Genomic DNA, 55683 nt, shown 5'->3' with positions numbered 1-55683 from the left:
ACGCGCTGATTCATAACGCGAGCCTGTGCAGTGACCTCGGCTACTACTACCAGGGCAACGATCTTGGCGCGGGCGCTCGCCGGCTGGTCGAGGCGCTCGACCGGCACGACGCGGGCCTTGCCGCCTATCGCTTCGCGCAGCGGCAACAGATTCGGCGATATCTTCCCGAGAACACGGAGGTCGTGCGGACCTACGAAGCCTTGCTTGGCGAAGTCATGGCCGGACCGATCCGCTGAGCGGCCGCGACGGCCAGCGAGATCCGCAGGCTACGCGACCGAGCGGCAACCGTCCTCGGCGGCAGCCTCGTGCGGCGGGGCGTCGGCGGTTCGCCGCGCGAATGTCTGCGTGACGGCGATCCCGTTCTTGATGGCCGTCATCTCGGCCAGGATGGCCACTGCGATTTCGGCGGGCGTGCGCGCGCCGAGGTGCATGCCGACCGGGCCGTGCAGGCGCTCGATTTCCGAGGTGCTCAGATCGAACAGCGACAGGCGCTCGCGGCGGCGCGCATTGTTGATGCGAGAGCCGATGGCGCCGATGTAGAACGCCGGCGACTTGAGCGCCTCGAGCAGCGCCATGTCGTCAAGCTTCGGGTCATGCGTGAGCGTGAGCACGGCGCTGTGCGAGTCGAGTTGCAGACGCACGATCAGGTCGTCGGGCATCTCGCGAGAGAGTTCGGTGCCCGCCACCTGCCACTCATCCGCATATTCGCTGCGCGGATCGCACACGATCACGTGATAGTCGAGCGCGCAGGCCATGCTCGCCACGTATTTCGACAGTTGCCCGGCGCCGATCACGATCAGGCGATGGCGCGGGCCGTGGGAGGTGATGAGACGCTCGCCGTCGAATTCGACGGACGGCGCATGGTGGCCCGGCGCCATGCGCACCGCGCCGGTCTTCATGTCGAGTTCGCGCACCACGAGGCGGAATCTGGCGATGCTGTCGAGCAGATCGGCGATGCGCGACGCTTCGCTCACGGGTTCGAGCACGAGTTGCAATGTGCCGCCACAAGGCAGGCCGAAGCGATGCGCCTCTTCGGCCGTCACACCGTAGCTCGTGAGCTGCGGGCGATCATGCGGCCAGTCGCCATTGCGAATGCGTTCGATGAGATCGTCCTCGACGCAGCCGCCCGACACCGAACCGACCATGTGGCCGTCCTCGCGAATCGCAAGCATCGAGCCCACCGGGCGCGGGGCCGAGCCCCAGGTGCGGACAACGGTCCCGAGCGTGACGAAAAAGCCCGCGCGGGTCCACTGTACGGCGGACTTCAGCACTTCCAGATCGACACTGTCCATAACTCGGTTCCTTCGCCGGTACGCGAGCGGGGCGCGCTGCGAAAAGGCCGCCGGGCCGCCGCTCGATGAGATTCGGCGAGTATAGCGCGCCTTCGCTTGCGCTGTATCCCACGAGATACGGCGCCTGGCCGGCGTCGGCCTGGCGCTGGCCGTCGGACGAACTGCCGCACCCGCCCTCTGTGACGGGGTAACTCGTGTCACAATAGTTCGAAGCTCGAGACAGTACGGAGACCCCGGGTGGACAGGCAGGGCCGAAGTCCCGACGCGCCACCGCACGGCTTTGAGGAGGCAGGCAATGGAGCTGAAGGACAGCCGGCAACTGCCGGCGGCACGGGATGTCGTGTGGATCGCGCTGAACGACCCGGGCGTGCTGCGCGGCTGCATTCCGGGCTGCGAATCGATCGAGCGACTCGACGACACGACCTGGACCGTGGTCGTGGGCGCCACGCTGGGGCCCGTGAGCGGCCGCTGGAGCGGACGTGTCACCGTGTCCGACGTCCTCGCGCCAAATGCGTACACGCTGACTTTCGACGGGCTCGGCTCGTCGGCCGGACACACACAGGGCAAGGCCGTGGTGACGCTGCAATCGCAAGGGCCGATGAACACATTGCTGACGTACGACCTGAGGGCGCGGATCGGCGGCGAACACACCACGCTCGATGCGCCGCAGATCGAGACGGCGGCCCGCAAGCTGGTCGACGAATTCTTCACCCGCCTGATCGCAGCGATCGCCCCTCACCACGCGCTCAACGACCCGGTGGCGGCCGACAGCGACGTGGCGGCGGCGCTGGCAAACGCCTCGGCGACACGCGATGCGCCGTCGACGCGCGGCAGATTCGGGCGCTGGTGGCCATGGGTCCTGGCGCTGCTGGTGCTGATCTTCGTCGTGATGTGGGGCAATCATGCCAGCTGAGCGTCGGCGGCAGAAGGCGGGCACGACGACGCAGGTGTCGCCCGAGGCGCGCACGCGCGATGCGCGTGCTCGCGAGCTGCTCGCGAGCGCCGAAGCCCTCGAAGCGGCCGGCAAGCCGCCCGCGCAGCCGGGGGTGGCGGGCTACGACCTGCGTGTCCGGGTTCGCGACGGCGAAACCCCCGTGTTCGGACCGGGGCGCCTCACGTTGCTGCGCGCCATCGAGGCGACGGGGTCGATCTCGGCGGCGGCGCGTCGCATGGGCATGTCCTACCGGCGCGCCTGGCTGCTGGTCGAGGCGATGAATCACGAATTCCGCGAACCGCTGGTGACGCGCCATATCGGCGGCGTGTCGGGCGGCGGGGCGGCGCTCACGCCGTTCGCACAGAACCTCGCGGCGCACTACGACACCCTCATCAATGAAATCCGCCTGTTGCTCGACGCGCACGTGCCGACCTTCGATGCGTATCTGAAAGGCGACAGGACCATGGATCCGGACGACGAGCCACACCGTGTCCGGTGACCGGGCGGGCGCGGAGTATCACGAAAACGTTATGGCTTCGTGAGGACTTCGACACTGGCCGGAGGCGACACTGGCCCCATCGACGCGAAACCTCGCGATGGAGGTCACCATGTCCCAACCGACGAAGTCATTGCCGCCCGGCGGGGTGCCGCCAATGCGCGCCCCCGCACGATCGGACCCGGTGCAGCCCGGCTGGCTGCGCATCACCCACTGGCTGAACGTGCTGGCCGTGCTCGCGATGCTCACGAGCGGCTGGCGCATCTACAACGCGTCGCCGATCTTCGGCTTTCGCTTTCCCATTGAGATCACGCTGGGTGGCTGGCTTGGCGGCGCGCTGCGCTGGCACTTCGCCGCGATGTGGCTGCTCGTGGCGAACGGTGTCGTCTACCTCCTGATCAACCTCGCGAGCGCCCGCTTCGCACGGCGCTTCTTTCCGCTCACGTTGCGCGGCGTCGCGCGCGACGCGCTGGCTGCGTTGCGCGGCCGACTCTCGCACGACGATCCTCGTCACTACAACCAGGTGCAGCGCGCTGCCTATCTGTTCGCCGTGCTCGATCTGATGCTGCTCGTGGCGTCGGGGCTGGCCGTCTGGAAGCCCGTGCAGCTGGGGTGGTTGTGCGCCGCGTTCGGGGGCTTCCAGGGGGCGCGGTTGGTGCATTTCGTCGCGATGGCGGGCCTGACGGCCTTCATCGCGGTCCATGTGGCGATGGTGGCCCTCGTGCCTCGTACGCTGCGAACCATGTTGACGGGACGGTGAGCCGCCATGACCTTCAGGAAATCCCTCCCGCGCCTGCCGTCGGACAGCCCGGTCGTACGGGACGGCGACGCCATCGTGCGGGAAGCGCGGGCGCGGGTGGCGCGTCACGTCGCGGAGCCCTCGCGGCGCGCGTTTCTCACGCGTACGCTCTCTCTGGGCGGCCTGGCGCTGCTCTCGGGGTGCTCGCTCGACGATAACGCAGGCGTGGCGTCCGCGCTCGACGGTATCTCGCGGTGGAACGACCGCGTGCAGGCCGCGTTGTTTCGCCAGGACGTGCTGGCGCCGACGTTTTCCGAGTCGCAGATCACCCGCCCGTTCCCGTTCAACGCCTTCTACGGCATGGATGAGGCGCCCGTCGTCGACGAGGCGGACTATCGGCTGGAGTTGTCGGGCCTCATTGCCGAGCGCGCGCCATGGCGGCTCGACGCGATACGCGAGTTCGCACGAGTCCGCACGACAGAGCAGATCACGCGCCACGTATGCGTGGAAGGATGGAGCGCGATCGGCCGGTGGGGCGGGGTGACGTTCGGCGACTTCCTGCGGCGCATCGGGGCGGACACGACGGCGCGCTACGTTGGCTTCAAATGCGCCGACGATTACTACACGAGCATCGACATGCCCACGGCGCTGCATCCCCAGACGCTGCTCGCGCTGACGTACGACGGCCGCACGCTGCCGAGGGAATACGGCTTTCCGATGAAGCTGCGCATTCCCACCAAGCTCGGCTACAAGAATCCCAAGCATATCCGCGCGATCTTCGTGACGAACACGTATCCGGGCGGATATTGGGAGGACCAGGGCTACAACTGGTTCGGCGGCAGTTGAGGCGCACGCCCTACTGCGCGACTGTGGTTCATACATTCAATCTCTGGAGGAGTACGACGATGAAGATGCCATATCTGGCGGCAGCGACGATGACCCTGGCCATGGCGCTCGGTACGGGCGCGGCGTTCGCCCAGGACGCCATGCAAAAGGGCGATGCCATGAGCAAGGGGGGCGCAATGAGCAAACCCGATGCCATGGGCAAGGGCGACGCCATGCGTAAGGACATGGACAAGAGCGGGAAGATGTCCAAGGGCGATGCCATGGGCAAGTCGGATGCCATGGGCAAAGGTGGCGCAATGAATAAGCCCGATGCCATGGGCAAGGGCGGCGCGATGGGCAAGAGCCAGTAAGGCACGCTTGGCCGGTGTCTCCCGCAAGGCGTCGCAACGGGATTCGTTGCGACGCCTTGCGCGTTCCGACGTCGCGAAGCAGGGATTTCGGGGCTGCGGCGATCGACGCCCCGCTGCCGCGCTTTCGGGATTCGCCCCGCGCCGGAGGCATGCCCTCTTCAGCGTGTGAGGGCGACCGACTTGACGAGCAGGTAGACATCGCGACCGGCCGTGAGCCGGAGTTGATCGGCCGAGAAGCGCGTGATGCGCGCGCGCAATGTTACGCCCGCATCGTTGCCCGGTATTGTCGCGTCGCCAAGCAGCGTGGCGCTGACTTCCACGGCATCGCCCAGGTCGCGCAAGGCGCAGACGCGCGCGCGCAGCACATTGAGCACGCTGGTGTCGACCGGTGCCGCCGTCGCAACCGCGACATCGCGTTCCCGCACGAGGATGCGGCAAGTGTCGCCCACCTCGCCGCCCGCCCGCGGCACGCGCAGCCGTATCGCTTCGCGGGGGGACGCCTTGCCCATGCCGGGCGTCGCGCAGACCGCCAGTTCCGTCAGGCCGTAACGGGTGTCGTGCGCGACGATGCGCGTCTCGAGCACCGTGCCGGGGGAGTCGGCGATGCCGTCGAGTGCGTCGCGGTGCACGTTGAGCACGTCGGCCGGCGCCCCTTGGGAGATCGTGCGCCCGTCCTTGAACAACACGACCTGATCGGCCAGGCGCATGACCTCGTCGAGCGAATGCGTGACGTACAGCACCGGCAGCTTAAGTTCGTGTCGGATGCGATTGAGATAGTCGAGGACTTCGAGTCGCCGGGCATGATCGAGCGATGCCAGCGGCTCGTCCATGAGCAGCAGGCGCGGGCACGAGAGCAGCGCGCGGCCAATGCCCACACGCTGCTTCTCGCCGCCGGACAGCGAACCGGGGCGGCGCGCGAGCAGATGCCCGAGGTTCAATACGTCGACGACATGCGCCAGGGCAATCGCTCCGGTGCCGGCGGCGGTGACTTCGCGACGACGCAGCCAGCGGCCGAAGAGCAGGTTCTGTCGCACGCTCAGATGCGGGAACAGGCGCGCATCCTGGAACACATAGCCGATGCGTCGCCGCCACGCAGGCAGCGCAATGCCCGACGCGCTGTCGAAGAGCACGTCGTCGCCGACCACGATCCGGCCGCTGTCCGGACGGAGCAACCCGGACACGGCGTTCACCACGGTACTCTTGCCGCTGCCGGAGGGGCCGAACAGCGCCGTGACCCCCACGCCGGCCGCGAATTCGGCGTCGAGGGTGAAGTCGCCGAACCGATGTCGAAGGCGAACGTCAACCGTCATGACCGAGCGCCTTGCGATGACCGAAGCGGATGAGCACTTCGGACAGAATGAGCGTGGCCACGGCCAGCACCACGGAAATCGCGCAGAGACGCCAGACCATGGCGTCGCCGTCGGGCACCTGGGTGGCGGTGTAGATCGCGAGTGGCAGCGTCTGGGTCTGGCCGGGGATGTTCGACACGAACGTGATCGTGGCGCCGAACTCCCCCAGGGCACGCGCGAACGCGAGCACGAAGCCATGCAGCACACCAGTGGCGGTGAGTGGCAGAGTGACGCACAGGAATGTGAGGCAAGGGCCGGCGCCCAGCGTCTGTGCCGCCTGCTCGAGACGAATGTCGGCGGACTCCAGCGCTTGCCGGATGGCGCGCACGAGCAAGGGGAATCCCATCACACCGGCGGCCAGCGCCGCGCCCGTCCAGCGAAACGCGAAGGTGAAGTTGAACCATTCGCGCAGTACCTTGCCGATGGCGCCTTGCGCACCGAACAGTACAAGCAGCGCGAAGCCGACCACCACGGGCGGCAGCACGAGGGGCAGATGCAGCACGGCATCGAGCAGCGCCTTGCCGGGAAACTGCCGGCGGGCGAGCAGCCAGGCGGCGGCGTAGGCGAAGGGCAGGCTGCAAAGCGTGCCCCACAAACCTACGCGCAGACTGAGCGCCACGATGCCCCATTCTTCCGGGGTCAGACTCATGTCGGAGGGCGGTCGGGTGTCGGTCGGGGTGGGACCAGGGTAAGTTGGCGGATCTTATCAGGGTTGTCAGGGCCGGCTGAAGCCGTAGCGCTGGAATGTAGCCTGCGCGGCGGGCGATTGCAGGAACTTGAAGAACGGGTCGGCTTCGGCGCGATTGGCCTGCTTCGTCACGGCGACGGGATAGATGATCGGCGCGTGGCTGTCGGCCGGGAACGTGCCCGCGATGCGCACGCGCTTCTCGGCATTCGCGTCCGTCTTGTATACGATGCCGTAAGGCGCTTCGCCGCGCGCGACCAGCAACAGCGCGTTGCGCACGTTGTCCGCGGCGGCAACCTTGCCCTGCACCTTCGACCAGACACCGAGCTTCTCGAGTGCCGCCTTGCCGTAAAGGCCGGCCGGTACGTGCGCGGGGTCGCCCATGGCGAGCCTGCCGCTGCCAAGCTTCGCGTCGAGATCGGCGCCGGTCTTCAGATCGACGTCGCCCGTGGTCGTGGCCGGAGCGATGAGCACCAGTTCGTTGCCGAGCAGGTTGCGACGCGAGCTCGTGTCGATCAGATCGTGTTTCTGCGCATAATCCATCCAGTCCTGGTCGGCCGAGATGAAGACGTCGGCCGGTGCACCTTTCTCGATCTGGCGTGCGAGCGTCGAACTCGCGCCATACACGAGCACCGGCTTCTTGCCGGTTTCCCTGGTGTAGGCGGCGGACAAATCGTCGAGGGCGTCTTTCATGCTGGCGGCGGCGAACACCTGCTGCGCGGCGGCGTGGCCGGCGAACAACAGGCCAGCGCCAACGGCGGCCACGGTGAGCGCGCGACGCAGCATGGCGGCCGGCGCGTGGAACTTGAGGCTTGCGATAACGACAGCTTTCACGAAAGAGGTCTCCGACGTGGGATGGCTCAGCGGGCCAGGTGAGGGCGATATCGCCCGATGCCGGCGCCGGGAAGTGTCCGGCGGCAGGGCCGGAGCGCCGGTCGCACCTGAGCGGGCGAAGCGTTGTGTAGCATTATATATAACGCTATGACGCTGTACAGCGATATGCCACATCATGGCGCTCGAATGTCGTCCGACGCGGCAACGCCGCGTCCCGATTCGGAAATTTCAGGACGACACGCACGTTCACGCACTTGTCGATTCGGCAACAAAAAGGCGCCCCGGAGCGGGGCGCCTGCTAATTAATATATGCACTAAATTCGGTGGCCGCCTCAGGCGGTTGCGTTCCGGGCGACCGGGTAGTCGGGCCGCCGCATGGCCGGACTGGTGCGCAGCATGTCGAAAAAACCGTCGACCACTGCATCGCATTCGGCGCCGAGATCGTAGTCTGGCAGGAACAACCAGTCCGACATCATGCCGACGACCAACGCGTGCAACATGATGGCCGCGCGTCGGGTATCGAGTTGCGCGGGCAACTGGCCGCGTGCAATGGCGCGTTCCATGTCACGCATGATGCGTTGCTTGCCGTCGGCGCAGGCTTCGCGCTGGCGCTCGAGCACGGAAAGCATCTCGTTCGTGTACTCGCACTTGTGGAACAGAATGTCCAGCACCCGGCGGCGGCGCTCGTTGCGAGCCGTTTCCTTGAGCACCAGTTTGCAGATTTCGTGCATGCGCACCATGGGGTCGCCGTCTTCCGGCTCGGCGCATTCCTCGTCGATCATGCGCTCCATCGGCAGGCGGATGCGGTCCGTCATGGCGTTGAACAGGTCGATCTTGTTCTTGAAGTGCCAGTAAATGGCACCACGGGTCAGGCCGGCGGCTTCGGCGATATCGGCGAGCGACGTGCGCGACACACCCTTCTGTGCGAACACCGTCTCTGCGGTGTCGAGCAACAGATTGCGCGTCTCGATCGCTTCCTCTTTGGTTCTGCGGGCCATCGTCGTGTCACCGGAGCAGCGGAAAATTGCTGGATGTCTTGCGAAATGCAATGTAATCGGCGCCGCACTTTGGTGCGACGCAATGTGATTTACATACATTCATGAATGTATCTATAATAGCAGCCGCTTGCTCTATTGCACAGGGTACATTTAAGCTCCTTCCTCTAAGGGAAACACCTCACTGATCCGAGGGGGCGAATTGGCCGGTGGAGCGCCACCGGGCGCGACATTCGGATCACCTGTTATCCCGGAGCCTGTTCGACGATCTCATACGAGTGCCAGCGCGCGCGGTCACCGCCGTGCCGGGGACGTCCTTGCGGCCCGACTGCGGGCCGGTCTCCCAGGGCCCGCTTGCGCGGCCTTCAGGCGCTCACCGACCCGCCTTCGTGCGACGGGATTGCGGACCGGCCTTCGCCGTCGCAATCGTCGCAACGTTCTGTCATTTTGTTTGACCGCATTCCATTTATCGGGGGCGTATATGCACGTCAAGAGAAGTTCACTGGGGATGGTCACTGCCGTAGCAATCGCGGTAATGACCCTGGCCGCATGCGGCAAGAAGCCGCAGCAGCCGCAGGCCATGGTGCCGGAAGTCGGCGTCGTGACGCTGCAACCCCAGAACGTAACACTGACGACCGATCTGCCCGGACGTACCTCGCCCTATCGCGTTGCGGACGTTCGCGCGCGTGTCGACGGCATCGTGCTCAAGCGCGATTTCACCGAAGGCGGTGACGTCAAGGCAGGGCAGCGTCTGTACAAGATCGATCCGGCCACTTACCAGGCCGCCTATGAAAACGCCAAGGCCACGCTCGCGAAGGCGGTTGCGAATCAGGCGTCGACGAAGCTGCTGGCCGATCGCTACAAGCAACTCGTGGCGGTCGAAGCCGTGTCGAAGCAGGATTACGACAACGCCGTGGCGGCCGCCCTTCAAGCCGATGCCGACGTGCAGGCCGGCAAGGCCGCCGTGGAAACCGCCAAAATCAACCTGAGCTACACCGATGTGCCCGCCCCGATTTCGGGCCGCACCGGCCTGTCGCAGGTGACCGAAGGGGCTTACGTGCAGGCTGGCGCCGCCACGCTCATGACGACCGTTCAGCAGATCGACCCGATGTACGTCGACGTGACGCAATCAGCCGCCGACGGGCTGCGTCTGCGCCGTGCGCTGGCCGACGGCAAGCTGCAGAGCGCCGGCAAGAATGCGGCTGCCGTGTCGCTTACGCTCGAGGACGGCACGAAGTACCCGCTCGAGGGCAAGCTGCAGTTCTCGGACATCACCGTCGACCAGACGACCGGCTCGGTGACCGTGCGCGCCATCTTCCCGAACCCGAACCGTGAGTTGCTGCCCGGCATGTTCGTGCATGCCACGCTCAGGGAAGGGGTCAAGGAAGGCGGTCTGCTGGTGCCGCAGCAGGGTGTCACGCGTGACCAGAAGGGGCAGCCGACGGCGCTCATCGTGAACAAGGAAGGCAAGGTCGAGCTGCGCCAACTGGTGACCGATCGCGCCATTGGCGACAAGTGGCTCGTGAGTTCGGGTCTGGCGGCCGGCGATCAGGTGATCGTGGCCGGCCTGCAGAAGGTTCGTCCGGGCGCCCCCGCGAAGGCCGTTCCGGCACAGTTGCCGGGTGCACAAGCCCCCGCGGGCGCCAGCGCGCCGGCCGCGGCCGCCGCTGCCCCCGCATCGCAGGCCGACGCCGCCTCGAGCGCCAAAGCCCAATAACGCGGAGCCTCATTCATGGCAAAGTTTTTTATCGATCGCCCGATCTTTGCTTGGGTGATCGCCATTGTGATCATGCTGGCCGGCGCGCTTTCGATCCTGAAGCTGCCGGTCTCGCAATACCCGCCGATCGCACCGCCGTCCGTGCAGATCACCGCGACCTATCCGGGCGCTTCCGCGCAGACCGTGCAGGATACGGTCACGCAGGTGATCGAGCAGCAGATGAACGGTATCGATCACCTCGAATACATGTCGTCGACGTCCGACGGCTCGGGCACCGCGCAGATCACGCTCACGTTCGCCCAGGGCACGAACCCCGACATCGCGCAGGTGCAGGTGCAGAACAAGCTGCAACTCGCCACGCCGCTGCTGCCGCAGCAGGTGCAACAGCAGGGGATCCGGGTGGCCAAGGCGACCAAGAACTTCCTGCTGGTGATCGGGGCTTACTCCGATGACGGCAAGATGTCCGACATCGACCTCGCGAACTACATCGCCGCGAACGTGCAGGATCCGATCAGCCGTGTGAACGGCGTGGGTCAGGTTCAGCTCTTCGGCTCGCAGTATGCAATGCGCGTGTGGGTCGATCCGCAGAAGCTCAACGGGTACAACCTCACCGTCATCGACGTCTCGAACGCCATCCAGTCGCAGAACGTGCAGGTCTCGGCGGGCGAGCTCGGTGGTGCGCCGGCGGTGAAGGGCCAGCAGCTCAACGCCACCGTGATGGCGCAGAGCCGCCTGCAGACGCCCGAGCAGTTCCGCAAGATCCTGCTCAAGGTCAACAAGGATGGCTCGCAGGTCCGCCTGGGCGACGTGGCACGCGTGGAACTCGGCGGCGAGTCGTATCAGGTCGTCGCACGTTACAACGGCAAACCCGCGGCCGGTCTGGCCATCACGCTGGCCACCGGTGCGAACGCGCTGCAGACGGCCACCGCCGTCAAGCAGGCCGTGACGGAGCTCGAGCCGTACTTCCCGGCCGGCATGAAAGTCGACTATCCGTACGACACCACGCCGTTCGTGAAGATCTCGATCGAGGAAGTGATCAAGACCCTCATCGAGGGTATCGTGCTGGTGTTCCTCGTGATGTATCTGTTCCTGCAGAACCTGCGGGCGACGATCATTCCGACGATTGCGGTGCCGGTGGTGTTGCTCGGCACGTTCGGCATCATGGGCGCCGCCGGCTTCTCCATCAACACGCTGTCGATGTTCGGCCTCGTGCTGGCGATCGGTCTGCTGGTGGACGATGCGATCGTGGTGGTGGAAAACGTCGAGCGGGTGATGGCCGAGGAGGGGCTCAGTCCGAAGGAAGCGACGAAGAAGGCCATGGGCCAGATCGTCGGCGCGCTGGTGGGTGTGGCGCTCGTGCTCTCGGCGGTGTTCGTGCCGATGGCATTCTTCGGCGGCTCGACCGGCGCTATCTATCGTCAGTTCTCGCTGACCATCGTGGCGGCCATGGCGCTGTCGGTGCTCGTGGCCATCGTGCTCACGCCGGCCATGTGCGCGACGATCCTCAAGCCGATCAAGAAGGGCGAGGTGCACGAGAAGCGTGGCTTCTTCGGCTGGTTCAACCGCAAGTTCGACAGCAGTTCGAAGGCGTATCAGGGACAGGTGGAGCGTATCCTGAAGCGCTCCACGCCGTTCGTGATCGTCTACGTGGTGATCGTCGCCGTGGTGGGCTTCCTGTTCGTTCGCATGCCGACGGCGTTCCTGCCCGACGAGGACCAGGGTTACTTCTTCAACCTCGTGCAATTGCCGCCGGGTGCGACGCAGGAGCGTACGCTCGACGTGATGAAGCAGGTCGAGAAGCACTACCTCGAAAAGGAAAAGGACGCCGTGCGTTCGATCTTCACGGTCACCGGCTTCGGCTTCAACGGTCGTGGTCAGAACGTGGGTATCGCCTTCACGATGATGCGCCCGTGGGATGAGCGTCAGTCGTCGAACCTGAAGGTGCAGGCCGTGATCGCACGTTCGTACCAGGCATTCGCCAGCGTGAAGGACGCCATGATCTTCGCGATCAACCCGCCGTCGGTGCCCGAACTGGGTAACGCGGGCGGTATCGACTTCGAGTTGCAGGATCGCGCGGGCCTCGGTCACGACGCGCTCATGGCGGCTCGCAACCAGTTCCTGGGCATGGCGGCGAAGAACCCGAACCTCGCGAACATGCGTCCGAACGGTCTGGACGACACGCCGCAGTACAAGGTCGACGTCGACGAGGAGAAAGCCTCGGCACTGGGGCTGTCGATCGCCGACGTGTACACCACGCTCTCGGCATCGTGGGGCTCGTCGTACGTGAACGACTTCATCGACCACGGTCGTGTGAAGAAGGTTTACGTGATGGCCGAGCCGAAGGACCGCATGTTGCCGCAGGACATCAACAAGCTGTATGTGCGCAACGCCAGCGGGACGATGGTGCCGTTCTCGGCCTTCGCGACCGGCAAGTGGATCTACGGCTCGCCGCGACTGGAGCGCTACAACGGTGTGCCGGCCGTGGAAATCCAGGGCATGCCGGCGCCGGGCAAGTCGTCGGGCGACGCCATGAAGGCGGTCGAGGAAATTGCCAAGCAGCTCCCGGCCGGTATTGGCCTGGAGTGGACGGGGCTGTCCTTCGAAGAGCGCATCTCGGGCTCGCAGGCGCCGGCGCTGTATGCGATTTCGATCTTGATCGTGTTCCTCTGCCTGGCCGCGCTGTATGAAAGCTGGTCGATTCCGTTCTCGGTGATTCTGGTGGTGCCGCTGGGGGTGTTGGGGGCGCTGCTCGCCGCCACGCTGCGCGGGTTGTCGAACGACGTGTACTTCCAGGTGGGTCTGCTCACGACCGTGGGTCTGTCGGCGAAGAACGCGATTCTGATCGTGGAATTCGCCAAGGATCTGCAGGAGCAGGGCCGCACACTCATGGAAGCGACGATGGAGGCGGTACGACTGCGTCTGCGCCCGATTCTGATGACGTCGATGGCGTTCATCCTGGGGGTGCTGCCGCTGGCGATCTCCAACGGTGCGGGCTCGGCGTCGCAGCACGCGATCGGTACCGGCGTGATCGGCGGCATGCTGGCCGCGACGTTCCTCGCGATCTACTACGTGCCGATCTTCTTCGTGCTGGTGCGCAAACGCTTCGCGCATGAGGATCTGGATACGGTGGAGCATCCGGAAGCGCGTCATGAAAACCCGGACGCAACCGACGGTCCCGCCAAGGAAGGAAACTGACCTATGAAGCACAAAGCATTGCCGATGGCCTTGGCGGCAGCGTTCCTGGCAGGCTGTACCCTCGCGCCGCACTATGAGCGGCCCGAGGCACCGGTTGCCACAGCGTTCCCCACGGGGCCGGCCTACAAGACGCCTGGAGCAGCGAATCAGAACGGCACCGCCGGCAGCAATGCCGTGGCGGCCGCCGATCTGGGCTGGCGCGATTTCTTCACCGATCCGCGCCTGCAGAAGCTGATCGAGATCGCGTTGCAGAACAATCGCGACCTGCGTGTGTCGATGCTGAACATCGAGGCCGCGCGTGCGCAGTACCAGATTCAGCGCTCCGCGCTGCTGCCCTCGGTGGGGGCGGCAGGGCAGGCGTCGGTACAGCGTTCGCCGGCCGACCTGACATCGTCCGGACGCGCGGGCATCAGCCGCAGCTATCAGGTCGGCGTGGGCTTCACGTCTTATGAACTCGATCTGTTCGGTCGGGTTCAGAGCCTGAAGGATCAGGCCCTGGAGACGTACCTGGCGAGCGAGGACACGGCGCGGGCCGCGCACATCACGCTGGTCTCCGAAGTGGCGACGGCGTATCTCACGTGGCTGGCCGATCAGGAACTGCTCAAGCTGACCGAGGACACGCTCAAGAGCCAGCAGTCGTCTTACGACCTGACCAAGCGCAGTTTCGACGTGGGTACGGCTTCCGGGCTGGATCTGCGTCAGGCGCAAACGCCGGTGGATACCGCGCGCGCGAATTATGCGCAGTACACGCGTCAGGTCGCGCAGGACGAGAACGCCCTCGCGCTGCTCATCGGTCAGCCGTTGCCGGCCGATTTGCCGCCGGGGCGTCCGCTCGATGGGCAGGGGCTGCTTGCGGATCTGCCGGCCGGCCTGCCATCGGATCTGCTGCTGCGCCGGCCCGACGTCACCGCGGCCGAGCACACGCTCAAGGGTGCCAACGCCAACATCGGCGCCGCGCGTGCCGCGTTCTTCCCGTCGATCTCGCTCACGGCGAGCGCGGGTACGGCGAGCGCGTCGCTGAGCAATCTGTTCAAGGGCGGGCAGGGGGCCTGGTCCTTCGCACCGACCATCACGCTGCCGATCTTCGCGGGCGGGCAGAACATCGCCAACCTCGAACTGGCCAAGGTGCAAAAGCGTATCGAGATCGCCAACTACGAGAAGGCGATTCAGACGGCGTTCCGCGAAGTCTCCGACGGGCTGGCCGCACGCGGCACGCTCGACGACCAGATCGCGGCACAGGAGTCCCTCGTGAAGGCCAGCGACGAGAGCTACAAACTCTCGGATCTGCGCTATCGCAATGGTGTCGACAGCTATCTGAACGCGCTGGTGTCGCAACGCTCGCTGTACTCGGCGCAGCAGACGCTAATCGCCACGCGCCTCGCACGCTGGACCAACCTCGTCACGCTGTACAAGGCACTCGGGGGGGGATGGGAAGAGCACACCGTTCCCGCGAACTCGGATGCGGCGTCGGCCCCGGCGGCCTCGTCGTGAGCGGTGTTTGATCGCTTGCCCTCTCGTATAGTCTGAAAATCGAAGTGCCCGGCCGTTGACGTGCCGGGCGTTTCGCATTCGGGCGTCGCGCGAGGCGAGAAATCGGCTCAGTTCCCGAGAGGTTTAGACGCGGCCTTCTACGCTCGGCCCTACCTTGGCTGCGGCTTCGTCGCTATCCTTGTTTGCGTTGTATTCGCAACACCCCGAGCGTCGACGTGAGCGTGCGACCTCGCGATCGTCGGGCAGCACGGGGAAAAATAAGCTGACCGCATTTCCAGGGAGAGACATCATGAGCGATCTTCAAGCACGATTCGACGCGGCGGTGGCCGAGTCGAAGCAACTGCCGGAGCGCCCCGACAATCTGACGCTGCTGCGCATCTACGCACTCTACAAGCAAGGCACCGAAGGGGACGTGACGGGCACGCGTCCCGGCATGACCGATTTCGTCGGACGGGCCAAGTACGACGCCTGGGAGATGCTCAAGGGCAAATCGAAAGACGAGGTGCAGCAAGCGTATGTCGAGCTCATCGCAGCGTTGAAGGGATGAGTTCTCGCGTGTCGCGCCGGTCCGATTCGGCAGTGACGCGATGCGCAAGCCCCCCGGGCAGGACAAGTGGAAAAACGGCGACTTCGGTCGCCGTTTTTTTTGGGCACCCGCGAAGCGCCATGGCGTACTGGCAAGGCGGTGATCCATAGCGGTGGAGGTTTTGCGGTGCTGTCTGATTGGCGTGTTGCGAGCGGTGCGCGACGATGAACCCGTCATCAACGAGACGAGGTACCGAACCATGCATCGCGATCGACTTCACGCCATACGCCGCGCCGCGCGCGGTACGGATTGCAGGCAAGCTCGGCGTGCGCCGCCGAGCCACAATCTCAGCATCGACCGACAGGCCGGACCCGTGGCGATAGGGGCAGACGCGCGGCGAGGACAGGAACGGGAGGGCAGGCATGCCAGGTACCACAGGCAGGACAGGCACGAGAAGCGAGACACGCGAAGCCTGTGGAACCTGCGCTTGCAGTTGCGCGGCATGTCATGGCGGCCACCGCCGCGCGCCATGGCGCCGCGTACGTGCGAGAGAGCCGTCGGGCGTGTCTGGCGTGGCAGACGTTGTCGGGGCTCGATGCGCGGGTCGGCGATGCTCGACGCCGTGTTCACGCTGGCGGCCCTGATGGCGGGGGCGCAAGGTTTCATGCAGTGGCAGTCCGCGAGTGGAGCGACGCCAGCGGCGGTGGCCGCGTCTTCCGGCATGGTGGCAATGGCATTTCCCTCGCATGAGGCGGGGCAAATGGTGCGGGAGGGCCTTTTGCGATGACGCGGCGCTGTGTCAGTGCGCGAACGCGTCGCATGAAGGGATTCACCCTGCTCGAGTGGGTGCTGGCCATGCCGCTGGGGTTGCTGATCGTGATGGCCGCAATCGCGATCTATCTGGCCGGGCTGCGCCTGTGGCGCGCGCAAGCCGAGCGTTACGACGTCAACGAACGCGCCATTTTCGCGCTCACGCAGCTCTCGCGAGCGGTTGCCATGGCGGGGTATCGCAATTGGGACCCGATGGAGGGGCGGATCGTCACGTCCGACAAAGCGGTGCGCAAGTGGCCGCCTTTACGCGCGAGCGCGGAGTGCGCGGGGTCGGTCGAGACATGTGCGCGCCGAGGCTGGCAAGGCAGCGACCTGATCGAAGTCCAGTTTCATGGGGCGGGGTACCCGATCGGCGGCAACGGTGCTGTGCAGAACTGCTCCGGACTGAGCGTCAAGGCGCTGGGTTCGCCCGATGATCGTTACGTGAGCATCTTCTATGTGGCGAAAGGCGAGGACGGCGTCCCGTCGCTCTTCTGCCGCTATGGGGATTACGTCGGGCCGAGTTACCTGCGCCCGGCCCAGGTGCTGGTCGCGGGCGTGGAGGCCATGTACCTTCGGCTCGGATTTCGCGTCGGAGGGAACGGGCCGTTGCGATGGTCGGCGCCGCTCAAGCGCTTGAGGGGCACGCCCCCGCGGCCGCCGACGGGCGAAGGGGGCTGGGACAACGTGGCTGCGGTAGCGATCTCGCTGGTCATGCGCGGCGCGCCGAGGCGCGGCGCCAGGCCGACGGCGTCACGAGTGGTGGAGGTGTTCGACAAGGCAACCGGAGGGCGCGAGTACAAGCGGCTGTCGAATGCGGGCGACGTTCACCTCCACGTGTTCACGCTCCTGGCATATCGCCGCAATGACGGTGGCATTGGCGAGGAGGCGAAATGGTTGGCGTCTTCATGGTGATGTGGCTCGCCGCGTTGACGACGCTGGCGGCATCGGGCATGCAGCACCGCCAGCTCGCGGATCGTTTCATCGCCTACATGTATGACCGTGCGCACGCATTCACTGCCGCCAATCACGCGCTCGTGCTTGCCCGCCAACGGCTCACGCTCGGCGAGGATGCGGCAGAGATCGCCGCCCGGTCCGAATTCGACGCCGGTCCTCACGGCGTGATCGAGGCGAACCACCGCGGCGACATCTGGTTTCGCAACGACACCCCACGATGGCGAATGCTCGACTGGACTCGCAGCGACGCGGTCGTCTCGGTGAGGGATGCGCGCTATTTCATCGAACGCATTGCTTTCTCGGACTATCCCGCCGTCGAGCTGACACCGCGCGCCGTCTCGATTCGACGGTATCGCGTGAGCGCCATGGGCTGCGGGAAACTCCCGGGCACGCGGGTGTATCTGCAAGCCATCTATGAGATTCGGCAACGCGGTGAGGCGCGCCGATCCGGGATGGCCGAGCCTCGCTTCACCCCGAGGCTGCTGAGCTGGCGGGAGGTGACGGCGTGGCATGACCGGGAGACTCGCGCGGCGCGCGAGCGTTGCGATGCGTCGTGATGGATTCACCCTGATCGAATGCCTGGTGGCCATGACGGTGCTGGCCATCGCGCTGTGCGCCGCGGCGCCATCGATCGAAGCCGTTCGCCGCCGAGTTTCGGTGGACATCACCGCGCGGGCCCTGCTGGCCGCCATGCAATCGGCCCGGGCAGAAGCACTGGCGCGGCATCGCCGCGTAACGCTGGCGCCAGTCGACGGGAGCCGCCTGAGCAGCGGCTGGCTGACATTCGTCGACGAGAATCTCAACGATCGATTCGATGCCGGGGAGTTGTTGTTGGCGCGCTATGTGCCGCTGCCCGAAGGTGTGAGTGTCGAAGCCGATTGGGCACTGAGTTTCACGCCGGGCATCGCCTTTGCGGAGAACGGGTTCATGCGAAAACAAAAACGCGCCTGGATCCTCGGCACCGCGCGGGTAATGGGACACGGGCGGCGCATCTGCATTGTGATCAATGCCTACGGCCGCGCTCGGGTTCCCCGTCGCTGCGACGCCTGACGCAACGACCGGGGCAGCGAACGGGTTACATCAGCGGCGGAGTCCCCGGATCGTTGGCCGTGGCGTCGGTATTGGGGTTGGCACTGGCGCTTGCGGCGGCAGGGGGGCGAGTGCTCGTGGCCGTGCTGCCCGATGCAGACCCTGGCGAGCCTTGCGGCGCAGACGGTTTCGTCGACTCCTGCCACAGCTTGATGCCCTGCCAGGCGAGCACCCCAAGGCTACCCCACTTCAGGCTGCGGCGAACCACGCGTCCGACGGGAGTGTGCGACAGTCCGGTGAGGGCCAGCGAAGCCACGGAGCTGACGAGCGGATAGCGCTCGAGCAATCCGCCGAGCTTTAGTCCCGACGTGGCGAGCCCGCCAAGTCCGGAGAACTTGCCGAAGCCGCCAGGCAGCAGATAGCGGACCCAGCGGAAATTGCGCAGGCGTTCGCGAGTGACGTGCGCGGCCTGAATCAGTTCGGCGCGCTCGACGGCAATGCGCGTGAGCACCAGCTCCTTGCGAATGGCCAGCAGTTCATGGCGAGAGCGTCGCGACTGACGTGGGCGACGCGGACGTTGAGAGCGGTTCGGTTCCAGCGGCACAGGCGGATCTCCTTCAGTCCGGACGCAGTGCGTCGCGGTCCTTTTCGAACTCGGCCAGTGTGGCCTCGAACGGCATCGGCGCATCGCGCAGAATGTTGCGCGCGCGCGCGGCACACCACGCGGCGAGCAGCAGGTACACGATGAAGATGCCGGTCATGGCCTGAAGACGGTAGGTGTCCCAGAAAATGACGATCACCAGCGCAGTCAGCGAGACGAGAGCGAGAACACCGAACAGCATCGCGGCCAGACCCAGGAAAGCCACGCCCATCAGGCGTTCTTTCTCTTCGGTCAGTTCGATGCCGATGAGTTCGATGCGCGACTGTACGATCTCGAGCAACGCACCGGCGAGGCGCCGCAGCGAAGGCCGAGGCGGGGTCGTACGATCATTGTCGGTCATGGAGTGGGCTGGGCGGCCCGCCTGACCCGTCGCACCGGTCAGGCGGGCTCCGCCTTGGGCAAAGTAGGCGAGGAAGGGAACGTGCGTCGGCGCTGCTTACCGGCGGTTGAGCAGCAGACCGATCACCACGCCGATGCCGGCCGCGATGCCTACGGCTTGCCAGGGATGATCGTGCACGTAGTCGTCGGTCGCGCGAGCCGCCTGCTTGCTCTTCTCGACGACGACGACCTGCACGTCAGAGGCCTTCTCCTTGGCCTGCTTGAGCAGCGCCAGGGCCTTGTCGCTCAGTTCGGAGGCGCGCTCACCGGTCGTGTTGGCGGCTTGTTTGAGCAGGTCTTCGGCGTCGGCCAATACGGTTTTGATATCGGTCATGAACTTCTCCTTGTTGGTATGTGCTTGCGACATTGTCGTTGCCCGTGGTGGGGAGGAAAATGCGAGGGGGATATGAGTGGTATCGTAACCCTTTCGTCGTGTCGTTGCCAGAAAACAACAGGCGCGTTCACGCTATATTTCGAAAACTTATTTACACCAAATTTTTTATTCGTTCTGGCTAAGCTTAGCATCCTTTAGTCTTTACCCACTGAGTTGAAGGTTCTCAAGGAGAGCGTAAATGACATTGCGTTTGGGTGACATTGCCCCCGATTTCGAGCAGGACTCGTCGGTTGGCAAAATCAAATTCCACGAATTTCTCGGCGACAGCTGGGGCGTGCTGTTTTCTCACCCGGCTGACTACACGCCGGTCTGCACGACCGAACTGGGTCTGACCGCCAAACTCAAGGGCGAGTTCGAAAAGCGCAACGTGAAGGCCATCGCGTTGTCGGTCGATGACGCCGAGTCGCACAAGGGCTGGATCAAGGACATCAACGAGACGCAGAACACCACGGTCAACTTCCCGATTCTGGCCGACGGCGATCGCAAGGTCTCGCAGCTGTACGACATGATCCATCCGAACGCCAGCGAAACCGTCACGGTGCGCTCGCTGTTCGTGATCGATCCGAAGAAGAAGGTGCGTCTGATCATCACCTATCCCGCCAGCACGGGCCGCAACTTCGACGAGATCCTGCGGGTGATCGACTCGCTGCAACTGACCGACAATTACTCGGTCGCCACGCCAGGAAACTGGAAGGATGGCGAAGACGTGGTGATCGTGCCCTCGCTCAAGGACGAGGCCGTGCTCAAGGAAAAATTCCCGAAGGGTTACAAGGCTGTGCGCCCGTACCTGCGCCTCACGCCGCAGCCGAACAAGTAATTCGTTCGGCGTCGCCAATGAGAAATGCCAGCTCGTCGTCCGAGCTGGCATTTTTATTTGTCGAACGCTCCGATTGTCAGGTACGCGCCGTCGCTCTGGGGATTGACGGCCCGCAACGCGCGGCCTGAGAAACGACGCGTACCTGACAAGTCGCAGCGACTGCCCACGACCGCGGACAGACCCTGCGACCCGGATCTTCCGAATCGATCAGAAGAACGCCTGGATACCCGTCTGGGCGCGGCCCAGAATCAGCGCGTGAATGTCGTGCGTGCCTTCGTAAGTGTTGACCACTTCGAGGTTTACGAGGTGGCGCGCGATACCGAACTCGTCGGAGATGCCATTGCCGCCCAGCATGTCACGGGCCAGGCGCGCGACGTCGAGTGCCTTGCCGCAGGAATTGCGCTTCATGATCGAAGTGATTTCGACCGCGGCGGTACCTTCGTCCTTCATGCGGCCCAGACGCAGGCAGCCTTGCAGGCCCAACGTGATTTCCGTCTGCATGTCGGCCAGCTTCTTCTGAATCAGTTGGTTCGCCGCGAGCGGGCGGCCGAATTGCTGGCGATCGAGCACGTACTGACGCGCCGTGTGCCAGCAGAATTCGGCGGCGCCGAGCGCGCCCCAGGCAATGCCGTAACGCGCCGAGTTCAGGCACGTGAACGGGCCCTTCAGGCCAGAGACGCCCGGCATGAGGTTCTCTTCCGGCACGAATACCTGATCCATCACGATCTCGCCGGTGATCGACGCGCGCAGGCCGACCTTGCCGTGGATCGCCGGCGCCGAAAGCCCCTTCCAGCCCTTCTCGAGAATGAAGCCGCGAATCTTCTCTTCGCCATTCTCGTCGGCGAGCTTGCCCCAGACGACGAAGACGTCGGCGATCGGCGAATTCGTGATCCACATCTTGCTGCCGCTGAGCTCATACCCGCCCGCGACCTTCTTGGCGCGCGTGGTCATGCCGGCCGGGTCCGAACCGTGGTTCGGCTCCGTGAGGCCGAAGCAGCCGATCCACTCGCCGCTCGCGAGCTTCGGCAGGTACTTCTGCTTCTGCGCTTCGCTGCCGAATTCGTAAATGGGCACCATGACGAGCGACGACTGGACCGACATCATCGAGCGATAGCCCGAATCGACGCGCTCGACCTCGCGCGCGATCAGCCCATAGGCGACATAGTTCAGACCGGGGCCGCCGTATTGTTCGGGAATCGTCGGGCCGAGCAGGCCGATCTCGCCCATCTCGCGAAAAATCGACGCATCCGTTTGTTCGTGACGAAACGCCTCGAGCACGCGCGTCGCGAGCTTGTCGTTCGCGTAGGCGGCTGCGGCGTCGCGAATCATGCGCTCGTCGCTGGTGAGCTGCGCGTCGAGCAACAGCGGATCTTCCCAATGAAACTGTGCGTTGCCTGCCATGACCTTTCTCCTCCGATGTTCTCGAAAAAATACGCGAATCCAATCGTCGTCGCCCGCCGGGGCCCCGGCCGTCACTGCCGCGCCCTGATCCACCGTAACCGTTCGACGACTTGACTAAAGTTCCGCAATGCGGAACAATGTTCTGAAATCGAAGTTAGTTTAGCACTAAACTTTTTTGCCCGGCAACGGCCAGTGCGTGCACTGGCGTAAACCTTCTCGATTGGAGCGCGCGATGGTCGTGGTCAAAACATCCCTGTCAGCCTTCTCCGGTGCGCCGGCGCACGGCGTGCCGCCTTCGCATGACGAGCGCAAGTTCGTCACGGCGCTGGCCCGAGGTCTCGAGTTGTTGCGCGCATTCGGCCCCGACGACGCCTTGCTGGGCAATCGCGACTTTGCCGCGCGCACGGGATTGCCGAAGGCCACCGTCAGTCGCCTTGCCTACACGCTCACCGAACTCGGGTATCTGCGCTACGACGCCGAACTGGGCAAATATGCGCTCGACGCCGGCGTCCTGGCGCTGGGTTATGCCTTCCTGAGTGGTACCGACATGCTCACGCTGGCGCGTCCGCACATGCGGGCGTTGGCCCGCGAGATGGGGTGCTCTATCTCGCTGGGCTGCCGCGAGGGCATCGACATGATGTATCTCGAGACGATTCGAAGCGATTCGGCACATCTCACACTGGGGCTGACGGCGGGTTCGCGTCTGTCGATGCTGACGAGTTCGATGGGGCGTGTCTATCTGGCGGCCATGACGCCGACCGAGCGAGAGACCATGCTCTCGGACCTGCACGATGCGTACGACGCCAATCCAGCGGCGCTGCGCAACGTTGGGTGGGACGCCCTGAAGGCAGGCGTCGACAAGGGGGTCGAGTCGTACCGGCGCGAAGGGTGCTGCTACTCGTTTCGAGAATGGCACGAGGGTGTGAACGCGGTGGCGGTACCGCTTCGGGACGTGAGACAGAATCGATGGCTTGCGATAAGTTGCAGCGGGCCGTCGTCGTCGATTCCCGATGCCGTGTTCCGGGAGGAGATCGGTCCGCGGCTCAAGCAACTCGCCGCGCGTCTGAGCGGGCAGGCCTGACGGCGCCGGCAGGCAGGCGCCGCTGCCTCGCGCATGAGGCAACGGCGCCTGCCCCGATCCACGCAACGCGACATCCGCGTGGATCGGGGCGGCGTCACAACAGCGTGCGCACGTGCCACAGTTCGGGGAAAAGCACCACGTCGAGCATCTTGCGCAGATACGGGGCGCCGTTGGTGCCGCCGGTGCCCTGCTTGAAGCCGATGATCCGCTCGACGGTCGTCACGTGGCGGAATCGCCACTGACGGAAAGCGTCCTCGAGATCGACCAGTTCCTCGGCCATCTCGTACAGCTCCCAGTGCTGCGACGGGTTGCGATACACCTCCAGCCACGCGGCCTCGACCGACTTGTCGTGAGGCGTGGGCTTCGTCCAGTCGCGCTCCAGGCGCTCCGGCGCAATCGCGAAACCGCGCCGCGCGAGCAGGCGCACTACCTCGTCATAGAACGAGGGCGCGTTGAGCGCGGCTTCGACCTGCTTGAAGAGGTCCGGGCGATGCGCATGCGGCTGTAGCATCGCCGCATTCTTGTTGCCCAGCATGAACTCCAGAATCCGGTACTGGTACGACTGGAAGCCCGACGAGCTGCCGAGCGACGGGCGCATCGACGAATACTCCGACGGTGTCATCGTCGCCAGCACGCTCCATGCCTGCACCAGCTGTTCCAGAATGCGCGACACGCGCGCGAGCATCTTGAATGCCGGCGGCAGTTCGTCCTGATGCACGGCCGTGCGCGCGGCCTGCAGTTCGTACAGCGCCAGCTTCATCCACAACTCGCTGGTCTGATGCTGGATGATGAACAGCATCTCGTTGTGATCCGTCGAACGAGGATGCTGGGCGTTCAGGATCGGATCGAGCGACAGATAATCGCCGTAGCTCATGCGCTTCGAAAAGTCGAGCGTGGCGTCGTGCCATTGCGTGGCGTTGGCGGACGTGGCCTGCGCGGCCGAGGCGTCCGCACCCGAGTGCCCGAACGGACAACCGCCCTGAGCGGGCGAGGCTTCCGTGGTCTTCGAGGGCGTTTGCGGCGCGTCGTGCGGGGCGGTGGTCTTGCTCATGCTGCCTGACTCCTCTCTCAAGTCACCGCGCCGCGGCGATGAAACTCGGGCTTGTCCCACGATCCCGTGCTCAGCACGTCACGCAGAATCTCGACCGAGTCCCACACGTCGGCGAAACTCGTGTAAAGCGGCGTCATGCCGAAGCGCATGATGCGCGGCTCGCGATAGTCGCCGATCACGCCGCGCGCAATCAGCGCCTGAATCACGGCAAACCCTTCGGGATGTTCGAAGCTCACTTGCGACCCCCGCGACGCGTGATCGCGCGGCGTCACGAGCGTGAGCGGGAATTCGGCGCAACGCGATTCCACGAGTTCGATGAACAGGTCGGTGAGCGCGAGCGACTTGCGGCGCAGCGCGTCCATCGACGTCTGCGCGAAGATGTCCAGCCCGCACTGCACCAGCGAGAGCGAGACGATCGGCTGCGTGCCACACAGATAACGGCCAATGCCGTTGTCCGGCGTGTATTCCGGCGTCATGGCGAACGGCGTGCGATGCCCCCACCAGCCTGACAGCGGTTGCCAGAACGTGTCCTGATGCTTCTTGTTGACCCAGACGAACGCCGGCGCGCCAGGGCCCCCGTTAAGGTACTTGTACGTGCAGCCCACGGCGTAGTCCGCATTGGCGCCGTTCAGATCGACGGGCACCGCACCGGCGGAATGGCACAGGTCCCACACGGCCAGCGCACCGGCCGCGTGAATCTCGGCCGTGCGTGCGGCCATGTCGTACATGGCGCCCGTACGATAGTTCACATGCGTGAGCAGCACCACGGCGACGTCGTCGCCCAGGGCGCCCTGCAAGTCGTTGGGCGTGTCGACCAGGCGCAGCGAGTAGCCGTCGTCGAGCAAACGCGTGAGGCCCTGCACGATATACAGGTCGGTCGGGAAGTTGCTGCGCTCCGAGATGATCACCTTGCGCTGCGGTGCGCGACTGCGCTGCGCATCGAGCGCGGCAGCCATCACCTTGAACAGGTTGCTCGACGTGGTGTCTGTCACCACGATTTCGCCTTTACCTGCACCGACGATCGGCGCAAGGGCGTCGCCCAGCGTGCGCGGCAGCGCGAACCAGTCGGCCTCGTTCCAGCTGCGGATCAGCCCGACGCCCCATTCGGCCGCGATCACCTCCTGCGCACGCTTGAGCGAGGCGATCGGGCGAGCGCCCAGCGAGTTGCCGTCGAGGTAGATCACCCCCGGAGGCAGGTCGAATTGTGCACGCAGCGGGGCGAGCGGATCGGCCGCGTCGAGGGCCAGACAATCGTTGCGAGAAGATGCCATGGTTAGCGTTCAGTGATTCAGTGATTCAGTTGGTAAGGGCAAAAGAAATCGGGCGGAAGTCGGGCGCGCGGAACGTCGCGCGTTAAAGCGTGCGCAGTACGGCACGCACCGGGCTTGCGTCGAGTCGCATGAACTTGAGCGGCAGTGCGATGAGTTCGTAGTCGTCGGCCTCGACGGCATCGAGCACGAGACCCTCGAGAATCGCCATGCGGTGCGCGCGAATGCGATGATGCGCATCCATCGTCTTGCTCTGCTGCGGATCGAGCGACGGCGTGTCGATGCCGACCAGCTTCACGCCATGGGCGGCGAGCAGGTCGATGGTCTCGGGCGCCACGGCACAAAATTCGCTGTCCCACTGCGCGAGCGGCGCCTGGGTGTAGGTGCGCAGCAGCACGCGCGGCGGCACGTCCGTCAGGTGCGGCGCCACCATCTCCGGCGTGACCAGGGGCGAGGCGCCCACACAGTGCACCACACGGCACGGTCCGAGGTACGTCTCGAGGTCGACTTCGCCGATGTAGGCGCCGTCGTCGTCGTAATGGCGTGGCGCGTCCGCGTGAGCGCCGGTGTGCGGCGAGAGCGTGATGCGTCCCACGTTGACCGGGCAACCCGGCCCGATCTGCCAGACCGGCGTCTCGGTGAACGGCGTGTCACCGGGCCATACGGGGGTTTGCGCCGATAAAGGTGCGCTGATGTCCCATACGCGGCGCTCACGCGCGCCGATCGTGCGGGGTGTTGCCGAAGCGGTGAAATCTGTCATACGCGAGCGCTTTATCGAGGCGATCCGGGGGAAGAAGAGTCCCAGATAGTGTAGGAAATTCCGCGCCGCAGGTGCTTGCGTATTCGACGAGTGTGTGCCGATGAATTGAAATTAAACCGACAATTTCAATGATTTTTTGGTCAATTCTTCGAGTGATTTTGAAATTGATCGAATTCAATGCGACTTCGCGACTTCGCGACTTCGCGACTTCATGACTTCGCGCGGTCGCGGATTCGGTGCGCGACGGCCGCCAGCCGCGCTTACGGGCGGTGGGTCATCTGCTCGATGAGTTCGCGCAGCGCGTCCTTGAGCAGTGCCGACTGGTCTTGTCCGAAGCGGGCCAGCAGGCTGGCTTCGTGGCGGCGGGCGCTGGCCAGCAGCGGCGCCACGTGCGCGACGCCGGCGTCGGTGAGCGAGACGAGCGATTGCCGGCGATCGGTGGCGCTCGCGCCACGCACGACGTCGCCTGCGGATTCGAGCCGGTCGACGACCTTGGTGAGCGTCGGTTGCTTGGCCAGCACAATGTCGGCCAGTTGATTGATGGTGCGCGCGCGTCCGTCGGAGAGCGTGGCGAGCACGCGCCACTCGAGCACGCCGAAGCCGGCGGCAGCCACTTCGCGATGGAATTCGTCGGAGACCAGCGTGCTCGCACGCGCGAGCAGGTACGCCAGGTAATCGTCGACGAACGGCGCGCCGGCAGCGGACATGAGGCGACTCAGCCCAGCGACTGCGGCTTATGGAAGCCGCCGGCGTGGAAGATCAGCGGCATGCGCTCGGCCACCTCGGCGTGCACACCGCATCGCTCGACCTCGCCCACGAAAATGACGTGGTCGCCTTCGTCGTAGCGGCTGCGGTTATGGCATTCGAACCAGGCCAGCGCGCCGTCGAGCACCGGCGTGCCCGAGGCAGACAATGTATATGGCACGCCCGCGAACCGATCGCCCTTCATCGTGGCGAAGCGCCTGCAGATGTCAAGTTGATCGGCGGCCAGCACGTTCACGGCGTAATGCGAGTTCTCGCGAAAGACCGGCATGCTGCCCGCGCGCGTGGCAAGACTCCACAGAATGAGCGGTGGCGTGAGCGAGACCGAATTGAACGAACTGGCGGTGATGCCGATGAGCGAGCCGTCGTCGGCGCGCGTGGTGATCACGGTGACCCCGGTGGCAAACTGACCGAGGGCGTTGCGAAAGGCTGCGCTGTCGAAATCCGGCGCTGCGGCGCGTTTGGCGTTCACTGTCCCTGCACTCCCGTCCGGCAAATTTGATCGGGTTGATTTGTATGAATATTCATATACTATGGCACGAACAACAGATCGACAAGACGCGTGACGGCCGACGGTGCGCCACGGGGCGTAGCCCCTGGCGGGCAGGAGGGTCAGACGCTCAGGAGACGATATGCTGATCGAGCGAATCGAGCATAAGTGGATCGATGTATTTGCCGAGACCTTGCGGCGCTGCGACATACGACCCGGCGACGTGGTGGCGATTGTAGCCGAAACGCAATCCCGGCCTGTCAACGTGGAATTGGCGCAGCTTGCCGCCGAATCGCTGGGCGCAAGGCCCTTCCGGCTGGTCGTGCCCAGCCCGCGCCTAAGTGCGCCGGTGCCGGTGCGCTCCACGGGCGCGAGCGATGCGCTCGGTCGGTTGGCACCGGTTGTCGCCGCGCTAAAGGCTGCGAGGCTCGTGGTCGACTGCACGGTCGAAGGCCTGCTTCACGCCCCCGAATTGCCGGAGATTCTCGGCGGCGGCGCGCGCGTGCTGATGGTCTCCAACGAACATCCGGAAATCCTGGAACGCTGTGCGACCGATCCGGCCCTCGAGCCGAAGGTGCGCGCGGCGATCAAGCGCTTGCGCGGCGCCGAGCAAATGCATGTGCGCTCCGGCGCGGGCACCGACCTTCGCGTCAGTCTGCGTGACGCACGAGTCGGCGGGGTGTGGGGATGGTGCGCCAAGCCGGGACAGGTCGCCCACTGGCCCGGCGGCCTGGCCCTGGCGTTTCCCGCCGCGCACAGCGTGAACGGGCAGCTCGTACTGGCGCCCGGCGACATCAACCTCACGTTCAAGCAGTATGTGCGCGACCGGATCGTTCTGAGCATCGAGGACGACTACGTCGTGGCGATCGACGGCGAAGGCGTCGACGTCGACTTGATGCGCGACTACTTTGCCGCATGGGGCGATCGCGAAGCGTATGCGGTCTCGCACGTCGGGTTCGGCCTGAATCCACGCGCGCGCTGGGACGCGCTCGCGTGCTACGACAAACGCGATTGCAACGGCACCGAACAGCGCGCGTTTGCCGGCAACTTCCTGTATTCCACCGGTGCCAATGAGGTGGCGGGCCGTCACACGCTGGGCCACTTCGACTTGCCACTGCGGCACTGCACGATTGCGCTCGACGGCGACGTCGTGGTGCGCGACGGGCAGTTGCAGGGCGAGTTCGCAGCATGAGCCCGCACGTGCCTGCCTGCCGCGTGTCGGGCACCGGTGCGCTGACGCTCGTGCTGCTGCACGGCATTGGCGGCAATCGCGACGTCTGGCCCGCGCAATTCGAGACCTTCGTCAACGCGGGATACCGTGTCGCGGCATGGGATATGCCGGGCTACGGCGAGAGCGCGATGCCAGCCGCGCCGACGATGGCGTCGCTGGCGGACAGCCTTCGCGCGCTGCTCGACACGCTGGGGCCGTCGCGATTCGTGCTCGTGGGGCACAGCATGGGCGGGATGGTCGCACAGGAATTGATGGCGCGCGGCGATCCTTCCACGCGAGACATCGCCGGGCTGGTGCTGTGCGGCACCTCGCCGGCATTCGGCAAGCCGGACGGCGACTTCCAGCGCGAGTTCGTGCGCCAGCGCACCGCGCCGCTCGACGCGGGCAAGACCTTGCGCGAAATGGCGCAGTCGATCGTGCCCGGCATGCTTGGCGAACCGGACGAAGTCACGCGTGACGCTGCCTGCGCGCTCGCCGTCGACGCCATGGGCGCCCTCAGCCCCGAGGCGTATCGCGCCGCGCTGCAGGCGCTGGTGGGCTTCGAGCAGCGCGCGGCGCTCGCGCGGCTCGCCGTGCCGGTGCTGCTCGTCGCGGGCGAGCATGACACCAACGCGCCGCCGAAGGTGATGGCGCGCATGGCCGAGGCCATCACCGACGCCCGGGCGCGCGTGCGCTACGTCTGCCTCGATGGCGCCGGGCATCTGATGAATCTGACGCACGCGGCGGCATTCGACGCCGAAGTGCGCGCTTTCCTCGCAACACTCTAGAACCCTCCAGGAGACTACCGTGGCCTATCAGCCCCCTTCGATCGTCGGCGAGCATTACCCGCTCACGGACAAGCAGCGACGCCTGCTGGCGCTGGCCGAGCAGGTGGGGCGCGAGTCGCTCGCGCCACGCGCCGCGCGCTGGGACCGCGAAGCGTCGTTCCCGTTCGAGAACTACGACGACATGCGCGCCGCCGGCTTGCTCAAGCTGTGCATTCCCGAAGCGGACGGCGGTCTGGGTGCCGACTTCGCCACGTACATGATGGTCTCCGCCGAGTTGGGCCGTCACTGCGGCGCGACGGCGCTCACCTTCAACATGCACACGTGCTCGATGATGTGGACGGGGATTCTCGCTGACGATCTCGACATGACGCCCGAGCAACGCGCCGAGCATGCGCGCTATCGCGAGCACCACTTCGCCCGGGTGATCCAGGACGGCGCGATTTACGCGCAGCCGTTCTCCGAGGGCAGTGCCGCGGCGGCGGGCAAGGCACCGTTCGGCACCACGGCCACCAAGGTCGAGGGCGGCTGGAAGATCAATGGCCGCAAGATTTTCGCGTCGCTCTCGGGGGCCGCCAACTACTACGGCGTGCTTTGCACCGAAGACAAGCCCGAGCTGTCGATGAAGGACACGTTCTACATCGCCGTGCCGGGCGACGCGCCGGGCGTGACCGTCACAGGCGACTGGGATCCGCTGGGCATGCGCGGCACGGTCTCGCGCACGTTGCTCTTCAAGGACGTGTTCGTGCCCGACGAGCTGCAGTTGATGCCGCGCGGCATCTACCATCAGGCCGCGAGCCGCTGGCCGCACATGTTCATGACGCTCTCGCCGACGTACATGGGTATCGCCCAGGCGGCCTACGATTTCACCATCCAATACCTGCGAGGCGAAGCGCCCGGCATGGGCGCGCCGGTCAAGCGCCGGATGTATCCGACCAAGCAGATCGCCGTCGCGCAAATGCACATCCTGCTCGAGCAAACGCGCGCGCTGTTCCTGCGTGCATTGCAGGACGGCCGCGCCGATCCGGGCAAGGAAGCGCGCCTGCGCGCCTATGCGGCGCAGTACACGATCATGGAGAATGCCAACGAGCTTTGCCGGCTGGCCATTCGCACCTGCGGCGGACAGTCAATGCTCAAGACGCTGCCGCTCGAGCGCATGTACCGCGATTCGCGCTGCGGCGCCCTGATGCTGCCCTGGACGGCCGAGCTGTGTCTCGATCGCATCGGCCGCGAAGCGCTCTACGAACCGGGCGAGCGCGACGAGTGAGTGTTGCAGGCGCGGCGGTCCCTACGCTTGCCGGCGCATCCCGGCGGGCACCGACACCGCCGGAGCCGTTTCGTCGCCGTGACGATCCGCCCGGAGGGGTCGTCGTGGGCGCTGCATCGTTTTCCTAGTTACGGAGCACAAGTTGACGCCTTTCGTAGAAGCGCTTGTCCGTCACGCCCGCGCCACGCCTGAACGGCTGGCGTTGCGCTGCGGCGTTGGCGAGGAAGCCCAGCCGACGGATTACGCGGCGCTGTGGCGACGCATCGAGCGTGTCGGCGGGCATTTGCGCGAGACCTGGCGCATCGCGCCGGGCGATCGGGTCGCATGCCTGGGACTGAACGACGAACTGCAACTGGCGCTGCTGTTCGCCTGCGCACGCGCCGGCGCGATCTTCTTGCCGCTGAACTTCCGTCTGGCGGTGCCCGAACTGGCCGCCATCGTGCGCCACGCGGGCGTGCGCGTGTTGTGGTTCGACGCGATGCACCGCGAAGCGGCCCGCCAGATTCGCGATCGACTGGAAGAAGACGCCATCACCGATATTCCGCCCCCGGCGATCGCACCGCTCGAAGGGCTCATTGCGGTGCCGTCGGCCAAGCCGGTCGACTACCCCGACGTTGCCCCCGACGCCCCCGTGTTGCTTGCCTACACGTCGGGGACGACTGGCGAGCCGAAGGGGGCGCTGCACACCCAGGCCGGTCTGCTGGCCAACGCGTGGGCGAGCTGGTGGGCGCACGAAATGACCCCAGGCGATCACGTGCTGTCCACGCTGCCGATGTTCCACGTGGGCGGGCTGTGCATTCAGACGTTGCCCGCGCTGCTGTGCGGCGCGAGCGTAACGCTGCATCCTCGTTTCGATCCGTCGGCCTGGCTCGCGGACGTTCAGCGGTACCGCCCGACGCTATCGTTGATGGTGCCGGCCACCATGCGCGCCGTGCAGTTGCATCCGGCGTGGGCGTCGACCGATCTGTCTTCGCTGCGCGGTGTGATGGCCGGCTCGAGCGTGATCCCGCTCTCGGCCATCGACGCCTTTCACGCACGCGGCATCCCGCTGGGTCAGGTTTATGGCGCCACGGAGACCGGCCCGGTGTCGATAGCGCTGCGCTTCGGCGAGGCGAAGGCGCACCCCGGCGCCGTGGGGCGCGCATGCCCGGGGGTGGACGTACGCCTGACCGACGCCGCCGGGCACGATGTCGCGCCGGGCGAGGTGGGGGAGATCCTCGTGCGTGCGCCCAACGTGATGCGCGAATACTGGCGCGCGCCGAACCACCCGTCGTTCGGCGACGGATGGTTTCATTCGGGCGATCTGGCGCGTTTGCGCGACGACGGCTGCTTCGAGGTCGTGGGCCGCAGCAAGGACATGATCATCTCCGGCGGCGAGAACATCTATCCGGCGGAAATCGAGAATGCGCTCGTCGACTGCCCGGGCGTGCTCGAGGCGGCAGTCGTCGGCGTGCCGGACGAGCAGTGGGGGGAAGTGCCTGTGGCCGTGATCGTGCCCGCGGCAACTGCCACCGGGCAGGACAACCCCGGTTCGCCGGAGGCCGAGGCCACGCCGCAGAGCGTGCTGGCGTTTCTCGGCACTCGCATCGCGCGCTTCAAGTTGCCACGACGCGTGGTCATGCTCGACACGCTGCCGAAGAGTGCCCTTGGGAAAGTGCAGAAACCCATTCTCATCGCGTGGCTCTCGAACGCCCCCGATTCGCGAAGCACAACCCGCAGTCGGTAATCAGAAGTTTTATTCGGTTTTCGCTTAAAAGCGCCGAACACCTTGTCGCGACAAGGGTTCGGCGCTTTTTTCTGGATAGCTTCCGCGATGCATAAGGGAAAATCCCTATGCGTAATCTCCCAATTTGTTACCATCCGATGAGAATCGAATTTTTGAGTTTGGGAATTGCATCGCAAGATAGCGCCCATGTCGTCATCGGCGGTCTAGTCCGCTGATTTTTTTGCTTTCTTCTGTTTTCAAGACGATGGACACCACCGAAGCGCATTCGGTCTCCGAGCGCGTGCTGCAGGTCCTTGTGACCGTGGCGCGTCATGGACGACCGATCGCGGCACGCGAGATCGCCGCGCAAACGGGCTTGCCGCTCTCCACGGTTTACCGCCACCTCGTCCCGCTCAAGAAGTGGGGCCTGGTGCAGGAGCACGCCCACGAGGCGCTCTATGAACCGGGGCCGGTCGGCGTGCAATTGGCATGGGGATTCGACCACAACTCGCATCTCGTCACGCAGGCACGCGAGGAAATCGAAGCGCTCGTGCAGCGCACCGGCGAGACCGTCGGTCTGCTCGTGGCGGCCAATGGGCAGGTCGTCTGCCTCGACATGCACGAGAGCGAGCAATCGCTGCGCTGTTCGTTCGCCAAGGGGCGTGCGCATCCGCTGGTGCATGGCGCATCGGCCAAGGCGCTGCTCTCGTTTCTCCCGCCGGCCACGCGCGACACGCTGATCGGTCGCCAGCTCGCTGGCCAGCCGGTGGCCCAGGAGCGCCTGGCGGCGCAGATCGAGGAGATCCGCAAGCAGCGCTATGCGGTGTCCGAGAGCGAAGTCGACTTCGGCGTCTGGGGCGTGTCGGCCCCGGTATTTGCCGCCAAGGAACGTCTGGAAGGCACCATCACCCTGATGGCGCCGGCCGTGCGTGTGGCCCAGCGCCACGAAGAGCTGATCCGCCTCACGGTGGCCGCAGCCGAGCGTATTTCAAATCGATTGCAGTACTTTTAACCGGTTATCCGACCGAGACTACACGAAGGAGTACCAGATGAAATTGCGTCACATCCTCTTCACGATGGCGCTGGCCGTCACCTGCTCGAGCAAGGTTTTCGCCGCCGCCGACGTGCTGCGCGTTGCCACCGACGCGACGTTCCCGCCGTTCGAATACGTGGAAAACGGCAAGCGCACCGGTTTCGACGTGGAAATGATCGAAGCGCTGGGCAAGGCCATGGGCAAGAAGGTCGAATGGACGGATATCGACTTCAAGGGCCTGATTCCGGCGGTGCTGTCCAAGCGCGTGGATGTGGCCGCTTCGGCGATTTACATCACGGATGAGCGCCTGAAGGTCGTGAACTTCACGCACCCGTACTACACCGGCGGCCTGGCCATCATGGTCAAGGCGGACAACAACACCATCAAGGACCCGGCCGATCTCGCCGGCAAGAAGGTGTCGGTGCAGGTGGGCACGAAGTCGGTGCAGTTCCTGAAGGAAAACTTCCCGAAGGTCGAGCGCGTGGAAGTCGAGAAGAACGATCAGATGTTCGAACTCGTGAAGATCGGCCGTGCCGACGCCGCCGTGACCGGCAAGCCGGCGGCGCTGCTGTACGCGAAGGCCAACCCGAGCGTCAAGGTGCTCGACAAGACGCTGACCGTGGAGCGCTATGGCTTTGCCGTGCGCAAGGGCGACACCGAACTGACCAACGACATGAACAAGGCGCTCGAGAAGGTTCGTGCCGACGGCACCTATGCCGAGCTGGTCAAGAAGTATTTCGGCTCCGCGAAGTAAGCGCGCCGCGTACGCAACATCTGGCGGGCGGGCCGCGACTTCCGCGCGAAGGGCGGCGCCCGCCGCAGCCACATAGCAATAGCGCAATAAAGCAGTAGAGCAACTGACGGAGTACGCATGGAACTCGATTTTTCGCCGGTGTGGGCAAACTGGCAGGACCTCGCGCGGGGCGCGCTCGTTACCGTCGAGGTAACGGCCTGCGCCCTGGCGCTGGGCTGCGTGCTGGGTTTGCTGGTCGGCATGGGCCGCCTGAACCCGGCGCATCGCATTCGCTACGGCATTTGTACCGCCTACGTCACGTTCATTCGTGGCACGCCGCTGCTGGTGCAGCTCTTCATCCTGTTCTTCGGTCTGCCTCAGTTCAACATTCTGCTGCCGGCGTTCATGTGCGGTGTACTGGGTCTGGGCATCTACAGCGGTGCCTATGTCTCGGAAATCGTGCGTGGCGCCATCCAGTCGATCGAGCGCGGCCAGATGGAAGCCGCCCGTTCGCTCGGCATGCCCTATGGCATGGCAATGCGTTCGGTGATCCTGCCGCAGGCGATCGTGCGCATGATCCCGCCGCTGGGTAACGAATTCATTGCGCTGATCAAGAACTCCGCGCTCGTGTCGCTGCTCACCATTCACGACGTGATGCACGAAGGCCAGAAGATCATCAGCGTGTCGTACCGTTCGCTGGAAGTGTATCTGGCGATCGCCTTTGTTTATCTGATTCTGACCGGCACGACCACGCTGCTGCTGCAGCGCGCCGAGAAGTCCCTGCGTGCCGGAGGTGCCGTGCAATGAGCGAAGTGAAGAAAGAATTCGGCGGCCCGATTCTCAAGATCGAGGGGCTGGGCAAGGCCTACGGCAGCCATCAGGTGCTCAAGGGCATCGACTTCGAAGTCGATGCGCGTCAGGTGGTCGTCGTCATCGGCCCCAGTGGCTCGGGCAAAAGCACGTTCCTGCGCTGCTGCAACGGGCTGGAGACCGCAGAGGAGGGCACCATCGAGATCGTCGGTCAAAAGCTCGTCGACCACGGCAAGATGATCGGCGAGAGCGCGCTCAACAAGCTGCGTACCGATGTCGGCATGGTGTTCCAGTCGTTCAACCTGTTCCCGCACCTGACGGTGCTCGACAACGTCACGCTCGCGCCGAAGAAGCTGCGGGGCATGAAGAGCGCCGATGCCGAGAAGCTCGCCCGCGAGCTGCTCGCCAAGGTCGGGCTGGCCGCCAAGGCCGACGTGTTCCCGGGCACGCTCTCGGGCGGCCAGAAGCAGCGTGTGGCAATCGCCCGCGCGCTCGCGATGCAACCGCAGGTCATGTTGTTCGACGAGCCGACCTCGGCACTCGACCCGGAGCTCGTGGGCGAGGTGCTGCAGGTGATGAAGGCGCTGGCGAACGATGGCATGACGATGCTCGTCGTCACGCACGAAATGGGCTTCGCCCGTGAAGTGGCCGACGTGGTCGTCGTCATGGATCAGGGCCGCATCATCGAAGCCGGCGCTCCCGATCAGATATTCACCGCGCCGCGCGAGGCGCGTACGCGGGAATTCCTGCAAGCAGTCATCGCACGGTAAGGCAAGGCGGGCAAACGTATGACAATCGATCGAGCGGTCTGGCAAGGCCGCGTGGATACCGGCGAGACCGGCCACACCCTGCGTCTGCATCAGGTGCTGCGCGACTACGACGCGGCGCAGGTGGCCGGCGGTGCCGTCGTGCTGGGCTTTTGCAGCGACGAAGGCGTGCGCCGCAATCATGGACGTCAGGGCGCCGTGGCCGGCCCCGACATGCTGCGTCGCGCGCTCGCGAGCCTGCCGGTTCAGGGCACGCCCGCCGTGTTCGAAGGTGGCAACATCGTCTGTGCGGACGATCGTCTCGAAGCGGCGCAAGCCGCGCTCGGCCATCGGGTGGCCGAAGTGCTCGCCGCGGGCGCGCGTCCGGTGGTTCTGGGCGGCGGGCATGAGATCGCCTACGGCACGTTCCTCGGGGTGGCGGAGCATTATGGCGATCGCCTGCGCGACGAACCGATCCTGATCCTCAACTTCGATGCGCACTTCGATCTGCGTGCACAGCCGACGGCGAGTTCCGGCACGCCGTTCTGGCAGATCTCGCAGTTGCTCGCGGGGCGTCAGGCACCGTTTCACTACGCATGCCTCGGCGTGAGCCGCTACAGCAACACCGGTGCGTTATTCGAGCGGGCGAACGCATTGAATGTCGATTACTGGCTCGACGAGACGATGCTTGCGCATCGGCTGCCGCAGATGTGCGAAGCGCTCGAGAAGAAGCTTGCGCAGGTCCGGCACGTGTACCTGACCATCGACATGGACGTGCTGCCGGGCGAAAAGGCACCGGGCGTGTCGGCACCCGCGGCCCACGGCGTTGCGCTGGAGGTCGTGGAGGCGCTCATCGGCGTGGTGCGCCGCTCGGGCAAGCTGCGCGTGGCGGACATTGCCGAGTACAACCCGACGTACGATCGCGATGGCCTCACCGCTCGCGTCGGCGCGCGGCTGCTGCATCCGCTGATCACGCAAGTGGCGGCTTGAGCCGCTTGAACGGCATGAACGGCATGAACCGCATATAGGGTTATTTGCGCCGTTCACCGGCGTTCTGCGCGACAATAGGGCGGGCGATCGAACCCTCGATCGCCCGCCCTATTCGTTTGGTGCGCCGCCGCACGAACGCAGTCGACAAGCGAGGTCAAGATGACAGTGCAGACGAACTCTCCGCGTGATACCCGTACCGAAGTTGCCACGCTCGCAGGTGGCTGTTTCTGGTGCCTCGAGGCCTGCTACCAGCAGCTCGACGGCGTGAAGTCCGTGGTTTCGGGCTACGAGGGCGGCAAGGTCGACAATCCGACCTACGAGCAGGTTTGCGAGGGCGAGACCGGCCATGCCGAAGTGGTGCAGCTCACCTACGATCCCGACGTCGTGAGCTTCGAGGAACTGCTCGTCGTGTTCTTCCAGATTCACGATCCGACGACCCTCAATCGCCAGGGAAACGACATCGGCACGCAGTATCGGTCTGCGATCTTCTATCACGACGAGGCGCAGAAGACGGCGGCCGAACACCTCATCGCCGAGCTGATGGCGGAAATGACGTATCCGCACCCGATCGTCACGCAAGTGGTGCCGGCGCAGACGTTCTGGCCTGCGGAGGCCTACCACCAGAATTACTTCCGCCAGCATCCCGACCAGGGCTACTGCGCCTATGTGGTCGCGCCGAAGCTCAAGAAATTCCGCGAGAAATTCGCTCGCCGCCTCAAGCCGGCGGCCTGACGAGGCACCACGGTGGCCGGCGCGGCTTGCGCCGGCTCACAGGAGCGTGCAGGGCCCCGTCTGCATGGGGTCGATGGCCGCATCGAGCTTGCCCGGTCGAGCGGCACGCCTCGGACGTCGCGGTTCGCCACGCGCACCGCAGCGCACCAACTGCGCGGTGAAGTCAGAGAGCGTGGTGTCGTCCAAGTCCGTCAGTGAGAGCCCGGTCGGCGGCAGCGTGGTGTGTCCTTCCATCCCGGCGGCACGATAGTGGAAGGCGAGCACCGTGGCGTGGTCGCGTCGAATGCGTGCCGCGCAGGCGTTGCCCTCGTGCAGGAAGGTCAGTTCGCTCTGCCCGGCGAACAGGAGCTCGGCGTCGCCCGGCGCATCGAGGTCGGGGAAGGCGAAGCGGCCAATGGCCACGCTGCGTGCGCCCATGTCGTGACAGAGCGCCCTGAAACTGCCTGGCAGGAATTCGGGTTCGTCGCGCAGCAACGATGCCAGTCCGAGCGTCCTGAGATACCCATCCACATCAAGTTCCGCCGCATTCGGGTGGAGCGCCAGAATGTCGCGCAGCATGGCGCGCAGTTCGGCGTTGCTCGCCCGGTCCTCCGCGGCACATGCTCCATCAGGGGTAACGAGCGTAGCGAGCGCGCGCTCGAAATAGTCGCTCACCGGCACTGCCTGACATCGATAAACCGTCTTCCGAAATCGATCAAGAGGCATCGGTGCGGTGCCGGGAGCGGTTGTTGCTGCGGTTGTTGCTGCCGTTGTCGATTCGGCTGTCGATACAGTTGTCGGCGAGACGGATGCCGCCGGCGTCGATGACCGCGCCGACGCGGGCGTCGGTATCGCTGTCGCCGTTGGGGATGTGCCGGGCGACGTGGGGGGCGTTCTCCACGTTCGGCTTGACGGCACCTGTGATGGCGACTGCGACGTCGTTGCGTGGACTCGGTTTCCGATGCGATGCAGGTCGACGAGAACCTCGGGGCGGGAAGCGCCGGCGTCGGCGTCGTATGACGTCGCGCCGACGCGCGTCATGGGGATGGCCAAGGCGAGAAACGGCATGTTGCATACCTCGCGGGAATCATGGATGGATCGGACGCCGATGCCGAAGCACTTCGGCGCGAACGGAAAGTGCCTCGACCTGACGGTGTCCGGCGATACAGCGTGGGACGGTATGGCGCTGGGCAGCGCGCGACAGGGATCGTCAGGACGCGAAAGGCCACAACGGAACACAACGGGCGGGACGGAGGGCGACGAAGCCGCCGTCGATCATCGCGAATTGCGCCGCGGCACGGTCACTCGATTACGCGAACAGGAGATCTTGCCGTCGCGGCAAAAAGGACCAGACAGGGTTCGTCCGCGTCCTGGGCGTGGCCGCGCGCCGCGCCGGGGCTGTCAAAGTAGAACGCGTCGTCGGCGCCGGGCACACGCGTCGTGACGATTTCGAAGCGATGCGGGTCGAAGCGGATATCGAGGAACGTCCGGCTCTCGTGGAACCAGACCACGTAGCCCGAACAAGGCAACGCCTGGGGCAGATCGGGGCGTGCGGTCGCGACGGTGCGCGGTCGTGTGGCGGCCGGCGCGGGCTTGTGATGGCCCTCGCGCTCCTGGCGATGTTTCATGGGCGGATCTCCTGAGAAGTGACGGCGACGCTTTCCCGAACGTCGAGCGATGGTGAGGCCGTTGCTGGGGCAAGGTTTTCGGGAATGGGCCTGTGCCTGCCGATTTCCGGGACGCACGTCGATGATGCCCGGCCTGCGGCGCGGCGGGCGCGAGCCGTATCCGAAAACGGTATCGGACGATGCCTCGTTGCAGCGAAGACGACCGCGGTGGCACCGGCCTGAATCTGCCTTGGCGTGGCGTTGAATTTTCGTCATGCCGGCCCGTGTGTCGTCCCGCCGGGCCGAAGACGTCGCCCGTGCACCCGGCCAGGTGCGCCTTCCGACGCGCTCGCGGGGGCGGGAGAGGGAGAGGGACCGGAACCGGCGGAGGGCGACAACCCGTGTCAGCCCATGCCCCCGGACCATTCATATGTTCATTATTTTTCGCATAGAATGACGGCTTCCCTCCATGAAGTCTTCAGGTAGTTCCCCGTGCGCCCCCTGCCTTTTCGCGACGCGCTGATGGCCATGATCGGCATCGCGCTCGTCAACATGCTCGTCGCTCTCGACCAGACCGTCGTCAGCACCGCGCTGCCGTCCATCGTCGCCGAGCTCAAGGGGTTCGAGTACTACGCCTGGATCGCGAGCATCTATCTGCTCGCTTCCGTGGTCACGGTGCCCGTGTTCGGCCGCCTCGGCGACTATTTCGGCCGGCGCCGCTTCGTGATCGCGTCCGTGCTCACGTTCACCTTCGCTTCGCTGCTTTGCGGACTGGCGCCGAACATGCCGTTCCTCGTTTTCGCGCGCGGCTTGCAGGGCGTGGGCGGTGGCATGATGGTGGGCACTGCCTTCGCGTCGGTGCCCGATCTCTTTCCCGACGCCCGCTCCCGGGTGCGCTGGCAGGTCGTGATCACCACCGCCTACGGTATCGGCACGGCGGCGGGACCGTCGCTGGGCGGGCTGCTCTCGGAACATTTCGGCTGGCGCTCGACGTTTTTCGTGAACCTCCCGGTCGGTCTTGCGGCGCTGTATTTCGTGTGGCGCTACCTGCCGAAATTCCCGCCGGCACATCAGGGGGATGTGCGCGTCGACTGGCGTGGCGCCCTGTGGATCGGCGTCGTGCTGGGCGGCTTTCAGGTGTTCATCGAAAACGTGCCCGCGCATGGCGCGTCGCTCGGCAACGGGTTGCTGATCGCGGCGGTCGTGGCCGGCTTCTGGATGCTGCTGCGTACCGAGCGTCGCGCCACGCACCCGATCGTGCCCCTCGACATGTTCCGGCATCCGCAGCTCGTGGTGCTCTTCACACTCTCGGTACTGATCGGCTTCGTCATGTATTCGCTGATCTTCTTTGCGCCGCTGCTGTTGCAGGGGGGCTTCGGCCTGAGCCCGCAGGCAGCCGGGCTGATCGCCACGCCGATCGCCGCCTGCATTGCGCTGGGCAGCTTCATCAATACGCCGATCGTGGTGCGTCTGTCGCGGCCCACGAACATGCTGATGCTTGGCTTTTGCCTGTTGGCAGTGGCCTCGGCGGGCGTGGGGCTGGCGCATCGGGACACGTCGCACGGCCTGCTGGCGCTGGCCATGGCGTGCGCGGGAATCGGCATCGGCTTCATTCTCAACAACATGAACGTGTTCGGTCAGGAAATCGCCGGGCGCGAGCGCTTCGGCATCACCACTGCGCTGTTGCAGTCGACCCGCATGGTGGGCGGCATGCTGGGCACGACGATCGTGGGCACGCTGGTCAATCACCGGTACGCCAATGGCGTCGCGGGCGCCGTCTCGGCCTACGAAGGCACGCCGGCAGCGCACGCCGTCGCGCGGGCGCTGGATCCGCGCATTCTGATCGACCCCGCGCTGCGCGGGGATTTGCTGATGGATCTGCGCGCCATGGGCATCGACGGTTTGCCGCTGGTCGAAACTGCCCGGCAAACGCTCGTGAACGCCGTTCATGCCGGCGTGCTGCTCACTGGCATTGCCGCTGTCGTGGCGGCGTTGCTCGTACGAAGGATCCGGCAGATCCAGTTCCCGAAGCGGCGCGAGCGCCCGGCCATGGCGTCGCCGGAGTAGGCGGGAATCCGGCAGCCCGGCCCCGACCTCGTTTACAATGCGCGGTGTTTGCCGGGTGAGCCGGCATCACCGAATTTTGTGAACGAGGTTTCCATGATCATCAAGCCACGCGTGCGCGGCTTCATCTGCGTCACCACCCATCCCGTCGGCTGCGAGGCCAACGTCAAGCAACAGATCGAGTACGTGAAGGCTCAGGGCCCGATCGCCGGTGGCCCGAAGAAGGTGCTCGTGATCGGCGCATCGACCGGTTACGGTCTGGCTGCGCGCATCACGGCCGCCTTCGGCAGCGATGCCGCCACCCTCGGCGTGTTCTTCGAGCGCGCGGGCAGTGAAACCAAGCCGGGCACGCCGGGCTGGTACAACACCGCCGCCTTCGACAAGTTCGCCACCGAAAAGGGCCTGTACGCCAAGAGCATCAACGGCGATGCCTTCTCCAGGGAAATCAAGGCCAAGACCATCGAGACCATCAAGCAGGACCTCGGTCAGGTCGATCTCGTCGTCTACAGCCTGGCCGCACCGCGCCGGACCCACCCGGAAACCGGACAGGTGTTCAACTCGGTGCTCAAGCCGGTGGGGCAGTCGGTCACGTTGCGCGGCATCGACACGGACAAGGAAGTCGTGAAGGAGTCGGTATTCGAGCCCGCCACGCAGGAGGAAATCGAGAACACGGTGGCCGTGATGGGGGGCGAAGACTGGCAGATGTGGATCGACGCGCTCTCCGAGGCGGGCGTGCTCGCCCCTGGCGCCAAGACCACGGCCTTCACGTATCTCGGCGAGAAGATCACGCACGACATCTACTGGAACGGCTCGATCGGCGCCGCCAAGAAGGACCTGGACGAAAAGGTCCTGAGCATTCGCGCCAAGCTTGCCGCGAATGGCGGCGACGCCCGCGTGGCCGTGCTGAAGGCCCTCGTGACGCAAGCCAGCTCGGCGATCCCGATGATGCCGCTCTACCTCTCGCTGCTGTTCAAGGTGATGAAGGCCAACGGCACGCACGAAGGGTGCATCGAGCAGATCTACGGTCTGTACAAGGACAGCCTGTACGGCGCCACGCCGCATCTCGATGAAGAAGGGCGCGTGCGTACCGACCAGAAGGAACTGTCGCCGCAAGTGCAGGGCGAAGTCTCGGCGCTGTGGGGCAAGGTCACGGACGAGAACCTGTACGAATTGACCGATTTCGCCGGCTACAAGCACGAGTTCCTGCGCCTGTTCGGCTTCGAGGTCGATGGCGTGGATTACGATGCCGACGTGAACCCCGACGTACCGATCCCGCATCTCGTGGCGTAACGACGTCACGACGTCACGACGTCGCGTCGGACGTAGCGGCTCGACGAGCGCGGCGGTGTCGCGGTATCTCGCGATCCGCCGCTTGGTGCATGCCGCATCGTGACAATGGCCCGGGTCCGGCGTTTCGCCGGCTCGGGCCATTGTCGTTTTCGAGCGCGGGGTACCGTGATGTGTCCGCAGGTGAGCTTGCGTCGGGCGTCAGCCGCCGCGGGTCAACTCCACGATGCGTTCGGCCAGCGCGCCGCACGACAGCGGCGACGACCCCTCGGCCTTGTTGTTGACGATCACGTAGACGGGATGACCGGCGAGCGCGTAATGCGTGGCCAGTGCCGCGAGCACGTCGCGCGTGACGGGGTCGGGATCGACGATCCTGTCGAACGGTGCATACTTCGCCTTGGCCTGCTCGTACCGGTGTGCGCTGTTGAGATTCCATCGCACGACCAGCGGCCCGGCGCCCGCTTCGTCGAGCATTGCCAACGCTGCGGCCTGCCGCTCGACATGAGGCATGCGCGCGTGTAGTCCGATACAGTAGCGCACGCCCAACTGCCCGAGCGCGCGCATGAGACGCGGGGTGAGCAATGCGCCGTCGCGAATCTCCAGTGCATAGCAAGGCCCCGGGAGCGGATTGCCGTCCGCCGCGACCTGCCCGGACGGCAGCGGCGGCAACGCGGCGAAAAACGCCTCGATGCGCTGGACCAGACCCGGCACGTCGCGCAGCAGCTCGTTCGGAAGCGGCGACACCTGAAAGACGAGCACCCCGGCTTTCGGTCCGAGGCCGGCCAGACACGGCGCCACGAATTGCTCGGTCGCGATGCGCGCGCCGAGAAAGCAGGGGTTGGCGCTCAGCCCTTCACCCTTCTCGCCGCGCACGAGTGCGTCGGTCACCACGCTCGGGGCCTTGACGAGAAAGCGGAAGTCGTCCGGCACCTGCTGCGCATACTTCTGGTATTCGACGATCGACATCGGCTTGTAGAACGACCGGTCGATTCCCACGCAACGCAGCACGGGATGACGCGCATAGGCGCTCAACCCCTGCCGCGAGAGCTGGGTGTCACTGTAATCGTCGTCCCACACGATGCCCCGCCAACCGGGAAACGACCAGGACGAGGTACCCAGGCGGATATGGCCGGGCAACTGCGCGCCCAGCGAGCGCATCGCGGACGAGACCTCGGCCGCCCCGACGCCGGCGCGGCGCGCCGCGGATGTACGTTGCGCCGCGGCGGCCTGCGTCGGTGAAGTGGGGGATTTGGGAGATTTGGCGGGGGCCGGCGCTTCGGTCCCATCGATCTGCCCGGCACGCCCGCCTGGCGCGGGCTCGTCAGGCGGTGCGCCAAACAGATCGAACTGGCTCATCGATTCTCGTACATGTATCGGCGCGACCAGGGCAGACGCGTGGCCGATTGCCCCGCCTTGCGGCACACGACCTGATAGATCGATACGTGGTCGTGTTCGAACGCATACGCGCAACCCGCCAGATAGACGCGCCACACGCGGAAGCGCTCCTCGCCGGCGAGCTCGCGCAGGCGCGGCGCATGGGCTTCGAACCGCTCGGACCAGCGTGTGAGCGTGAGCGCGTAATGACGACGCAGGCTCTCCACGTCGCTCGCTTCGAGCCCGCCGCGCTGCATCGATTCGAGCGCGAGGCTGATGTGAGGCAATTCGCCGTTCGGGAAAACGTACTTGTCGATGAATTCGCCACCGCCCATGGCGGTCTCGCCACTGTCCGGATCGGTCGAGGTGATGCCGTGGTTCATGGCCACGCCGTCGTCCTTGAGCAGCGATGCCATTTTCCCGAAGTAGTCCTTCAGGTTCTTGCGTCCGACGTGTTCGAACATGCCCACGCTCGTGATGCGGTCGAACTGGCCATCCACGTCACGATAGTCCTGAATGCGGATCTCGATCTGGTTCTCCAGACCGAGCTTCCTCACGCGCTCGGTGGCCAGATCGAACTGATTCTGAGAAAGCGTCACACCGACACACTTCGCGCCGAACTTCTGTGCCGCGCGAATCACCAGCGCACCCCACCCACAGCCGATGTCGAGCAGTGTCTGCCCCGGCTGCAACTGGATTTTGGTGAGGATGTGATCGATCTTCTTTTCCTGCGCGGTGTCGAGGTCTTCGTCGCCATGCTCGAAGTAGGCACACGAATACACCATGTTCTTGTCCAGCCACAGCTGATAGAACTCGTTCGACACGTCGTAGTGAAACTCGATCGAGCGCTTGTCGGACTTCTTGCTGTGATTGAAATGACGAACGGCACGCTCGAGCGGACCGATCGTCGTGAGGCTGCTGCCGGCAAGGGCGTAGCTCATGTCGATGACGTCGGCCAGCTTGCCCTCCACGTCGATCTCGCCCTTCACGTACGCCTCTCCGAGATTGTCGAGGCTGGGACTCAGCAAGCGCGTCATGGCTGCCGGACCGTTGATGCGCAGCGTGACGCTCGGGTTATCGAAGGCGCCGAAATCATAATGCTGGCCATTCCAGAGCGCGAGACGGATCGGCAGATTCGAGGATGTCTTGACGCCGCTGACCCAGTTTTCGAGTTTTTTCTCCCACAACATGGATGTGCTCCAAGTGTCACAAAAAAACTTCATCCGTACCGCACGGCACGGTGACGTCTCCTCGTCAAACGGGCGGGCAGGCGTACCGCGTCGGTGTCGCCGACACTACGATTATGGGGACAGGCGCGCTATGCGCCACGTTCCGTCGGCAAGCCGGAAATATTTGATTCGATCGTGCAGGCGCGATTCGCGGCCTTGCCAGAACTCGATGCTCTCCGGCACGAGCCGGTAGCCGCCCCAGTGCGGCGGGCGCGGCGGAGCGTCGCCGAACTGGCGCCGGAAATCCGCTTCGCGCTGCTCGATGATGCTGCGATCGGCCACTTCCGCGCTTTGCACCGATGCCCAGGCGCCCAATCGCGAGCCCACGGGGCGCGAGTGAAAATAGGCGTCGCTTTCCGCTTCGCTCACCTTGTCGACGCGGCCCTCGATGCGCACCTGGCGCTCGAGTTCGATCCAGTGAAACAGCAGACAACCGTACGGCGTGGCCGCCAGTTCCTGCCCCTTGCGCGACTCGTAATTGGTGAAGAACGTGAAACCCTGCTCATCGGCGCCCTTGATGAGCACGATGCGGGCATCGGGCTTGCCGTCGGGCGTCACGGTGGCCAGTGTCATGGCGTTCGGTTCGGCCAGTTGGGCCGCGAGCGCCTGCTCGAACCAGCGCCGAAATTGATCGAACGGGCTGGGCGCCACGTCGCTCTCCGAAAGGGAGCCGAGGGCGTAGTTTTTGCGCAGGTCCGCGAGAGAAAGCGTCTGGGTCACGACGATCGTTATCGGTCTGTAGCGATTGGGGGTTGCGAGACAGTATATCGAAGAGTCGGCCGCTGTGCGCACGTGGTGATTTGCCGCATCGCGCCGAGGTTGCTCCCCCGAAAGCCAGACAGGGCGGTGATCTCACGCCATGTGCTTGATATTTAAGGAGTGAAATATTTTTTTGCCGCGTTGCCGTCGCGGCCGTTGCCGGGGAGCGGCGTGGCGTCACCAAATCCCTCCGGCCGACGGGGGCATTGCCGTCGATTCGCCGCCGGATCGGTGGGTGGCGCTCGGCGGCGGCCGGGAATCCCAGGTAGCCCGGCTGGCCGCCTGATCGAAGCGGCCGGGCCGGTCGCCGCGAAACCGCGCGCCGCGTGGGCATCAAGGGGCGTCTCGATTCGCGCCGAAGGCGGGGGCAGAGGCGGACGGCGTAGCCTTGCCGGAGGTCTTGCCCGGCGCGCGCTCGACGCCGTTTGCATCGGGCACCGGCCTGACCTTGGCAGGATTGCGGCTCGGCGGGTGTTGCAGGTGCGCGAGCAGTTCGCCGCAAGGACTGTCCTTGCCGGGGCCGAGTTCTAGCAGCGGGATGAGCGCGGTGTATGGGGCGATCACCCCCAGGGCGATGGCGCCCCCTGCGCGTGCCACCAGCGTCGGCACGTTCACGCCGACGTCGGGATGCTTGAAGGTGCCGCGCACGTACAGGGGCGAGCGCAACGTCAGCAAGCCGAAGTGCTTGGGTTCCGGACGGATCGTCAGATTGAAGTGCTCGCGCTTGAGATCGACCTGGCCGGTCACGCCGATGCTCGTGTCGTCGGTGTCGATCACGAACGTTCGCGCGTCCATCACGCCGTCCTTGACGGCGAAGTCGGCCGCGGCGCAACGCATCTCGATCTGCTTGTCGCCGAAGAGCTTGGTGAGCACGATGTTGCCGACGTTCAGTCCCAGGTATTCGAGCATCAGCTTGCTGACCGAGCCGCGGTCGACCAGCGTCTTGATCTCGCCGTTCGACGACCCGGCCAGCGCCGCGATCGAATTGCCCGTCGCGGTGAGCGCCGCGTCGCCGTTGACTTCGCCCACGCTCGTTTTCATGAGGTCGACATCGGGCAGCAACTGCTTCATCTTCAGATGGCGCAGCGACACCTGCGAATCGACCTTCATCGGTTCGGTCTGGCCATCAAGAACGAGGTTCGAGGTGATGCGCCCTCCCGCGACACCGAATTCCAGCGGCTTGAGCGAGAGCACGCCGTCGTCGAGCACCAGGTGAGTGACGAGGTTGTCGATCGGCAGGCTCTTGTCCTTGATGATTTTGCGGCCGGTGAACTGCACGTCGGCGTCGATGGTACGCCAGCGATCGGTCTTGAAGGGATCCACCGGCAGTACCTTGTCGGACGGCGGCGCCTTCGTCTTGCCGCTCAGGTCGCTGCCGCCCGACGGGTTCTTGCCGCCCACGACCGGGCTAAGGTCGACCAGCCGCAGTTGATTCGATACCACCGCACCTTGCAGCAGGTTGCGCGGCTGGCGCTGGCGCAGGACCAGCGTGCCCGAGAGGTCGCTCTGGCCGACCTTGCCCTGGAAGCGTTCGTATCGCCATACGCCCGCCGTGTGCAACAGGTGGCCGTTCGTCTCGTAGGCTGGGGTCTCCGGCAACAGCACCCCGGTAATCGGATACAGGTCGGCCATGGTCGGGCCGGCAAGGCGCAGATGCATGTCCAGGGCGGAGAGGGTGGCCGGGTTGGTAAACGTGCCCTTCGCGGCGATCTGGGTGCGGCCGATGCGCACGCTCGCGTCGAGCGGATAGGGTTCGCCGGTGTCCTCGAGCGAGAGCACGTCGCCGCCGCGCGCCTTGCCCGTCACGGCGACCTTGCGGAACGTGCCCTTGAGCGTGACGCCGATGCCGTAGGGCGCCTGACCGTCGATGGTGGCGATATTGGCGCTCAGGTCCAGCTGTTGTGGCACGATCCTGGCGCGCACCACGCCGTCCTCGAGAATCAGGCGGCCGATGCGCAGCTTCCATGGCGAGGGCTCGCCGTTACCCTTGGTGAACGTCCAGTTGTTGCGCCCGTCGGCCTGCTCCTCGATGAGCACCTTCGGCGCGGAGAGCGCGACTTCCGGCAGCACCACGCGCTTGTCGAGCAGCGGCAGCCATTCAAGCGAGAACGTGAGCCGGCCGAGCGTGATCATGTTCGGCTCCTGGCTCCACGCAACATTGCCTAACACGATATCATTCGCGATCAGGCGAGGCCGCGGCAGCCAGCGCCCCAGTCCCGGGGCCTGCGCGTTCGGCGCCAGCCAGTGCAGCGAGAGGTCGCCCCGGATTTCGAACGGGCGTCCGGTCGCGGTGCTCACCTCCCGGTTGATGAAGGGCCGGGCGTAGTTCCAGTCAAACCACGTGATGAACGCCGCGAATGCCAGCACGATGGCGACTATCGTGATCGCCAGCCACTTCAAGGACGTTACCCATCGCATCATGAACAGTACCCCGTCGATCGTTGTTGCTCCGGTGCCCGCCACGCCATCGGAGGTGGATTTTGACGCGAACCGCCGCTTCGGCGGGATTGCGCGCTTATACGGTGACGACGGTCTCGAGCGTCTGCGCGAAGCGCACGTGGCCGTCATCGGCATCGGCGGCGTCGGCTCGTGGGTGGCGGAGGCATTGGCGCGAAGCGCCGTGGGCCGGCTCACCCTCATCGATCTCGACAACGTCGCCGAAAGCAATACCAATCGTCAGGTGCACGCACTCGATGGCAACTTCGGCAAACCGAAAGTCGCCGCGATGGCCGAGCGGGTCATGGCCATCAATCCTGCCTGCCAGCTTACGCTCGTCGAGGACTTCGTGGAGCTTGAAAATCTCGACGCCATGTTGGGCGCCGGATTCGACTGGGTGGTCGACGCCATCGACAGCGTTCGCGTGAAGACCGCGCTGATCGCATGGTGCGTGGCGCATGCGCAGCGCCTCATCACCGTCGGCGGGGCCGGCGGTCAGATAGATCCGACACGCATCCGCATCGACGATCTCACTCGCACGATCCAGGATCCGTTGCTGGCAAAAGTGCGGGCGCAATTGCGCAAGCAACATGGGTTTGTCCGTGGTCCGAAAGCCAAGTTCAACGTGCCCGCCGTATACTCCGACGAACCCCTTCGCTATCCCGAGGCTGTGTGCGCGCCAGGCGACACGCCCGATCACGCTGCGGGCCCGCAGGGGCTCAATTGCGCGGGTTTCGGCTCGAGCATGTGTGTGACAGCGGCATTCGGCATGGCCGCCGCCGCGCACGTTCTCAGGGGCATCACTCGGGTACGCGCCTGACGGCGAAATTTTCCCAAGCGGTGTGCGTCGTGTCTGTAACGAAAGGTTACGGATGAGCGTGTGACGCGCCGGGCGGCGCCGCGCGACCTACGCCGTCGCGGATGTCCCCGACGACCAAAAGAAAAGCGGCCGGACGCGTCCATCGACGTCCGGCCGTAGTGCGTGAGGTGCGATGTGCGCGGAAGCGCCGCGTCTGTCGCTGCCGTCGTTGCCCTCGATGCGTTATGCACGACGAAACAATCGGATCGCGCGCAATGCTCAGCGAAGTTCGCGGCGCAGTACCTTGCCCACCGGTGTCTTCGGAAGTTCGGTGCGGAACTCGATCACGTGCGGCACCTTGTAGTTCGTCAGGTGCTGACGGCAGAAGTCGATCACGATCTTCTCGCTCAGGTCTTGCGACTTCTTGACGATCACCGCCTTGACGGCTTCGCCCGTGCGCTCGCTCGGCACGCCGACCACCGCCGACTCCAGCACACCCGGACACATCGCGAGTACCGCTTCCACTTCGTTGGGATACACGTTGAAGCCCGACACGATGATCATGTCCTTCTTTCGATCGGTGATGCGCACGTAGCCCTGGTCGTCCATCGTGCCGATGTCACCGGTGCGCAGCCAGCCGTCGGGCGTGATCGTCTTGGCGGTCTCGTCGGGCCGGTGCCAGTAGCCTTTCATCACCTGTGGCCCACGCACACAGATTTCGCCTTCCTGGCCGAAGCCAAGGGCTTCGTTGGCATCGTTGCGGATACTCACTTCGGTCGAGGAGATCGGCAGGCCGATCGAGCCGTTGAACTCGCTGCCCATCGGATTGATACAGACGGCCGGCGACGTCTCGGTCAGGCCGTACGCCTCGATGAGCGGATGCCCCGTGGTCTTTTGCCAGCGTTCGGCGACCGCGCGTTGTACGGCGGCGCCCCCACCCAGCGCGCACTTGAGCGAGCTGAAGTCGAGCTGATCGAAGCCGGGGGTGTTGAGCAGGCCGTTGAAGAGCGTGTTCACGCCGGTCACGAACGTGAACTTCCACTTGCCGAGCTCCTTGACGAAGCCGGGCATGTCGCGCGGGTTGGTGATCAGCAGGTTGAGCGCGCCCAGTTGCAGGAACACCAGGCAGTTCGCCGTGAGACAGAAGATGTGATACAGGGGCAGGGCCGTGACGATGATCTCCTTGCCTTCCTCGAGGCCGGAGCCGATCCAGGCGCGTGCCTGCAGCATGTTGGCGATCATGTTGCGGTGCGTGAGCATGGCGCCCTTGGCCACGCCGGTCGTGCCGCCGGTGTATTGCAGGAAGGCGATGTCGTCGTGACCGAGTTGCGCTTCGTCATGCTTCGCGCGAGCGCCTTGCGCCAGCGCGGTGCGGAACGGTACCGCGTGCGCGATGTTCCACTCCGGCACCATTTTCTTCACGTGGCGCACGACGTAGTTCACGATCCAGCGCTTCGGGGCGGGCACCAGGTCGCCGATGGCGGTGGTGATCACGTGCTTGACCGGTGTGTTCGGAAGTGCCTTTTGCAGCGTGGCGGCGAAGTTTTCGATGACGACGATGGCGCCGCAGCCGGCGTCCTTGAGTTGGTGCTCGAGCTCGCCCGCCGTGTACAGCGGGTTCACGTTCACCACGACCATGCCGGCACGAAGAATGCCGAAGACCGCAACCGGATACTGGAGCAGGTTCGGCGACATGATGGCCACGCGCGAGCCGCGTTCCAGCCCGGGCAGGCTTTGCAGATAGGCGGCAAAGTCGCGCGATTTGCGCTCGAGTTCGGCAAACGTCATCGTCACCCCGAGGTTGGTGAACGACGGACGATCCGCGAACTTGCGGCAGCTTTGCAGGAACAGATCGTTCAGCGAACGGTACTGGTTGACGTCGATCTCGGCCGGCACGCCGGGCGGGTAGCTCTTGAGCCAGACTTTTTCCATGAGCGCCTCCTTGAATTTGGTTTTTATCGCATCGTCGTCGCCGGGGGAAGAGCCAGGGCGCGCGGTGCGTCGTTTGATCGCATTGCTTGCGGCGACGCGAGAGCGGGGGCCGCGCCCGGGCGTCTCGTTCCCGTTGCGGTCTCGCGTGCGCGGTGAACGCACTCGTCGTTGCGTTGCAAAAAGCCGTAGCATACCGTGCCGTATCCGAGGCGAGCACATGGAAAGCCCTGATTTGATGCGGGTTTGCGTGGAGTGTTTGCTCTAGCGGCAAAGTCTTGCCAGTGGAGGGGATTCCGCGCTAATCCCGCATGGAATGACCGAAGCGACGTTCAAATCGGGGGTGCGGCAAAAGAATTGCAAAAAACACTTGCGTGACGGGTCGGTTTCTTACATAATTCTGTTCTCACAGCGCGGCTGTAGCTCAGTTGGATAGAGTACTTGGCTACGAACCAAGGGGTCGTGGGTTCGAATCCTGCCAGCCGCGCCATCTTATTTCGAGGGTCTCCTCACGGGGAGGCCCTTAGTTTTTCGGGAATGCCGATCAGCAGCAGGATCGTCTGACAGGTGTCTCGTGCAGTACGTGCGGCTGTAGCTCAGTTGGATAGAGTACTTGGCTACGAACCAAGGGGTCGTGGGTTCGAATCCTGCCAGCCGCGCCAACTCAGTTGGCAAAAACGCTCCAGAGGCGAAAGCTTCTGGAGCGTTTTTCGTTTGGGCGGACGAACGCTGTCACCTAGGCGCCCGCGGGCCCCCGACTCGACACGGGCGAAGGCGCCGCCGAAACGGGCACTCGCGACGTGTCCGTGGCGTGCGTCGTTTCCGGCCCGACCTGCCATCCGAGTCCCAGCGCTTTTTGCAGCGTGACGAACGACTTCAGCAGTTGCGCGTCGCCGGCGATACGGTCCTGTTCAGCCGAGAAGCGCGTGCGCTCCGCGTCGAGCCAGTCGAGCGTGCTGGCGGTGCCCGCTCGATAGCGCTGCCGGGTCAGCGTGGCCGCGCGCGTCGCCGAGGCTTCCACGCTGCGCAGGCGGAAGACGTTTTCCCGCTGATGCCCGTAACGCGCGAGCGCCACGTCGGCATCGCGCAGCGCGCCCAATACGGTGCTTTCGTACTTCGCCTGCGCCTGGTCGCGACCGGCCTTCGCACCGTCCACGCCGGCCTGCGTACGGCCGAAATCGAGCACGTTCCATTGCAGTCGCGGCATCGCCATCCAGCTGAAATTGTCCTTGCGCACCAAATGGCCCGGATCGAGCGCCGAGTATCCGAGTTCACCCATGAGGGAGAGCTTCGGGAACCAGTTCGCCGTCTGCACGCCGATCTGGGCGTTCTGCGACGCGAGGCGCCGCTCGGCGGCACGAATATCCGGGCGGGCCCGCAACAGCGCTGACGGATCGCCGATCGCGACCTTGGCCGGCACGCTCGGCAAGGCCTTGGGCACTTTCAGTGCCGCGTCGAGCGCGCCGGGCGCGCGGCCCGTGAGCAGTGCCAACTGATCGAGCGATTCGATGACATCGGCCTCCAGCGGAAGCACGCGCGACTGCGTTTGTTCCACTTGCGTGACGAGCCGTTCGACGTCCAGCTCCGACGCCACGCCACCCGCGCGGCGCTGACGCGTGAGATCGAGCATTTCGCCTTCGAGTTGCGCCGAATCGCGCACCAGCGCAAGGCGAGCCTGCTGATCGCGCAAGGCAACGTACGTCTGCGCCACTTCGGCAGCGAGTTGTACGTGCGCGTCGGCAAGGTCCTCCGAGGCGGCATCGGCGTCGGCGCTGGCGGCTTCCACGGCGCGGCGCGTGGCGCCGAAGAGATCGATTTCCCAACTGGCGTCGAACCCGGCGAGATACAGGTCGAGCGGACCCCGCCCACCGCTTCCACCGCTCCCGCCGCTTTGTCCGCCGAGCAGGCTCAGGTCGGGAGAGCGCGTGCGCACCATGGTGAGGTCGACGCCGGCCTTGGGCAGCAGATCGGCCTGATGACTGCGCAAGCTCGCGCGCGATTGGCGCACCTTTGCCTGCGCCGCGCGAATGTCGGGACTGCGCGCGATGGCATCGTCGATCAGCGCGGTGAGCTGGGCGTCGCCGAGCGTCGTCCACCAACGTGCGACGCCGGGCGCATGCGCCTCGACGCCTTCACCGGCGTGTGCGAAGGTGCCGCCCGTGCGCAGCGCCTCGCCTGCGACCTCGGGCGCGCCGTGGTAGTCGGGACCGACGGTACACCCGGTGACGAGCAAGGCGGCCGCGACGGCCAGCGTTCTGATAGGAAGCGTCATGTCGTTCAATGCCCGCCGGCACTGAAGCCGGTCGGTTGCTTGAGCATCAGGGCAAGCGGCACGCAAAGCAGCAGTGCGATACCCAATGCGAAGAAGGTTTCGGAAAACGTCATCACGCTGGCCTGCCGTGCGATTTCGGCGGCCAGTTGCGCGGTGGCCTGCAGTTGCGCGTGCACCATGTCGCCCGATTGCGAGAAGAAGCCCGCCGCGTTGGCCGCGAGGTGCGCCTGGCCCATGGCGCTGTTGGCGGTGATCGTCTCGCGCAGCATGGCGTCGTGATAGTCCGTGCGGCGGTCGATCAGCGTGCCGAGCAGGGCCAGCCCGACCGAGCCGCCGAGGTTGCGGGCCATGTTGTACAACCCGGCGGCGTCACCCGCATCCTGAGCGTCGACCGCCGCCATCGACGCCTGGTTGAGCGGCATCATCGCGAGCATCTGCCCCACGCCGCGCAGCAGTTGCGACACGGTGAAGTCGTGACCCACGCTCTGGGCGGTGAGATCGATGTCGAGCATGCAACTGCCGAAGAAGCACAGCAGCCCGAGAATCACCAGCAGACGAATGTCGACACGGCTGATGAGCCTCGGCAGGAATGGCATCATCAGGAAGGCGGGCAAGCCCGAGAGCAGCATGATGTTGCCCGACTGCTGTGCGTTGTAGCCCGCGATCGTCGCGAGAAACTGCGGCAGCAAATACGAAACGCCGTACAGGCCCGCGCCTACGGTGAAGACGATGTAGATGACGCTGGCGTAGTTGCGGTTGCCGAGCAGCGCGAGCTTGACGATCGGCTTTTCGGCCGTGAACTGCGCCACGAGCATCATGCCGATACCGATCACCGAGAGCGCCGTGAGCCAGATGATCATGTGCGAGTCGAACCAGCGCTCGCGCTGACCTTCCTCGAGCACCACGGTAAGCGAGCTCAGTCCGATGGTAAGGCCCACGATCCCCAGCCAGTCCGCCTTGAAGAACGCCTGGAGGTCGGTCGGCTCGCGCTTGAGACCCAGCATCAGCAGCCCGACGATGGCCGCGGAAATCGGCAGGTTCAGGAAGAAGCACCAGCGCCAGTTGGCGTTCTCCGTCAACCAGCCGCCGACCACCGGCCCGAGCAGTGGGCCGAGCAGCACGATCAGGCCGAACATCGCCATGCCCACGGGCATCTGATGACGCGGCAGCCGGGTGCGAATGATCATCTGGGCGGTCGGGATCATCGCGCCGCCGGCAAAGCCTTGCCCGACGCGTCCGACGACCATCTCGGCCAGACTGCCCGATACGCCGCACATCATCGAGAAGAGCGTGAAGCACACCGCGTTGAGCATCAGGAAACGTCTTAGTCCAAGCACGCGCGTGAGCCACGCGGCGAGCGGAATCATCACGATTTCCGACATCAGGTAGCCCGTCGAGATCCACGTGCCCTCGGTGCCTGACGCCCCGATCTGCCCCTGAATCTGCGGCAACGCCGAGTTCGTGATGGAGATGTCGAGCGTGGCGAGCAGGGCACCGAGCGCCCCGGCGGCCACCGCCACCCAGTCCGTCGCCGATGCATTGCGCGGCATGGCGCCGGGCGCCGCGGTGCCTGCCAGGCTGGCGTCAGCCACGCTGCACCCCCTCGTTATGCGACGCAGGCGAGACGTCACCGGTGTTCGGCGGCACGCTCACGGCAGGCCTCACCGACGCGTCGAGCGGCGCGCTCAGCGAGAGCGTCGTCTGCGAGGCGTTGCTGCCGTGTTGCACCTGTCCGGGCGGTGCGTCCTGCGCCCGACGGTGGGTGTCGACGTCGGCCGTCACCGACAATCCCGGCAACAACACCGCGCGCACGGATTCGGGCACGTCGAGCCGAATGCGCACCGGTACGCGCTGCACGATCTTGGTGAAGTTGCCCGTGGCGTTCTGCGCGGGCAGCAACGCGAACTGCGCGCCGGTGCCGGGCGAGAGCGAGTCGACCACGCCGTGGATCGGCTCGCCCGGCAGTGCGTCGACGTGCACCGTCACCGGTTGTCCGGCACGCATGCGACCGACCTGCGTCTCCTTGAAGTTTGCCGTCAGATAGACGTTTTGAACCGGCACGACCGTCAGCAGGCGCGTGCCCGGTTGCGCAAACTGGCCAACGCGAACGGCGCGATCACCCACGCGGCCGGCCAGCGTGCTCTTGACGACGGTGTCAGCCAGATCGAGCTCCGCCTTGCGGGCGCTGGCCTGCGCCACCGCCAACTGGGCCCGGGCCTGCGCGAGTGCGGCATCGAGCGTATCGGTCTGGCGCCGGGTCGACTGCAGATTGGCCTCGTTGCTCTTGAGTGCGGCGTCGGCGCGAGTGCTTGCATTGCGCAATTCGGCCAGGCGCTCGTCCGTCTCGGCACCCGTGGCCACGAGCGGGGCGTAGCGCCTGACCTGACCGGCGGAATACGCCGCGTTCGCGCGTGCGCTGTCGAGTTCCGCCCGCGCCTGAGCGATGGTGGCGGCGTGCTGCGCGAGTTCGGCCTGCGCGCGGGCAACGTCGGCCTCCCGGGCGACGACCGTCGCCCGCGCCTCGTCGTAGGCCGCCTGGTACTGTCGGTTGTCGAGCCGCACCAGCGGTTGGCCGACGCTCACCGTTTCGTTGTCGCGCACCAATACTTCGGTGACGTAGCCGCCGACC

Annotated in this window: 54 protein-coding genes and 2 tRNA genes (2 of these 56 only partly in view); 30 read left to right on the top strand and 26 right to left on the bottom strand. The window is 65.3% G+C overall.

Features of this window, described 5'->3' with window-relative positions:
• Positions 1-236, top strand: partial view of a DUF2827 domain-containing protein gene (locus tag PMO31116_RS11135; protein WP_246185249.1) — the final stretch only. 919 nt of this gene lie to the left of the window's left edge; only the last 236 of its 1155 coding nucleotides appear in the window; the start codon falls outside the window, past its left edge; the stop codon is at positions 234-236.
• Between the two features lie 30 nt (positions 237-266).
• On the opposite strand, the gene PMO31116_RS11130 is transcribed toward PMO31116_RS11135, so the two are convergent.
• Positions 267-1292 (bottom strand): XdhC family protein, encoded by a 1026-nt coding sequence (locus PMO31116_RS11130; protein ID WP_150566771.1) that lies wholly within the window; start codon positions 1290-1292, stop codon positions 267-269.
• 295 nt (positions 1293-1587) lie between these two features.
• On the opposite strand from PMO31116_RS11130, the gene PMO31116_RS11125 reads away from it, so the two are divergent.
• The 5 genes from PMO31116_RS11125 (at position 1588) to PMO31116_RS11105 (ending at position 4657) form a co-directional block, all read left to right on the top strand.
• Positions 1588-2205 (top strand): SRPBCC family protein, encoded by a 618-nt coding sequence (locus PMO31116_RS11125; protein ID WP_150566770.1) that lies wholly within the window; start codon positions 1588-1590, stop codon positions 2203-2205.
• Complete coding sequence (locus PMO31116_RS24340) at positions 2195-2725, top strand: winged helix-turn-helix domain-containing protein (RefSeq protein WP_150566769.1); 531 nt, start codon at positions 2195-2197, stop codon at positions 2723-2725. The genes PMO31116_RS11125 and PMO31116_RS24340 overlap by 11 nt, the downstream gene beginning before the upstream one ends.
• 109 nt (positions 2726-2834) lie before the next feature.
• Complete coding sequence (locus PMO31116_RS11115) at positions 2835-3482, top strand: cytochrome b/b6 domain-containing protein (RefSeq protein WP_246185248.1); 648 nt, start codon at positions 2835-2837, stop codon at positions 3480-3482.
• 6 nt (positions 3483-3488) lie between these two features.
• Positions 3489-4307: a molybdopterin-dependent oxidoreductase gene (locus PMO31116_RS11110; RefSeq protein WP_150566767.1), complete on the top strand. Its 819-nt coding sequence runs from the start codon at positions 3489-3491 to the stop codon at positions 4305-4307.
• A gap of 59 nt (positions 4308-4366) precedes the next feature.
• Positions 4367-4657 (top strand): pentapeptide MXKDX repeat protein, encoded by a 291-nt coding sequence (locus PMO31116_RS11105; RefSeq protein WP_217424740.1) that lies wholly within the window; start codon positions 4367-4369, stop codon positions 4655-4657.
• A 158-nt stretch (positions 4658-4815) separates the two neighbouring features.
• On the opposite strand, the gene modC is transcribed toward PMO31116_RS11105, so the two are convergent.
• From modC to PMO31116_RS11085, 4 genes are all read right to left on the bottom strand, one after another.
• On the bottom strand, positions 4816-5967 hold the full coding sequence (gene modC, locus PMO31116_RS11100) for a molybdenum ABC transporter ATP-binding protein (protein WP_150566766.1): 1152 nt from the start codon (positions 5965-5967) through the stop codon (positions 4816-4818).
• On the bottom strand, positions 5957-6655 hold the full coding sequence (gene modB, locus PMO31116_RS11095) for a molybdate ABC transporter permease subunit (protein ID WP_150566765.1): 699 nt from the start codon (positions 6653-6655) through the stop codon (positions 5957-5959). The genes modC and modB overlap by 11 nt, the downstream gene beginning before the upstream one ends.
• A gap of 66 nt (positions 6656-6721) precedes the next feature.
• Positions 6722-7525 (bottom strand): molybdate ABC transporter substrate-binding protein, encoded by an 804-nt coding sequence (gene modA, locus PMO31116_RS11090; protein WP_246185247.1) that lies wholly within the window; start codon positions 7523-7525, stop codon positions 6722-6724.
• Positions 7526-7857: 332 nt separating this feature from the next.
• Positions 7858-8523: a TetR family transcriptional regulator gene (locus PMO31116_RS11085; RefSeq protein ID WP_150566764.1), complete on the bottom strand. Its 666-nt coding sequence runs from the start codon at positions 8521-8523 to the stop codon at positions 7858-7860.
• A 478-nt stretch (positions 8524-9001) separates the two neighbouring features.
• Between PMO31116_RS11085 and PMO31116_RS11080 the strand changes: the two genes are divergently transcribed.
• The 4 genes from PMO31116_RS11080 (at position 9002) to PMO31116_RS11065 (ending at position 15470) form a co-directional block, all read left to right on the top strand.
• A complete protein-coding gene (locus PMO31116_RS11080; RefSeq protein ID WP_150566763.1) occupies positions 9002-10237 on the top strand; it encodes an efflux RND transporter periplasmic adaptor subunit in 1236 nt (411 codons plus the stop codon).
• 15 nt (positions 10238-10252) lie between these two features.
• A complete protein-coding gene (locus tag PMO31116_RS11075) occupies positions 10253-13432 on the top strand; it encodes an efflux RND transporter permease subunit (protein WP_023594918.1) in 3180 nt (1059 codons plus the stop codon).
• A gap of 3 nt (positions 13433-13435) precedes the next feature.
• The gene (adeC, locus tag PMO31116_RS11070; RefSeq protein ID WP_150566762.1) at positions 13436-14923 is read left to right on the top strand and encodes an AdeC/AdeK/OprM family multidrug efflux complex outer membrane factor; all 1488 of its coding nucleotides are present in this window, start codon (positions 13436-13438) and stop codon (positions 14921-14923) included.
• A gap of 289 nt (positions 14924-15212) precedes the next feature.
• Entirely contained in the window at positions 15213-15470 is a 258-nt protein-coding gene (locus PMO31116_RS11065) for an acyl-CoA-binding protein (RefSeq protein WP_150566761.1), read from the top strand.
• Here PMO31116_RS11065 and PMO31116_RS11060 read toward each other — a convergent pair.
• A complete protein-coding gene (locus tag PMO31116_RS11060) occupies positions 15448-15873 on the bottom strand; it encodes a hypothetical protein (RefSeq protein ID WP_150566760.1) in 426 nt (141 codons plus the stop codon). The genes PMO31116_RS11065 and PMO31116_RS11060 overlap by 23 nt on opposite strands.
• A gap of 395 nt (positions 15874-16268) precedes the next feature.
• Between PMO31116_RS11060 and PMO31116_RS11055 the strand changes: the two genes are divergently transcribed.
• Genes PMO31116_RS11055 through PMO31116_RS11045 form a run of 3 tightly spaced genes read left to right on the top strand, consistent with a single transcriptional unit; the run spans position 16269 to position 18266 of the window.
• Positions 16269-17174, top strand: coding sequence for a PilW family protein (locus PMO31116_RS11055; protein WP_174971158.1), 906 nt, complete (start codon positions 16269-16271; stop codon positions 17172-17174).
• Positions 17153-17773, top strand: coding sequence for a pilus assembly PilX family protein (locus PMO31116_RS11050; protein WP_150566758.1), 621 nt, complete (start codon positions 17153-17155; stop codon positions 17771-17773). The genes PMO31116_RS11055 and PMO31116_RS11050 overlap by 22 nt, the downstream gene beginning before the upstream one ends.
• Positions 17727-18266: a GspH/FimT family pseudopilin gene (locus PMO31116_RS11045; RefSeq protein WP_150566757.1), complete on the top strand. Its 540-nt coding sequence runs from the start codon at positions 17727-17729 to the stop codon at positions 18264-18266. The genes PMO31116_RS11050 and PMO31116_RS11045 overlap by 47 nt, the downstream gene beginning before the upstream one ends.
• A gap of 25 nt (positions 18267-18291) precedes the next feature.
• On the opposite strand, the gene PMO31116_RS11040 is transcribed toward PMO31116_RS11045, so the two are convergent.
• From PMO31116_RS11040 to PMO31116_RS11030, 3 genes are all read right to left on the bottom strand, one after another.
• Positions 18292-18849, bottom strand: a complete 558-nt coding sequence (locus PMO31116_RS11040; protein WP_174971151.1) for a DUF3318 domain-containing protein — start codon at positions 18847-18849, stop codon at positions 18292-18294.
• Between the two features lie 13 nt (positions 18850-18862).
• Positions 18863-19246: a phage holin family protein gene (locus PMO31116_RS11035; RefSeq protein WP_023594926.1), complete on the bottom strand. Its 384-nt coding sequence runs from the start codon at positions 19244-19246 to the stop codon at positions 18863-18865.
• A 96-nt stretch (positions 19247-19342) separates the two neighbouring features.
• On the bottom strand, positions 19343-19651 hold the full coding sequence (locus tag PMO31116_RS11030) for an ElaB/YgaM/YqjD family protein (protein ID WP_023594927.1): 309 nt from the start codon (positions 19649-19651) through the stop codon (positions 19343-19345).
• 205 nt (positions 19652-19856) lie between these two features.
• Here PMO31116_RS11030 and PMO31116_RS11025 point away from each other — a divergent pair, with 205 nt between their 5' ends.
• On the top strand, positions 19857-20495 hold the full coding sequence (locus PMO31116_RS11025; protein ID WP_150566755.1) for a peroxiredoxin: 639 nt from the start codon (positions 19857-19859) through the stop codon (positions 20493-20495).
• 207 nt (positions 20496-20702) lie between these two features.
• Here PMO31116_RS11025 and PMO31116_RS11020 read toward each other — a convergent pair whose 3' ends face one another.
• Positions 20703-21896 carry an acyl-CoA dehydrogenase gene (locus PMO31116_RS11020; RefSeq protein WP_023594929.1) on the bottom strand — a complete coding sequence of 398 codons (1194 nt, stop codon included), beginning with the start codon at positions 21894-21896 and terminating at the stop codon, positions 20703-20705.
• Positions 21897-22128: 232 nt separating this feature from the next.
• Between PMO31116_RS11020 and PMO31116_RS11015 the strand changes: the two genes are divergently transcribed.
• Positions 22129-22977: an IclR family transcriptional regulator gene (locus tag PMO31116_RS11015; RefSeq protein ID WP_246185245.1), complete on the top strand. Its 849-nt coding sequence runs from the start codon at positions 22129-22131 to the stop codon at positions 22975-22977.
• 94 nt (positions 22978-23071) lie between these two features.
• Here PMO31116_RS11015 and kynA read toward each other — a convergent pair whose 3' ends face one another.
• The 5 genes from kynA to PMO31116_RS10990 all read right to left on the bottom strand — a co-directional run bounded on the left by kynA (position 23072) and on the right by PMO31116_RS10990 (position 27290).
• Positions 23072-24028, bottom strand: coding sequence for a tryptophan 2,3-dioxygenase (gene kynA, locus PMO31116_RS11010; RefSeq protein WP_150566754.1), 957 nt, complete (start codon positions 24026-24028; stop codon positions 23072-23074).
• Between the two features lie 17 nt (positions 24029-24045).
• Positions 24046-25299, bottom strand: coding sequence for a kynureninase (kynU, locus tag PMO31116_RS11005; RefSeq protein ID WP_150566753.1), 1254 nt, complete (start codon positions 25297-25299; stop codon positions 24046-24048).
• An 82-nt stretch (positions 25300-25381) separates the two neighbouring features.
• Positions 25382-26056 carry an arylformamidase gene (kynB, locus tag PMO31116_RS11000; RefSeq protein ID WP_150566752.1) on the bottom strand — a complete coding sequence of 225 codons (675 nt, stop codon included), beginning with the start codon at positions 26054-26056 and terminating at the stop codon, positions 25382-25384.
• A 260-nt stretch (positions 26057-26316) separates the two neighbouring features.
• Positions 26317-26763, bottom strand: a complete 447-nt coding sequence (locus PMO31116_RS10995) for a MarR family winged helix-turn-helix transcriptional regulator (RefSeq protein WP_081255810.1) — start codon at positions 26761-26763, stop codon at positions 26317-26319.
• Positions 26764-26771: 8 nt separating this feature from the next.
• Positions 26772-27290, bottom strand: a complete 519-nt coding sequence (locus tag PMO31116_RS10990; protein ID WP_150566751.1) for a flavin reductase family protein — start codon at positions 27288-27290, stop codon at positions 26772-26774.
• A 160-nt stretch (positions 27291-27450) separates the two neighbouring features.
• Between PMO31116_RS10990 and PMO31116_RS10985 the strand changes: the two genes are divergently transcribed.
• The 10 genes from PMO31116_RS10985 to msrA all read left to right on the top strand — a co-directional run bounded on the left by PMO31116_RS10985 (position 27451) and on the right by msrA (position 37319).
• A complete protein-coding gene (locus PMO31116_RS10985; protein WP_150566750.1) occupies positions 27451-28500 on the top strand; it encodes a 2,5-dihydroxypyridine 5,6-dioxygenase NicX family protein in 1050 nt (349 codons plus the stop codon).
• The gene (locus PMO31116_RS10980) at positions 28497-29306 is read left to right on the top strand and encodes an alpha/beta fold hydrolase (protein ID WP_150566749.1); all 810 of its coding nucleotides are present in this window, start codon (positions 28497-28499) and stop codon (positions 29304-29306) included. Before PMO31116_RS10985 ends, PMO31116_RS10980 begins: the two co-directional genes overlap by 4 nt.
• Before the next feature lie 19 nt (positions 29307-29325).
• Complete coding sequence (locus PMO31116_RS10975) at positions 29326-30570, top strand: acyl-CoA dehydrogenase family protein (protein ID WP_048806418.1); 1245 nt, start codon at positions 29326-29328, stop codon at positions 30568-30570.
• 142 nt (positions 30571-30712) lie between these two features.
• Positions 30713-32296: a class I adenylate-forming enzyme family protein gene (locus tag PMO31116_RS10970; RefSeq protein WP_150566748.1), complete on the top strand. Its 1584-nt coding sequence runs from the start codon at positions 30713-30715 to the stop codon at positions 32294-32296.
• A gap of 244 nt (positions 32297-32540) precedes the next feature.
• Positions 32541-33287, top strand: coding sequence for an IclR family transcriptional regulator (locus PMO31116_RS10965; RefSeq protein ID WP_023594940.1), 747 nt, complete (start codon positions 32541-32543; stop codon positions 33285-33287).
• Between the two features lie 37 nt (positions 33288-33324).
• A complete protein-coding gene (locus PMO31116_RS10960; protein ID WP_150566747.1) occupies positions 33325-34062 on the top strand; it encodes a transporter substrate-binding domain-containing protein in 738 nt (245 codons plus the stop codon).
• 117 nt (positions 34063-34179) lie between these two features.
• Positions 34180-34848 (top strand): amino acid ABC transporter permease, encoded by a 669-nt coding sequence (locus PMO31116_RS10955; protein WP_150566746.1) that lies wholly within the window; start codon positions 34180-34182, stop codon positions 34846-34848.
• Complete coding sequence (locus PMO31116_RS10950; RefSeq protein WP_150566745.1) at positions 34845-35621, top strand: amino acid ABC transporter ATP-binding protein; 777 nt, start codon at positions 34845-34847, stop codon at positions 35619-35621. The genes PMO31116_RS10955 and PMO31116_RS10950 overlap by 4 nt, the downstream gene beginning before the upstream one ends.
• An 18-nt stretch (positions 35622-35639) precedes the next feature.
• Positions 35640-36587: a formimidoylglutamase gene (gene hutG / locus PMO31116_RS10945; protein WP_150566744.1), complete on the top strand. Its 948-nt coding sequence runs from the start codon at positions 35640-35642 to the stop codon at positions 36585-36587.
• Positions 36588-36746: 159 nt separating this feature from the next.
• A complete protein-coding gene (gene msrA, locus PMO31116_RS10940) occupies positions 36747-37319 on the top strand; it encodes a peptide-methionine (S)-S-oxide reductase MsrA (protein ID WP_150566743.1) in 573 nt (190 codons plus the stop codon).
• Positions 37320-37355: 36 nt separating this feature from the next.
• Here msrA and PMO31116_RS10935 read toward each other — a convergent pair whose 3' ends face one another.
• The 3 genes from PMO31116_RS10935 to PMO31116_RS10925 all read right to left on the bottom strand — a co-directional run bounded on the left by PMO31116_RS10935 (position 37356) and on the right by PMO31116_RS10925 (position 38926).
• Entirely contained in the window at positions 37356-37973 is a 618-nt protein-coding gene (locus tag PMO31116_RS10935) for a hypothetical protein (RefSeq protein WP_150566742.1), read from the bottom strand.
• A 40-nt stretch (positions 37974-38013) separates the two neighbouring features.
• A complete protein-coding gene (locus tag PMO31116_RS10930; RefSeq protein WP_150566741.1) occupies positions 38014-38199 on the bottom strand; it encodes a hypothetical protein in 186 nt (61 codons plus the stop codon).
• A 400-nt stretch (positions 38200-38599) separates the two neighbouring features.
• On the bottom strand, positions 38600-38926 hold the full coding sequence (locus tag PMO31116_RS10925) for a hypothetical protein (RefSeq protein WP_150566740.1): 327 nt from the start codon (positions 38924-38926) through the stop codon (positions 38600-38602).
• Positions 38927-39433: 507 nt separating this feature from the next.
• Between PMO31116_RS10925 and PMO31116_RS10920 the strand changes: the two genes are divergently transcribed.
• Together PMO31116_RS10920 and fabV are read left to right on the top strand one after the other, a co-directional pair.
• On the top strand, positions 39434-40972 hold the full coding sequence (locus tag PMO31116_RS10920) for an MFS transporter (protein WP_150566830.1): 1539 nt from the start codon (positions 39434-39436) through the stop codon (positions 40970-40972).
• Between the two features lie 93 nt (positions 40973-41065).
• Positions 41066-42259 (top strand): enoyl-ACP reductase FabV, encoded by a 1194-nt coding sequence (fabV, locus tag PMO31116_RS10915; protein ID WP_150566739.1) that lies wholly within the window; start codon positions 41066-41068, stop codon positions 42257-42259.
• A gap of 198 nt (positions 42260-42457) precedes the next feature.
• Here the strand turns inward: fabV and PMO31116_RS10910 are convergent, their stop codons facing one another.
• The 4 genes from PMO31116_RS10910 to PMO31116_RS10895 form a co-directional block, all read right to left on the bottom strand.
• Positions 42458-43612: a DUF72 domain-containing protein gene (locus PMO31116_RS10910; protein WP_150566738.1), complete on the bottom strand. Its 1155-nt coding sequence runs from the start codon at positions 43610-43612 to the stop codon at positions 42458-42460.
• Positions 43609-44820 (bottom strand): SAM-dependent methyltransferase, encoded by a 1212-nt coding sequence (locus PMO31116_RS10905; RefSeq protein ID WP_150566737.1) that lies wholly within the window; start codon positions 44818-44820, stop codon positions 43609-43611. Before PMO31116_RS10905 ends, PMO31116_RS10910 begins: the two co-directional genes overlap by 4 nt.
• A gap of 111 nt (positions 44821-44931) precedes the next feature.
• The gene (gene pdxH / locus PMO31116_RS10900; RefSeq protein ID WP_150566736.1) at positions 44932-45579 is read right to left on the bottom strand and encodes a pyridoxamine 5'-phosphate oxidase; all 648 of its coding nucleotides are present in this window, start codon (positions 45577-45579) and stop codon (positions 44932-44934) included.
• A 372-nt stretch (positions 45580-45951) separates the two neighbouring features.
• Complete coding sequence (locus PMO31116_RS10895) at positions 45952-47985, bottom strand: AsmA family protein (protein ID WP_246185244.1); 2034 nt, start codon at positions 47983-47985, stop codon at positions 45952-45954.
• Positions 47986-48037: 52 nt separating this feature from the next.
• Between PMO31116_RS10895 and PMO31116_RS10890 the strand changes: the two genes are divergently transcribed.
• Positions 48038-48874 (top strand): tRNA threonylcarbamoyladenosine dehydratase, encoded by an 837-nt coding sequence (locus tag PMO31116_RS10890; protein ID WP_150566735.1) that lies wholly within the window; start codon positions 48038-48040, stop codon positions 48872-48874.
• Positions 48875-49132: 258 nt separating this feature from the next.
• On the opposite strand, the gene PMO31116_RS10885 is transcribed toward PMO31116_RS10890, so the two are convergent.
• Positions 49133-50785 carry an AMP-binding protein gene (locus PMO31116_RS10885; protein WP_150566734.1) on the bottom strand — a complete coding sequence of 551 codons (1653 nt, stop codon included), beginning with the start codon at positions 50783-50785 and terminating at the stop codon, positions 49133-49135.
• Positions 50786-51195: 410 nt separating this feature from the next.
• Here PMO31116_RS10885 and PMO31116_RS10880 point away from each other — a divergent pair.
• Positions 51196-51272: transfer RNA gene (locus PMO31116_RS10880), tRNA-Arg, on the top strand.
• 95 nt (positions 51273-51367) lie between these two features.
• Positions 51368-51444 (top strand) — tRNA-Arg (locus PMO31116_RS10875).
• A gap of 74 nt (positions 51445-51518) precedes the next feature.
• Here the strand turns inward: PMO31116_RS10875 and PMO31116_RS10870 are convergent.
• The 3 genes in view from PMO31116_RS10870 to PMO31116_RS10860 are tightly spaced (at most 34 nt apart) and all read right to left on the bottom strand, a layout consistent with a single transcriptional unit that may run on beyond the window.
• Positions 51519-53054, bottom strand: coding sequence for an efflux transporter outer membrane subunit (locus PMO31116_RS10870; RefSeq protein WP_246185243.1), 1536 nt, complete (start codon positions 53052-53054; stop codon positions 51519-51521).
• 5 nt (positions 53055-53059) lie between these two features.
• The gene (locus tag PMO31116_RS10865; RefSeq protein ID WP_150566828.1) at positions 53060-54604 is read right to left on the bottom strand and encodes a DHA2 family efflux MFS transporter permease subunit; all 1545 of its coding nucleotides are present in this window, start codon (positions 54602-54604) and stop codon (positions 53060-53062) included.
• Between the two features lie 34 nt (positions 54605-54638).
• On the bottom strand, positions 54639-55683 hold the 3' portion of the coding sequence (locus tag PMO31116_RS10860) for an HlyD family secretion protein (protein ID WP_150566733.1). It continues 284 nt past the right edge of the window; the window shows 1045 of its 1329 coding nt (coding positions 285-1329); the start codon falls outside the window, past its right edge — the gene reads right to left on this strand; its stop codon occupies positions 54639-54641.

This window comes from Pandoraea morbifera (assembly GCF_902459575.1).
Taxonomy (GTDB): Bacteria; Pseudomonadota; Gammaproteobacteria; order Burkholderiales; family Burkholderiaceae; genus Pandoraea; species Pandoraea morbifera.
The sequence above is the reverse complement of the archived record's forward strand: the minus strand, read 5'-3'. Positions and strand labels throughout refer to the sequence as shown.

Excerpts from the sequence above, each read along its gene's own strand:
- PMO31116_RS11130 (WP_150566771.1), bottom strand. The coding sequence starts at position 1,292 with ATGGACAGTGTCGATCTGGAAGTGCTGAAGTCCGCCGTACAGTGGACC.
- PMO31116_RS11125 (WP_150566770.1), top strand. The coding sequence starts at position 1,588 with ATGGAGCTGAAGGACAGCCGGCAACTGCCGGCGGCACGGGATGTCGTG.
- PMO31116_RS24340 (WP_150566769.1), top strand. The coding sequence starts at position 2,195 with ATGCCAGCTGAGCGTCGGCGGCAGAAGGCGGGCACGACGACGCAGGTG.
- PMO31116_RS11115 (WP_246185248.1), top strand. The coding sequence starts at position 2,835 with ATGTCCCAACCGACGAAGTCATTGCCGCCCGGCGGGGTGCCGCCAATG.
- PMO31116_RS11110 (WP_150566767.1), top strand. The coding sequence starts at position 3,489 with ATGACCTTCAGGAAATCCCTCCCGCGCCTGCCGTCGGACAGCCCGGTC.
- PMO31116_RS11105 (WP_217424740.1), top strand. The coding sequence starts at position 4,367 with ATGAAGATGCCATATCTGGCGGCAGCGACGATGACCCTGGCCATGGCG.
- modC (WP_150566766.1), bottom strand. The coding sequence starts at position 5,967 with ATGACGGTTGACGTTCGCCTTCGACATCGGTTCGGCGACTTCACCCTC.
- modB (WP_150566765.1), bottom strand. The coding sequence starts at position 6,655 with ATGAGTCTGACCCCGGAAGAATGGGGCATCGTGGCGCTCAGTCTGCGC.
- PMO31116_RS11085 (WP_150566764.1), bottom strand. The coding sequence starts at position 8,523 with ATGGCCCGCAGAACCAAAGAGGAAGCGATCGAGACGCGCAATCTGTTG.
- PMO31116_RS11080 (WP_150566763.1), top strand. The coding sequence starts at position 9,002 with ATGCACGTCAAGAGAAGTTCACTGGGGATGGTCACTGCCGTAGCAATC.
- PMO31116_RS11075 (WP_023594918.1), top strand. The coding sequence starts at position 10,253 with ATGGCAAAGTTTTTTATCGATCGCCCGATCTTTGCTTGGGTGATCGCC.
- adeC (WP_150566762.1), top strand. The coding sequence starts at position 13,436 with ATGAAGCACAAAGCATTGCCGATGGCCTTGGCGGCAGCGTTCCTGGCA.
- PMO31116_RS11065 (WP_150566761.1), top strand. The coding sequence starts at position 15,213 with ATGAGCGATCTTCAAGCACGATTCGACGCGGCGGTGGCCGAGTCGAAG.
- PMO31116_RS11060 (WP_150566760.1), bottom strand. The coding sequence starts at position 15,873 with ATGCCTGCCCTCCCGTTCCTGTCCTCGCCGCGCGTCTGCCCCTATCGC.
- PMO31116_RS11055 (WP_174971158.1), top strand. The coding sequence starts at position 16,269 with ATGAAGGGATTCACCCTGCTCGAGTGGGTGCTGGCCATGCCGCTGGGG.
- PMO31116_RS11050 (WP_150566758.1), top strand. The coding sequence starts at position 17,153 with ATGGTTGGCGTCTTCATGGTGATGTGGCTCGCCGCGTTGACGACGCTG.
- PMO31116_RS11045 (WP_150566757.1), top strand. The coding sequence starts at position 17,727 with ATGACCGGGAGACTCGCGCGGCGCGCGAGCGTTGCGATGCGTCGTGAT.
- PMO31116_RS11035 (WP_023594926.1), bottom strand. The coding sequence starts at position 19,246 with ATGACCGACAATGATCGTACGACCCCGCCTCGGCCTTCGCTGCGGCGC.
- PMO31116_RS11030 (WP_023594927.1), bottom strand. The coding sequence starts at position 19,651 with ATGTCGCAAGCACATACCAACAAGGAGAAGTTCATGACCGATATCAAA.
- PMO31116_RS11025 (WP_150566755.1), top strand. The coding sequence starts at position 19,857 with ATGACATTGCGTTTGGGTGACATTGCCCCCGATTTCGAGCAGGACTCG.
- PMO31116_RS11020 (WP_023594929.1), bottom strand. The coding sequence starts at position 21,896 with ATGGCAGGCAACGCACAGTTTCATTGGGAAGATCCGCTGTTGCTCGAC.
- PMO31116_RS11015 (WP_246185245.1), top strand. The coding sequence starts at position 22,129 with ATGGTCGTGGTCAAAACATCCCTGTCAGCCTTCTCCGGTGCGCCGGCG.
- kynA (WP_150566754.1), bottom strand. The coding sequence starts at position 24,028 with ATGAGCAAGACCACCGCCCCGCACGACGCGCCGCAAACGCCCTCGAAG.
- kynU (WP_150566753.1), bottom strand. The coding sequence starts at position 25,299 with ATGGCATCTTCTCGCAACGATTGTCTGGCCCTCGACGCGGCCGATCCG.
- kynB (WP_150566752.1), bottom strand. The coding sequence starts at position 26,056 with ATGACAGATTTCACCGCTTCGGCAACACCCCGCACGATCGGCGCGCGT.
- PMO31116_RS10995 (WP_081255810.1), bottom strand. The coding sequence starts at position 26,763 with ATGTCCGCTGCCGGCGCGCCGTTCGTCGACGATTACCTGGCGTACCTG.
- PMO31116_RS10985 (WP_150566750.1), top strand. The coding sequence starts at position 27,451 with ATGCTGATCGAGCGAATCGAGCATAAGTGGATCGATGTATTTGCCGAG.
- PMO31116_RS10980 (WP_150566749.1), top strand. The coding sequence starts at position 28,497 with ATGAGCCCGCACGTGCCTGCCTGCCGCGTGTCGGGCACCGGTGCGCTG.
- PMO31116_RS10965 (WP_023594940.1), top strand. The coding sequence starts at position 32,541 with ATGGACACCACCGAAGCGCATTCGGTCTCCGAGCGCGTGCTGCAGGTC.
- PMO31116_RS10960 (WP_150566747.1), top strand. The coding sequence starts at position 33,325 with ATGAAATTGCGTCACATCCTCTTCACGATGGCGCTGGCCGTCACCTGC.
- PMO31116_RS10955 (WP_150566746.1), top strand. The coding sequence starts at position 34,180 with ATGGAACTCGATTTTTCGCCGGTGTGGGCAAACTGGCAGGACCTCGCG.
- PMO31116_RS10950 (WP_150566745.1), top strand. The coding sequence starts at position 34,845 with ATGAGCGAAGTGAAGAAAGAATTCGGCGGCCCGATTCTCAAGATCGAG.
- hutG (WP_150566744.1), top strand. The coding sequence starts at position 35,640 with ATGACAATCGATCGAGCGGTCTGGCAAGGCCGCGTGGATACCGGCGAG.
- msrA (WP_150566743.1), top strand. The coding sequence starts at position 36,747 with ATGACAGTGCAGACGAACTCTCCGCGTGATACCCGTACCGAAGTTGCC.
- PMO31116_RS10925 (WP_150566740.1), bottom strand. The coding sequence starts at position 38,926 with ATGAAACATCGCCAGGAGCGCGAGGGCCATCACAAGCCCGCGCCGGCC.
- PMO31116_RS10920 (WP_150566830.1), top strand. The coding sequence starts at position 39,434 with ATGATCGGCATCGCGCTCGTCAACATGCTCGTCGCTCTCGACCAGACC.
- fabV (WP_150566739.1), top strand. The coding sequence starts at position 41,066 with ATGATCATCAAGCCACGCGTGCGCGGCTTCATCTGCGTCACCACCCAT.
- PMO31116_RS10910 (WP_150566738.1), bottom strand. The coding sequence starts at position 43,612 with ATGAGCCAGTTCGATCTGTTTGGCGCACCGCCTGACGAGCCCGCGCCA.
- PMO31116_RS10905 (WP_150566737.1), bottom strand. The coding sequence starts at position 44,820 with ATGTTGTGGGAGAAAAAACTCGAAAACTGGGTCAGCGGCGTCAAGACA.
- PMO31116_RS10890 (WP_150566735.1), top strand. The coding sequence starts at position 48,038 with ATGAACAGTACCCCGTCGATCGTTGTTGCTCCGGTGCCCGCCACGCCA.
- PMO31116_RS10885 (WP_150566734.1), bottom strand. The coding sequence starts at position 50,785 with ATGGAAAAAGTCTGGCTCAAGAGCTACCCGCCCGGCGTGCCGGCCGAG.
- PMO31116_RS10870 (WP_246185243.1), bottom strand. The coding sequence starts at position 53,054 with ATGACGCTTCCTATCAGAACGCTGGCCGTCGCGGCCGCCTTGCTCGTC.
- PMO31116_RS10865 (WP_150566828.1), bottom strand. The coding sequence starts at position 54,604 with ATGCCGCGCAATGCATCGGCGACGGACTGGGTGGCGGTGGCCGCCGGG.